The 57,671-nt window shown below is 41.7% G+C and carries 55 protein-coding genes and 1 tRNA gene (1 of these 56 running past the window's edge); 22 read left to right on the top strand and 34 right to left on the bottom strand.

Annotated elements, in window-relative coordinates:
• The 4 genes from IMPJCBKJ_RS09115 to IMPJCBKJ_RS09100 form a co-directional block, all read right to left on the bottom strand.
• Positions 1-397, bottom strand: partial view of a GGDEF domain-containing protein gene (locus IMPJCBKJ_RS09115; RefSeq protein WP_054552494.1) — the beginning only. 1,394 nt of this gene lie to the left of the window's left edge; the window shows 397 of its 1,791 coding nt (coding positions 1-397); its start codon is at positions 395-397; its stop codon lies beyond the left edge, outside the window.
• A gap of 87 nt (positions 398-484) precedes the next feature.
• Entirely contained in the window at positions 485-1,033 is a 549-nt protein-coding gene (locus IMPJCBKJ_RS09110; protein WP_166339891.1) for a hypothetical protein, read from the bottom strand.
• Between the two features lie 99 nt (positions 1,034-1,132).
• On the bottom strand, positions 1,133-2,089 hold the full coding sequence (locus tag IMPJCBKJ_RS09105) for a sugar-binding transcriptional regulator (RefSeq protein ID WP_054552492.1): 957 nt from the start codon (positions 2,087-2,089) through the stop codon (positions 1,133-1,135).
• 256 nt (positions 2,090-2,345) lie between these two features.
• The gene (locus IMPJCBKJ_RS09100; protein WP_166339889.1) at positions 2,346-3,695 is read right to left on the bottom strand and encodes a carbohydrate porin; all 1,350 of its coding nucleotides are present in this window, start codon (positions 3,693-3,695) and stop codon (positions 2,346-2,348) included.
• Between the two features lie 596 nt (positions 3,696-4,291).
• Between IMPJCBKJ_RS09100 and IMPJCBKJ_RS09095 the strand changes: the two genes are divergently transcribed.
• Complete coding sequence (locus IMPJCBKJ_RS09095; RefSeq protein ID WP_138600197.1) at positions 4,292-6,004, top strand: hypothetical protein; 1,713 nt, start codon at positions 4,292-4,294, stop codon at positions 6,002-6,004.
• A 17-nt stretch (positions 6,005-6,021) separates the two neighbouring features.
• On the top strand, positions 6,022-7,518 hold the full coding sequence (locus tag IMPJCBKJ_RS09090; RefSeq protein WP_166339887.1) for a mannitol dehydrogenase family protein: 1,497 nt from the start codon (positions 6,022-6,024) through the stop codon (positions 7,516-7,518).
• A 65-nt stretch (positions 7,519-7,583) separates the two neighbouring features.
• Here the strand turns inward: IMPJCBKJ_RS09090 and secF are convergent, their stop codons facing one another.
• The 5 genes from secF to queA all read right to left on the bottom strand — a co-directional run bounded on the left by secF (position 7,584) and on the right by queA (position 13,087).
• Positions 7,584-8,531: a protein translocase subunit SecF gene (gene secF / locus IMPJCBKJ_RS09085; protein ID WP_054552488.1), complete on the bottom strand. Its 948-nt coding sequence runs from the start codon at positions 8,529-8,531 to the stop codon at positions 7,584-7,586.
• A gap of 8 nt (positions 8,532-8,539) precedes the next feature.
• Positions 8,540-10,399, bottom strand: coding sequence for a protein translocase subunit SecD (secD, locus tag IMPJCBKJ_RS09080; RefSeq protein WP_166339885.1), 1,860 nt, complete (start codon positions 10,397-10,399; stop codon positions 8,540-8,542).
• Between the two features lie 22 nt (positions 10,400-10,421).
• Positions 10,422-10,760 carry a preprotein translocase subunit YajC gene (gene yajC, locus IMPJCBKJ_RS09075; RefSeq protein ID WP_036973302.1) on the bottom strand — a complete coding sequence of 113 codons (339 nt, stop codon included), beginning with the start codon at positions 10,758-10,760 and terminating at the stop codon, positions 10,422-10,424.
• Between the two features lie 29 nt (positions 10,761-10,789).
• Positions 10,790-11,917: a tRNA guanosine(34) transglycosylase Tgt gene (gene tgt, locus IMPJCBKJ_RS09070; RefSeq protein ID WP_058583935.1), complete on the bottom strand. Its 1,128-nt coding sequence runs from the start codon at positions 11,915-11,917 to the stop codon at positions 10,790-10,792.
• A gap of 138 nt (positions 11,918-12,055) precedes the next feature.
• Positions 12,056-13,087: a tRNA preQ1(34) S-adenosylmethionine ribosyltransferase-isomerase QueA gene (gene queA, locus IMPJCBKJ_RS09065; RefSeq protein WP_166339883.1), complete on the bottom strand. Its 1,032-nt coding sequence runs from the start codon at positions 13,085-13,087 to the stop codon at positions 12,056-12,058.
• A 214-nt stretch (positions 13,088-13,301) separates the two neighbouring features.
• On the opposite strand from queA, the gene IMPJCBKJ_RS09060 reads away from it, so the two are divergent.
• Together IMPJCBKJ_RS09060 and IMPJCBKJ_RS09055 are read left to right on the top strand one after the other, a co-directional pair.
• Entirely contained in the window at positions 13,302-15,812 is a 2,511-nt protein-coding gene (locus tag IMPJCBKJ_RS09060; RefSeq protein WP_054552484.1) for an EAL domain-containing protein, read from the top strand.
• A 233-nt stretch (positions 15,813-16,045) separates the two neighbouring features.
• The gene (locus tag IMPJCBKJ_RS09055) at positions 16,046-16,249 is read left to right on the top strand and encodes a hypothetical protein (protein ID WP_054552483.1); all 204 of its coding nucleotides are present in this window, start codon (positions 16,046-16,048) and stop codon (positions 16,247-16,249) included.
• 23 nt (positions 16,250-16,272) lie between these two features.
• Here IMPJCBKJ_RS09055 and IMPJCBKJ_RS09050 read toward each other — a convergent pair whose 3' ends face one another.
• From IMPJCBKJ_RS09050 to IMPJCBKJ_RS09005, 10 genes are all read right to left on the bottom strand, one after another.
• Complete coding sequence (locus IMPJCBKJ_RS09050) at positions 16,273-17,181, bottom strand: hypothetical protein (protein WP_166339880.1); 909 nt, start codon at positions 17,179-17,181, stop codon at positions 16,273-16,275.
• A gap of 1 nt (position 17,182) precedes the next feature.
• Positions 17,183-17,782, bottom strand: coding sequence for a hypothetical protein (locus tag IMPJCBKJ_RS09045; RefSeq protein ID WP_166339878.1), 600 nt, complete (start codon positions 17,780-17,782; stop codon positions 17,183-17,185).
• Positions 17,775-18,317 (bottom strand): RNA polymerase sigma factor, encoded by a 543-nt coding sequence (locus IMPJCBKJ_RS09040; protein ID WP_166339876.1) that lies wholly within the window; start codon positions 18,315-18,317, stop codon positions 17,775-17,777. Before IMPJCBKJ_RS09040 ends, IMPJCBKJ_RS09045 begins: the two co-directional genes overlap by 8 nt.
• Before the next feature lie 121 nt (positions 18,318-18,438).
• Complete coding sequence (locus IMPJCBKJ_RS09035; RefSeq protein WP_054552479.1) at positions 18,439-19,356, bottom strand: hydrogen peroxide-inducible genes activator; 918 nt, start codon at positions 19,354-19,356, stop codon at positions 18,439-18,441.
• 77 nt (positions 19,357-19,433) lie between these two features.
• A complete protein-coding gene (locus tag IMPJCBKJ_RS09030) occupies positions 19,434-20,702 on the bottom strand; it encodes an inorganic phosphate transporter (RefSeq protein ID WP_054552478.1) in 1,269 nt (422 codons plus the stop codon).
• A 43-nt stretch (positions 20,703-20,745) separates the two neighbouring features.
• Positions 20,746-21,423 carry a TIGR00153 family protein gene (locus tag IMPJCBKJ_RS09025; RefSeq protein WP_054552477.1) on the bottom strand — a complete coding sequence of 226 codons (678 nt, stop codon included), beginning with the start codon at positions 21,421-21,423 and terminating at the stop codon, positions 20,746-20,748.
• 150 nt (positions 21,424-21,573) lie between these two features.
• Positions 21,574-22,275, bottom strand: coding sequence for a phosphate signaling complex protein PhoU (gene phoU / locus IMPJCBKJ_RS09020; RefSeq protein WP_138616855.1), 702 nt, complete (start codon positions 22,273-22,275; stop codon positions 21,574-21,576).
• A 47-nt stretch (positions 22,276-22,322) separates the two neighbouring features.
• Positions 22,323-23,150 (bottom strand): phosphate ABC transporter ATP-binding protein PstB, encoded by an 828-nt coding sequence (gene pstB, locus IMPJCBKJ_RS09015; protein ID WP_054552475.1) that lies wholly within the window; start codon positions 23,148-23,150, stop codon positions 22,323-22,325.
• 26 nt (positions 23,151-23,176) lie between these two features.
• Complete coding sequence (pstA, locus tag IMPJCBKJ_RS09010; RefSeq protein WP_054552474.1) at positions 23,177-24,826, bottom strand: phosphate ABC transporter permease PstA; 1,650 nt, start codon at positions 24,824-24,826, stop codon at positions 23,177-23,179.
• A gap of 15 nt (positions 24,827-24,841) precedes the next feature.
• Positions 24,842-27,076 carry an ABC transporter permease subunit gene (locus IMPJCBKJ_RS09005; protein WP_138600186.1) on the bottom strand — a complete coding sequence of 745 codons (2,235 nt, stop codon included), beginning with the start codon at positions 27,074-27,076 and terminating at the stop codon, positions 24,842-24,844.
• 348 nt (positions 27,077-27,424) lie between these two features.
• Between IMPJCBKJ_RS09005 and IMPJCBKJ_RS09000 the strand changes: the two genes are divergently transcribed.
• From IMPJCBKJ_RS09000 to ppx, 3 genes are all read left to right on the top strand, one after another.
• The gene (locus IMPJCBKJ_RS09000) at positions 27,425-27,931 is read left to right on the top strand and encodes an ACT domain-containing protein (protein WP_054552472.1); all 507 of its coding nucleotides are present in this window, start codon (positions 27,425-27,427) and stop codon (positions 27,929-27,931) included.
• 120 nt (positions 27,932-28,051) lie between these two features.
• The gene (ppk1, locus tag IMPJCBKJ_RS08995; RefSeq protein WP_166339874.1) at positions 28,052-30,133 is read left to right on the top strand and encodes a polyphosphate kinase 1; all 2,082 of its coding nucleotides are present in this window, start codon (positions 28,052-28,054) and stop codon (positions 30,131-30,133) included.
• Complete coding sequence (gene ppx / locus IMPJCBKJ_RS08990) at positions 30,126-31,613, top strand: exopolyphosphatase (RefSeq protein ID WP_166339872.1); 1,488 nt, start codon at positions 30,126-30,128, stop codon at positions 31,611-31,613. Before ppk1 ends, ppx begins: the two co-directional genes overlap by 8 nt.
• A gap of 37 nt (positions 31,614-31,650) precedes the next feature.
• Here ppx and IMPJCBKJ_RS08985 read toward each other — a convergent pair whose 3' ends face one another.
• The 7 genes from IMPJCBKJ_RS08985 to IMPJCBKJ_RS08955 all read right to left on the bottom strand — a co-directional run bounded on the left by IMPJCBKJ_RS08985 (position 31,651) and on the right by IMPJCBKJ_RS08955 (position 40,569).
• Positions 31,651-32,106, bottom strand: coding sequence for a hypothetical protein (locus tag IMPJCBKJ_RS08985; protein WP_054563522.1), 456 nt, complete (start codon positions 32,104-32,106; stop codon positions 31,651-31,653).
• A 142-nt stretch (positions 32,107-32,248) separates the two neighbouring features.
• A complete protein-coding gene (locus IMPJCBKJ_RS08980; protein ID WP_166339870.1) occupies positions 32,249-35,353 on the bottom strand; it encodes an efflux RND transporter permease subunit in 3,105 nt (1,034 codons plus the stop codon).
• Positions 35,350-36,807 carry an efflux RND transporter periplasmic adaptor subunit gene (locus tag IMPJCBKJ_RS08975; protein WP_166339868.1) on the bottom strand — a complete coding sequence of 486 codons (1,458 nt, stop codon included), beginning with the start codon at positions 36,805-36,807 and terminating at the stop codon, positions 35,350-35,352. Before IMPJCBKJ_RS08975 ends, IMPJCBKJ_RS08980 begins: the two co-directional genes overlap by 4 nt.
• Positions 36,800-38,122 (bottom strand): TolC family protein, encoded by a 1,323-nt coding sequence (locus IMPJCBKJ_RS08970; RefSeq protein WP_166339866.1) that lies wholly within the window; start codon positions 38,120-38,122, stop codon positions 36,800-36,802. Before IMPJCBKJ_RS08970 ends, IMPJCBKJ_RS08975 begins: the two co-directional genes overlap by 8 nt.
• A 103-nt stretch (positions 38,123-38,225) precedes the next feature.
• Positions 38,226-38,579, bottom strand: a complete 354-nt coding sequence (locus IMPJCBKJ_RS08965) for a hypothetical protein (protein ID WP_054552465.1) — start codon at positions 38,577-38,579, stop codon at positions 38,226-38,228.
• 43 nt (positions 38,580-38,622) lie between these two features.
• The gene (locus IMPJCBKJ_RS08960) at positions 38,623-39,237 is read right to left on the bottom strand and encodes a paraquat-inducible protein A (RefSeq protein WP_138600179.1); all 615 of its coding nucleotides are present in this window, start codon (positions 39,235-39,237) and stop codon (positions 38,623-38,625) included.
• A 54-nt stretch (positions 39,238-39,291) separates the two neighbouring features.
• Positions 39,292-40,569: an HDOD domain-containing protein gene (locus tag IMPJCBKJ_RS08955; RefSeq protein ID WP_228290600.1), complete on the bottom strand. Its 1,278-nt coding sequence runs from the start codon at positions 40,567-40,569 to the stop codon at positions 39,292-39,294.
• A gap of 104 nt (positions 40,570-40,673) precedes the next feature.
• Between IMPJCBKJ_RS08955 and IMPJCBKJ_RS08950 the strand changes: the two genes are divergently transcribed.
• From IMPJCBKJ_RS08950 to IMPJCBKJ_RS08940, 3 genes are all read left to right on the top strand, one after another.
• Positions 40,674-41,435 (top strand): transporter substrate-binding domain-containing protein, encoded by a 762-nt coding sequence (locus tag IMPJCBKJ_RS08950; RefSeq protein WP_054552462.1) that lies wholly within the window; start codon positions 40,674-40,676, stop codon positions 41,433-41,435.
• Positions 41,436-41,518: 83 nt separating this feature from the next.
• Entirely contained in the window at positions 41,519-42,085 is a 567-nt protein-coding gene (locus IMPJCBKJ_RS08945; protein ID WP_054552461.1) for an alkylphosphonate utilization protein, read from the top strand.
• Positions 42,086-42,241: 156 nt separating this feature from the next.
• Entirely contained in the window at positions 42,242-43,051 is an 810-nt protein-coding gene (locus IMPJCBKJ_RS08940; protein ID WP_138600177.1) for an META domain-containing protein, read from the top strand.
• A 55-nt stretch (positions 43,052-43,106) separates the two neighbouring features.
• Here the strand turns inward: IMPJCBKJ_RS08940 and rlmJ are convergent, their stop codons facing one another.
• The gene (gene rlmJ, locus IMPJCBKJ_RS08935) at positions 43,107-43,946 is read right to left on the bottom strand and encodes a 23S rRNA (adenine(2030)-N(6))-methyltransferase RlmJ (RefSeq protein WP_054552459.1); all 840 of its coding nucleotides are present in this window, start codon (positions 43,944-43,946) and stop codon (positions 43,107-43,109) included.
• A 240-nt stretch (positions 43,947-44,186) separates the two neighbouring features.
• On the opposite strand from rlmJ, the gene IMPJCBKJ_RS08930 reads away from it, so the two are divergent.
• The 9 genes from IMPJCBKJ_RS08930 (at position 44,187) to IMPJCBKJ_RS08890 (ending at position 51,388) form a co-directional block, all read left to right on the top strand.
• Entirely contained in the window at positions 44,187-44,417 is a 231-nt protein-coding gene (locus tag IMPJCBKJ_RS08930) for a hypothetical protein (RefSeq protein WP_054552458.1), read from the top strand.
• On the top strand, positions 44,417-44,704 hold the full coding sequence (locus tag IMPJCBKJ_RS08925) for a cell division protein ZapA (protein ID WP_054552457.1): 288 nt from the start codon (positions 44,417-44,419) through the stop codon (positions 44,702-44,704). The genes IMPJCBKJ_RS08930 and IMPJCBKJ_RS08925 overlap by 1 nt, the downstream gene beginning before the upstream one ends.
• 68 nt (positions 44,705-44,772) lie before the next feature.
• Positions 44,773-45,759 carry an MBL fold metallo-hydrolase gene (locus IMPJCBKJ_RS08920; RefSeq protein ID WP_166339864.1) on the top strand — a complete coding sequence of 329 codons (987 nt, stop codon included), beginning with the start codon at positions 44,773-44,775 and terminating at the stop codon, positions 45,757-45,759.
• Between the two features lie 28 nt (positions 45,760-45,787).
• Complete coding sequence (locus IMPJCBKJ_RS08915) at positions 45,788-47,284, top strand: LysM peptidoglycan-binding domain-containing protein (protein ID WP_166339862.1); 1,497 nt, start codon at positions 45,788-45,790, stop codon at positions 47,282-47,284.
• A gap of 63 nt (positions 47,285-47,347) precedes the next feature.
• Positions 47,348-47,836, top strand: coding sequence for a peptidylprolyl isomerase (locus IMPJCBKJ_RS08910; RefSeq protein ID WP_166339860.1), 489 nt, complete (start codon positions 47,348-47,350; stop codon positions 47,834-47,836).
• Positions 47,837-47,845: 9 nt separating this feature from the next.
• Complete coding sequence (locus tag IMPJCBKJ_RS08905; protein WP_166339858.1) at positions 47,846-48,571, top strand: SDR family oxidoreductase; 726 nt, start codon at positions 47,846-47,848, stop codon at positions 48,569-48,571.
• Positions 48,568-49,410: an amidohydrolase family protein gene (locus IMPJCBKJ_RS08900; protein WP_166339856.1), complete on the top strand. Its 843-nt coding sequence runs from the start codon at positions 48,568-48,570 to the stop codon at positions 49,408-49,410. The genes IMPJCBKJ_RS08905 and IMPJCBKJ_RS08900 overlap by 4 nt, the downstream gene beginning before the upstream one ends.
• A gap of 46 nt (positions 49,411-49,456) precedes the next feature.
• A complete protein-coding gene (locus IMPJCBKJ_RS08895) occupies positions 49,457-51,004 on the top strand; it encodes a S41 family peptidase (protein ID WP_166339854.1) in 1,548 nt (515 codons plus the stop codon).
• 9 nt (positions 51,005-51,013) lie between these two features.
• A complete protein-coding gene (locus IMPJCBKJ_RS08890) occupies positions 51,014-51,388 on the top strand; it encodes a hypothetical protein (RefSeq protein ID WP_166339852.1) in 375 nt (124 codons plus the stop codon).
• Between the two features lie 66 nt (positions 51,389-51,454).
• On the opposite strand, the gene IMPJCBKJ_RS08885 is transcribed toward IMPJCBKJ_RS08890, so the two are convergent.
• From IMPJCBKJ_RS08885 to IMPJCBKJ_RS20830, 5 genes are all read right to left on the bottom strand, one after another.
• Positions 51,455-52,630 (bottom strand): mandelate racemase/muconate lactonizing enzyme family protein, encoded by a 1,176-nt coding sequence (locus IMPJCBKJ_RS08885; RefSeq protein WP_054552450.1) that lies wholly within the window; start codon positions 52,628-52,630, stop codon positions 51,455-51,457.
• A 9-nt stretch (positions 52,631-52,639) separates the two neighbouring features.
• Positions 52,640-53,407, bottom strand: a complete 768-nt coding sequence (locus IMPJCBKJ_RS08880; protein WP_054552449.1) for a class II aldolase/adducin family protein — start codon at positions 53,405-53,407, stop codon at positions 52,640-52,642.
• A gap of 129 nt (positions 53,408-53,536) precedes the next feature.
• The gene (locus IMPJCBKJ_RS08875) at positions 53,537-53,860 is read right to left on the bottom strand and encodes a c-type cytochrome (protein WP_054552448.1); all 324 of its coding nucleotides are present in this window, start codon (positions 53,858-53,860) and stop codon (positions 53,537-53,539) included.
• A 103-nt stretch (positions 53,861-53,963) separates the two neighbouring features.
• Positions 53,964-54,503: a DUF2058 domain-containing protein gene (locus tag IMPJCBKJ_RS08870; RefSeq protein WP_063701878.1), complete on the bottom strand. Its 540-nt coding sequence runs from the start codon at positions 54,501-54,503 to the stop codon at positions 53,964-53,966.
• A gap of 38 nt (positions 54,504-54,541) precedes the next feature.
• Entirely contained in the window at positions 54,542-54,664 is a 123-nt protein-coding gene (locus IMPJCBKJ_RS20830) for a hypothetical protein (RefSeq protein ID WP_267237900.1), read from the bottom strand.
• Positions 54,665-54,735: 71 nt separating this feature from the next.
• Here IMPJCBKJ_RS20830 and IMPJCBKJ_RS08865 point away from each other — a divergent pair, with 71 nt between their 5' ends.
• Entirely contained in the window at positions 54,736-55,872 is a 1,137-nt protein-coding gene (locus IMPJCBKJ_RS08865; RefSeq protein WP_166339850.1) for an MFS transporter, read from the top strand.
• On the opposite strand, the gene IMPJCBKJ_RS08860 is transcribed toward IMPJCBKJ_RS08865, so the two are convergent.
• Positions 55,839-56,339 carry a prolyl-tRNA synthetase associated domain-containing protein gene (locus IMPJCBKJ_RS08860; RefSeq protein ID WP_058583962.1) on the bottom strand — a complete coding sequence of 167 codons (501 nt, stop codon included), beginning with the start codon at positions 56,337-56,339 and terminating at the stop codon, positions 55,839-55,841. The genes IMPJCBKJ_RS08865 and IMPJCBKJ_RS08860 overlap by 34 nt on opposite strands.
• The gene (locus IMPJCBKJ_RS08855; protein ID WP_054563498.1) at positions 56,340-56,726 is read right to left on the bottom strand and encodes a hypothetical protein; all 387 of its coding nucleotides are present in this window, start codon (positions 56,724-56,726) and stop codon (positions 56,340-56,342) included.
• Between the two features lie 165 nt (positions 56,727-56,891).
• Here IMPJCBKJ_RS08855 and IMPJCBKJ_RS08850 point away from each other — a divergent pair.
• Positions 56,892-56,967, top strand: a tRNA-Ala gene (locus IMPJCBKJ_RS08850).
• Positions 56,968-57,159: 192 nt separating this feature from the next.
• The coding region (locus IMPJCBKJ_RS08845) for a transposase domain-containing protein (RefSeq protein ID WP_206004177.1) at positions 57,160-57,671 on the top strand (512 nt) is incomplete at its 3' end.

Raw genomic sequence — 57,671 nt, 5'->3', positions numbered from 1 at the left:
ATAAAAAGCCATCATCGACTTTTTCTTGCTCTGTAACTTCAATTACTACCCGGTTAGTTGCAAGGCCAAAGTGTTCAACTAGGTGTAATGTTTCACCTTTAGGATGGCAAGGGTCGAGTAAGGTTTTAGGGCTTACATTTAAGAATAACTTGCCTTGTAAATTGAGTTTCACAAAGTTCTCAATTGCTCTACTGCGGCAAAGTAGCTCCAATTCAGAGATCTTATGGCAAGCAATTGCTGCGCTGAATAATGCACTCGGCATTTCTAATTCAGACCCTTTTGGGCCGCGGCTTAATGCCTCATAGCCCAAAATATGTTGATTAGAAATATCAAAGATAGGTTGAAACAAGGTCTCAATTGCACTGTTATCTAAGATCTGCTGTAGTTGTGCGTTCACCTTACACCTAGCGTTAGTAATACAAATAGGTGGGTAAATTATCAACCTTGTATGACAATTTTATGGCAAGGCTATGACGAGTGCAGACTACTCAATAGCGGTGATGAGCTCAAGTTGCTTAATGCGGGCAAAACTATCAGTCATTTTTAATTTAGCATTTTGGTAATCACTCGTAGCTAAATCAGCTTGTTGCGCTAATTTATAAACTGCAAGTGGATTAAGTAATAACTGCTGTGCGTGATAACAACTTGGCGCCGCAAACTCAGGTAGTTCTGGCTCTACATTAATTGTCATTTCATTCTGCAATGCATCTGCGTCATCACTTTGTTGTTGAAACTCGGTTGCGTCTGCCAGCGCATGCAAACTTGCCTCACACTCTGGCAATTGTGCTTTTAGGTTTAAAAACAAACCTGTTGATGAAGTAATTAACTTGAACGTCAGGTCTTGTAATTGTTGAGCAGCTGATTGGTTTTGTAGTGCCTCTACAACTTGCCAAGCTAAACCTTGGTAGCTGTCGAACTGCTGCTGAAGTGTTACCTCAGGTGTTTGCTGTACTTCTGTCTGTTTTGGCTCTGGCTTATCTTCACAAGCACTGAGCATTAAAAGTATAAACACGCTAAACATCTGGTGTTTCATAATGTCTCCGAGAGTATAGTTAGACTCGTTTTTAAAAATCATAAACAGCTGTAAAACTGTCACTTGTTACCAATTTAGTCAGTTTAGTCATACCAAGACTTACCTCAGCAACAGTGCTTCTGCTGTTAGTTCATTTGTAATGAGACTATTGATCATTCCTGATTCGATCGCTCCTGCAATGGCTGGCACTTTACTGTCACCCGCAGCAATCCCAATAACACGTTTATCATTTGATGGAGAAAGTACCGCACTCGTCACGCGATTATTTATTTCTGATTCGACGAGATGACCTTCACTATCGAAAATCCAGCTAATTACTTCACCTGTTGCACCAATAGCGTCAAGCGCAGCTAGTTCATGCCGAGTAACAAAGCCGTCTAAATGAAGGGGAGAATTTATTCCTAAATCTCCAACACCAACAAATGAAACATCCGCTTGTGATGCCAGTTGATGTACATTTTTAACATGCGTTAATTGCTGCCAATCTGCTTTATCAGCTTCAGATTCTGCTATAACTGGAACTGGCATAGGGAAATGTTGCGCACCAACCCTTTCTGCAACATGAATAGCTACTTCATAGCGACTTGCTGAGCCATCCTGAGCAATATTTCCAACTAAAGATACAATACGATGGTGTGGGCATTGCATCGTAGGTAGCTCTTCTGCGCATGCGCGCAACACTCTTCCAGTACCAAACGCAATGATTTTTGCATGGCGCTGCTTTAGTTGTCTTTCAATTTCTGCGGCACCCGCTTGAGCCAAACCAATGGTAGAATTAATATCGTTACTCTCGCTAGGCACCACTTCACAACTAAGCAAACCGTATCGATTTTGTAGCGCATCAGCAAGCTCCATACAGCGTCGAATTGGATGTTCTAATCGTACTTTTATTAACCCTTGAGATACTGCTAAAGCAACAAGCCTTTGCGCAGATTGGCGAGACGTATTAAGTTGCTTAGCTATTTCATCTTGTGTTTTACCAGCAACATAGTAGAGCCAGCCAGCCCTCGCTGCTTCCTCTAATTTTTGATTATCATTGCTAGGAATTGAAGCCATTTTATACGCCTGTTTGAACAATAAATGAGGTAAATGATTAGAAAAATCAGCTATTCAGCGGCTATTCTATACATAATCTGTCATGAATAACAATTTTAGGGTTCACACTCTAAACTAACAAGACACCTTACTAAATTTTGTTAAATATTAGTGAGGTGCCTATGTATTTCACAAAGAGACAATAACCGCAAGCCCTTCGCAACTGCACAACAAAAGTCGTGCACTCGCTGCCAAATAACGTCGGTTTAAGCTTTAACTAAAAATTTAAACTTAGCTGCAAACCTGCAATCATTGCATTCTCAGCATCATTATCACCATTAGGGTCGATGATATACTGAATACTAGGCATTAACTGTATTGCTGGGGTAACAACATAGTTATAATTTAACTCAATCGGGTACTCATGGTCTCTTACGATTACTTCATCATCTGAAAAATTCGCGTTATAAAAGCGCTGAGCATCATTAAGCTCATTACTCACACTGTTTCGGCCCACTGCAAAACCAATACGGTCGTGTGGTCTACTAACTAAAGGTGCATCAATATATCCGCCAAAAGCCAAAACTTCGCCTATAGCGCTGACACTTTGATCTGCGTGAATCATACTCGCAAAGATACGTAAGCCACCTCCTGAACTATTTCGAGTTAGCTGTTGTTCAATATTAAAATAAAATGCATTATCAGTATCTTCTATAGCGACCATATCACTTGTCGTGCCAGCAGGGTAACCCGCATTATTGACTAATTTAGTTTTATCTAAACTGCTGCGGACAACGCCAAATCGATAATCTCCATCTAACCCATTCTTGTATTGGCGTTTATATTCCAACTCACCTACCAAGGTCGTGCCGTTAACCTCTCCTGATGTTGTTAATTTTAACCCTTGATTTAATGACATAGTTGCAGGGTTTGCATCATAACTGCCTAGTTTAAAAAGCAAATTATCAGTGACTTTGTATGTTAGTTGCACGCCTAGTGCACTAAGGGGGTCACCATACCAACTACTACTCAAATAATTGGATGAGCCACCACTGCAAAATGTCAGGTGCTGAAAGGCACAACTCATGGCAAAAAAATCAGCACTTGGGTAAATTCGACCCACTTTAATGCTAAGTTGATCTTCAAATAAATGCTGAGTTAGAGAGAATTGAGTTAAACGCGTTACATTGCCACGACCATAAATTTGTTGCGACTGCAGCAAAACTGGCAGGTTTGCTTTTTCATTAATAAGCTCGCCATTACGGTTGGTAAGCTCCACCTTAAATTCGGCACCCGACCAATTAAGCAATTTTTCTAAATTAAAGTAGCCACCGGCAAAAAACTGATCGGCATAAGCCGTTTCTGTACTTTCTCCCCCTTTTAAGTTGTGAGCTGTTTGACTGAAGTAGCCTAAGCGAACATCCACACCTTGCTCTGCTAGCTTATCTCTTGCCCCTAACCAACCGCCACTTAGATGGCTGTGAACATCAAAACTTTCATCTGCATAACCTGACTGAGAATACAGCAACATAATGGCTGCGATAGATTTAAGCCGAGCGACGTTTAAATAGCGTTCACTTTCCCCTTTCCATGTACGACAAAACTTTGGTTGTTGATTTGTGTTCATATGCGTGTTCTCCATTTTAATTTGCCCTAGCTGATCAACATCTTAGTATTCAACGCCCAAGAAAGAGCAAATGACATAAATATGAGCATATTCCTAACACAGAATATATTTGTCAACATCAAAAAATAGAGCTCAAATTCTAATTAAAAGAAATTAGAATCTGTGAAAGAGAAATTAAAATGGATAAAACTAATCCTCTTTCATATGAACACCATTTCAGGAAAAATCAAACACCAGTATAACCAACTAAAAAATAACAACTTTATCAAGATTGATTTAATGAAGCTTTAATTCCAGAACAAGAGCAATTACTTCGACTTATTAATGACAATCAGCCGATTAAATAGACTGATTCATTAACATTGACAAACAGCAATCAAAATAGGATTATGCCCACGTGCAACCCATTTGCCCAAACAGGAAGATTTACTTTATGTAAATACTCAATGACAACAATCATGGGCGTGTTGATTTTTGAAATTTTCTATTTATCTAATAAAAAGTTTTAGTGTTAAACAATGAACACACAAATAAAGATGCAGTTAAGCTATTTGCTTACAAATCAGCATGCCTAAAAAGTACTGGGATCGTTACTTATGAATACTAATCATAAAGACCTAAACCATATAGAAGAAGAGCAATTACCTATTGCAAAACATAAGCTCAAAGGATGGAGACATTTTTTAGGTTTATACGCAGGAGAGCATGTTGCTGCTACTGAATTTGTATTTGGCGCAACCTTTGTCGCACTTGGCGCAACCATGACGGATATTCTGCTTGGCTTGCTAATTGGTAATATTCTCGCCGTGCTAAGCTGGACACTAATCACCACCCCAATTGCTGTTGAAACACGCCTGAGTCTATATACTTACCTTCAAAAAATAGCAGGAAACTCAATGACCCGGTTATATAACTGGGCGAACGTCATAATCTTTACGGTTATTTCTGCTGCTATGATCACCGTTTCTGCAACGGCTGTTCGCTTTGCACTTGATATTCCCGCGCAATTAAATTGGTATCCAACAAACGCATGGTTTGTCATGGTCGTTCTTGCCGTAGGCATTATCGTTGTATTGGTTGCTATGTATGGTTTTAACGCTGTATCGCAATTCTCAGGTATTTGTGCTCCGTGGTTATTTGTTATGTTCATCAGCGGTCCATTAGTACTCATGCCTGAACTTGCCAATTCGGTCATTGGTGAAACCTCTGTCTCGAGTTGGGGAGACTTCATGCACATTGGCAGTGTCTCTGTATGGACTGGGTTAGATGCCAATGGTGAGCCAGGCATAGGGCTATTAGAAGTCATTGGTTTCTCTTGGGCAGCAAACACCATCACTCACTTTGGTTTAATAGACATGGCTCTGCTGCGTTACGCAAAGAAAAAAAGCTATGGCTTATGCACATCAGCCGGTATGTTATTTGGTCACTATATCGCTTGGATCTCTGCAGGCATTATGGGTGCGGGTACAGCAGTTTTGGTGAAAAAGTCGATTACTGAGCTAGATCCTGGCGATGTTGCGTTCCATGCACTTGGGTTATCTGGGTTAGTTATTGTTATTGTTGCAGGTTGGACTACAGCAAATGCAAACTTATACCGAGCGGGTCTTGCTGCACAAGCTATATTTAGTAACCTTTCGCGTACCAGAACGACATTTTTAGTGGGCATTGTTACTGTTTTAATTGCTTGCTTTCCATTTGTATTTACTAAGCTACTGCCACTTCTTACATACGCAGGACTTTTAGTCGTACCTGTTGGCGCTATCGTTTTTGCTGAACATTTTTTATTTCCAAAGATAGGTCTAACTCGTTATTGGGTCACCTACAAAAAGCTTGAGCATAGCTCTGCGGCTGTTATTGCGTGGGCACTTGGCCTAGTGTTCGGATTTACACTAAACGCGATCAATATAATCCCATTCTACTACCTTTTCTTACCAACTTGGGTATTCAGTATTGTCGTATATATTTTATTAGCAAAACGAAATGGCGCTGCGCAGAAGTATCCTGAAGAAGAAGCAGAGCTAGCTAATTTTGATAAAAAAGTAGAAAGATTTCACGCCGAACAAGCAGCCAATGAGCCAGCATTTATTCTTGATCAGCGCCTGTTAACCAAAGTACTCACTGCGGTTGCTTGGTTAAGTCTAGGTGTTACTGTGGTGCTAGCAGCAAATGCCATGTTCAACTCACCAGATGTTGCTTCCTATGAACACAATAGAACGTTATTTTTCAATAGTGGATTCGCTTGTACCATCATTTACTTCGCGAGTGCGTATTGGGCTATGCAGCGTAAAAAACAATTTTCAGCCGTTTAACTGCTCGGGGGCAAAACATGAGCGCACTTTCTTTAAATAACTCAACACTGAGCTCTTTTCCTACATCTATATCAGTGCCGCGTTATAACCGACAATCACTAAAAGCTGGGATTGTCCATGTTGGTGTGGGCGGGTTTCACCGCTCTCATCAAGCTTTCTATACTGATAACTACATCAACCATACTGGCGATCTAAGTTGGGGCATTTGCGGTATAGGCTTGCGCGAGGCTGATCGGGCTATAAAGCAATCTTTAGAAGCACAAGATTATCTGTACTCCCTATTGGTAAAGCACCCAAATGGCAAAACTGATACGCAAATAATTGGCTGTTTAACCGATTTTCTCTTAGCGCCAGATGATCCAGAAGCTGTTATAAATAAAATGGCCGCTGAGGAAACCCAGATTGTTTCATTAACAATAACCGAAGGGGGTTATAACTATGATCCATCAACCGGCGAGTTCGATTTTTCAAACCCCGATATACAACATGACTTAGCAAACCCAAACAAGCCAAAGCTGATTTTTGGCTACCTTGCTGCTGCTTTAGATCGCCGCAGAAAGAGTGGTCAAAAACCGTTTACAGTTCAGTCTTGTGATAATGTTCAACACAACGGTGATGTCATACGAAAAATGTTAGTTACTTACATTAGTTCATATGACTCAGAGCTTGCTGATTGGGTCGCAAATCAAGTTAGCTTCCCTAATGCAATGGTCGACCGTATTACGCCTGCAACCACAGATAAAGATATTGCTCTAGCAGAACAGCTGGGAGTGATTGATTCATGGCCTGTCACGTGTGAGCCTTTTCACCAATGGGTCATCGAGGATAAATTTTGTCAACAACGCCCAGCTTGGGAGAAAGTAGGTGCGCAAATAGTCAATGATGTAACGCCTTATGAAACCATGAAAATTCGCTTATTAAATGCAAGCCATACTGTTATGGGAATACTCGGATCTTTGCGTGGCTATCAAACCATAGAGCAAACAATTTCAGATCCCTTATTTGCTACAGTGGTAAGCAACTTCATGGATAACGAAGTAACACCGATTTTAGATGACGTACCTGGTATTGATCTAAGTGATTATAAGCGAACACTGATAGCTCGATTTGCAAACCCAAACATCAAGGATAGCCTTGCACGAATTTGCTCTCAAAGCGCAAGTAAAGTCTCCACCTTTTTAGTACCTACGATAGTAGAGAACCTTAAAATTGGTGGGAATGGTGCGATTGCTAATTTAGTAATTGCAGCTTGGTGCTTATACAGCGACACGCATTCGTCTCAACAAGGTCAGCCTTTAGAGGTTATCGAAGATACGGCTGAAACATTACAGCAGGCTGCTCATGCATCACGCATTTCACCACTTGCTTTTCTTGAGCAACCGAGCATTTTCGGCTCAATTATTGAGAACGAGTCATTTTGTAATGAATATAAATATTACATCAGCCAACTCTATGCGGGAGTGGCAATTGAGCAGATTATGGAGGCGGTGTTAAGTAGTTATAAGGCCAAGTAGTATCAGGCAGAGTAAGTTTAAAAATAAAAAAACCGCCCTAGGGCGGTTTCTTTTTGTATCACTGATTAAGGCATAGGATCGAGATCCGCGCCTTCTTTTTCAATTACTTCAGGAATTAAGTCTTCTTTACTTACACCCATTGCAATTGCAACAGCTGAAGCAACATAAACAGATGAATAAGTACCGATGAACACACCAAATAGTAATGCGGTTGCGAAACCGTGGATCGTTTGACCACCCCAGCCAAATAACGCAATCAATACTAGGATAGTGGTGATTGATGTTACTAGGGTACGGTTTAACGTTTGCGTTAATGAAATATCGATAATTTCAATCGTGTCATCAATGCGCACTTTACGGAAGTTTTCACGGATACGGTCAGATACAACGATGGTATCGTTGAGTGAGTAACCTATTACCGCCAAAATCGCCGCAAGAATCGTTAAGTCAAACTCTAGGCCAAGTACAGAGAATAAGCCTAGTGTGATGATAACGTCGTGTAATAGTGCTGATACAGCACCTACCGCAAAACGCCATTCAAAACGAAACGCCACGTAAATCAAGATACAGATAAGCGCAGTTAACATGGCAAGGCCACCCTGCTCTTTTAGATCTTCACCAACACTTGGGCCAACAAATTCGATACGACGCATTTCTACTGTCGACTCAACTTTTTGTAATGCCGTAATGATTTGGTTGCCAATTACTTCTGCTTTTACGCCAGCACCTTGCGGAGCAAGACGCACTAGAATTTCTTTACTTGAGCCAAACAGTTGCACTGAGAAATCTTCAAAGCCACTTTCAGTGATTGCATCACGTACTTCTTTAAGATCAGGTGCTTGTGTAAAGCCTACCTCAACAGCGGTACCGCCAGTGAAGTCGAGACCAAAATTTAAGCCTTTAGTAAAAAACGACACGAAAGAAGCCAAAATCAACAAAGTTGATAATGTCATGGCAAACTTTCTTAACTTCATAAACGGGAGTGTTTTACCACCGAGTTTTAAAATTTGCATGCTGACTCCTAAATCGACAACTTATCAATACGCTTACCGCCAATGAACAAGTTGATTACCGCACGGGTACCAACAATGGCTGTAAACATAGAGGTGATAATACCAATCGCTAGCGTTACTGCGAAACCAGCAATAGGACCTGTACCCACTGCAAATAGAATCACTGCTGCGATAAGCGTTGTGATGTTAGCATCTAAAATGGTGCTAAACGCGCTGTCGTAACCAAAATGAACGGCTTGTTGTGGACTACGGCCATCAGCAAGTTCTTCACGAATACGTTCGAAGATAAGTACATTGGCATCAACCGCCATACCTACGGTTAATACGATACCTGCAATACCCGGTAACGTTAACGCAGCACCCGGAATAAGCGACATCACACCAACAATTAATACTAGGTTGGCACCCAGAGCGATATTCGCCACCATGCCGAAACCTTTGTAGTAAATAAGCATAAATACCAGTACAAACACGAAACCAAGCACAACGGCAGTCATACCCGCTTCGATGTTCTCTTGACCTAGGCTTGGACCTACCGTGCGCTCTTCAACGATTTGAATTGGCGCAACCAGTGCACCAGCACGAAGTAATAGGCTAAGGTTATGTGCTTCAGCTGGGTTATCGATACCTGTAATACGGAATGAACGGTCAAGACGCGCTTGAATGGTCGCCACGTTAATCACTTCTTCCACTTTAATTGGCGGAAGTGCTTTACCGTTTTCATCTGTTTTACCTGATGGCTTGTATTCGATAAATACTGTAGCCATGCGTTTACCGATAGCACGCTTAGTGAACGCATTCATTTTTGCGCCACCTTTGCTATCTAGCGTAATACTAACTTGTGGACGTTGATACTCATCCATACCTGATTGCGCGCCAGTGATGTGGCTACCTTCAAGAATGATGCGCTGCTTAAGAACCACTGGGTAACCTTCACGCGCCATGATCATTTCTGTACCAGGCGGTAAACGGCCTTGAAGCGCTGCACTTGCATCTGCGTTTTCGTCAACTTCACGGAATTCTAGAGTTGCTGTTGCACCCAGAATCTCTTTAGCACGCGCTGTATCTTGTACACCCGGAAGTTGCACGATGATACGCTCAGCACCTTGACGCTGTACGTTAGGCTCTGCAACACCGATTTGGTTAATACGGTTACGGATAATCGTTTCGTTTTGCTTGATAGCGTAGTCACGAATTTCTTTTAGCTTTTGCTCGCTCATGCTGGCATAAAAAGCATTGTCGCTGCTGCTATCATCAACGTAAACGTTTAATGGGTAACGAGTTGATAAGAAACGCTCAGCTGCGTCTTTATCTTCTTCGTTACGCATTTCAACACGTAATCGCTCGCTGTTCGCTACACGGCGAATAGTGCGATAACGTAGTTTTTCTTCACGTAAGTCACTTTTGAAATCTTGTTCCATTTGCTCAAGCTGAGTATCAACCGCCGTCGCCATGTCGATTTCCATAGTAAAGTGAACACCACCGCTTAAATCTAGGCCTAGTTTCATTGGGTTACCACCCAGTGACTTTAACCACTCTGGTTGAGCAGGTGCCATATTGATTGCAGAGATATAATCTTCACTAAGGGAATCACGCAGTAGATCTTGCGCTTTTAGTTGGTCTTCAACATTCTTAAAACGAACGAGGATTTGTCCATCTTCAAGTTTGCTTGATTTAACAGTAACGTTATGTTCTTTGAGAGTCGCATTTACTTTATCGAGTACGCTGAGGTCAGCATCAGTACCTTTAGTGCCCGATACTTGTATGGCCGGGTCTCGGCCATACAAGTTAGGAGAGGCATATAAAATACCAACGACTAACACTACAAGAACAAGTAAATACTTCCATAATGGAAACTTGTTTAACACGTGTGAGTCCTTATTTTTATTGTTATAGCGACTTCATAGTGCCTTTTGGCAATACAGCAGAAACAGCTGATTTTTGTACTGTTACTTCTGCTTGGTCGTTTAATGAAATCACGATGAAGTCTTTGTCATCAGCGATTTTAGCAATCTTACCTACTAAACCACCTTGCGTTAGTACTTCGTCGCCTTTCGCCATTGCGCTCATTAGGGCTTTATGCTCTTTTACACGCTTAGCTTGTGGACGGTAGATTAAGAAATAAAATACCAGACCGAAAATACCCAACATGATTAGCATTTCCATGCCACCACCTGCTGGTGCTGCACCTGCCGCACTTGCGTGGGCGTTTGAGATGAATAAACTCATTTCACTTCCTCTTTAATTTTTCTAAAAATTTAATCTGATGTATCTGCAAGCTCTGGCACTTCTTGGCCGCGGCGTGCATAAAAATCTGCAACAAATTCGTCTAGTTTGCCATTACTGATGGCATTACGTAAGCCTTCCATCACGCGTTGATAATAACGTAAGTTGTGAATCGTGTTTAGACGTGCGCCTAAGATTTCATTACATTTATCAAGATGATGCAAGTATGCACGTGAATAGTTTTTACACGTATGACAATCACACTCAGGATCCAATGGACCGGTGTCTGTTTTATGTACTGCATTACGGATTTTAACAATGCCGCCAGTTACGAATAAATGACCGTTACGTGCGTTACGCGTAGGCATTACACAGTCAAACATATCGATACCACGGCGAACCGCTTCAACTAAGTCTTCTGGTTTACCAACGCCCATTAAGTAACGAGGCTTGTCTTCAGGCATTTTGTAAGCACAGTGGTCAAGAATGTTGATCATCTCGTTTTTCGGCTCACCAACCGATAAACCACCTAATGCATAACCATCAAAGCCAATTTCTTCTAGGCCTTTTTGCGATTGTGCACGAAGCTCAGGGTACATACCACCTTGGATAATACCAAACAGCGCAGCTGGGTTATCACCATGACCTTCTTTTGAGCGTTTAGCCCAACGAAGTGACAACTCCATAGAGTCTTTCGCTTCTTTTTCTGTCGCTGGGTATGGCGTACATTCGTCAAAAATCATTACGATGTCAGAGCCTAGATCACGCTGAACTTGCATCGCTTTTTCTGGCGAAAGCATGATTTTTTCACCATTAACGGGTGAGCTGAACATCACGCCTTCTTCTGTGATTTTACGCATTGCGCCTAAGCTGAATACTTGGAAACCGCCTGAATCAGTTAGGATTGGACGATCCCAATTCATAAAGTCGTGTAAGTCACCGTGCTGCTTAATGATTTCTGTACCAGGACGCAGCATTAAGTGGAAAGTGTTACCTAGGCAAATTTGTGCACCAGTATCTTTCACTTCGTCAGGCGTCATACCTTTTACAGTACCGTAAGTACCTACCGGCATAAATGCTGGCGTTTCTACAACACCACGTTCAAAAATCAAGCGGCCGCGGCGCGCTTTACCGTCAGTGCGGTCTAATTCAAATTTCATATTATCCTCAGTGTCGGAAAAACAGTCCAACAAGCTATAATTTAACCGCTCGATTCTACCCTGTTTGCAGGTTTATTACTATTAATTGAGCTAAATTCGAAAATAAAAAGCCCAGTTCAAAAACTGGGCTTTTTAACGTTATTTGCGCGTTAAGAACATCGCATCACCATAACTAAAGAAGCGATACTTCTGCTCAATAGCCGTATGGTAAGCACCCATTATGTTCTCTTGGCCTGCAAAGGCACTTACTAACATGATTAAGGTTGATTCAGGTAAATGGAAGTTTGTCACCATGGCATCAACCACATTGAACTGATAACCCGGATAAATAAAGATATCGGTATCGCCAAAGTAAGTATCTAGTTTGCCGCCGTGCACTTTAGCTGCTGACTCTAATGAGCGGACTGATGTAGTCCCTACAGCGATTACACGACCACCTTTTGCTTTCGTTTCGGCTACCGCTTTAACCACTTCATCTGGTACTTCGATGTACTCTGAGTGCATAACATGCTCATCAACTGAGTCAACGCGCACAGGCTGGAATGTACCAGCGCCCACGTGCAAGGTCACAAATGCCATGTTAATGCCCTTGTCTTTTAAGGCTGCCATTAATTTATCATCAAAATGCAGGCCAGCTGTTGGCGCGGCTACGGCACCTGGCTTTTCACCATAAACAGTTTGATAACGCTCACGATCTGACTCATTATCAGGGCGGTCAATATAGGGAGGTAATGGCATGTGACCGATCTCGTTTAGGATATCGAGTACATTTTCGTCTTTGGCAAATTCAAGCTCAAAAAGCTCGCCATGACGCGCAACCATGGTTGCTTCTGCTTTACCTTCTAGAATGATTTTTGAGCCTGGTTTTGGCGATTTACTAGCTCGTACATGCGCAAGCACACGGTGTTCGTCAAGTACACGCTCTACTAACACCTCAAGCTTACCGCCTGATTCTTTTTGCCCAAACATGCGAGCAGGGATCACTTTGGTGTTATTAAAAACTAATAAGTCATTTTCATTAACGAGCGATAAAATATCACTAAATACTTTATGCTCAACTTGCCCTGATGGGCCATCAAGCGTCAGTAAACGACTGCTAGTTCGATCTGCTTTCGGAAAACGAGCAATTAATTCATCAGGAAGGTCAAAGCTAAAATCAGCTACGCGCATAGAGCATATCTCTCATTAATAAAAACGCGCCAAGTTTACTCTGATACGCCTACTACCTCAAGCAAAGCCCTAGACCAAGTGAATGGCCGTTTACAGGTTTACACACTTAAGTGCTTATTAACCGCTTTTAGGTAAAGTTTGCTTGTAGATTAGGCAAAATGTCATTATTCTAGCCTATTCAATAAACATGGGTTAGGTAAGAGGTAGTAGCGCCATGGCAAAGCAGTTGAAACTGCTAATTTTAAACGCAAGCGTTGCTGAGCGTGAAACAATTAAGACCACATTAAACAAACTTAATGTCTTCACGTTTATCGAAGCCAGTGACTCTCAAGATGCGCTAAAAATTCTTAAAAGCCACCCAGTGGATATTATCATTACCGGTCTTGAGGTTGGTAAGATTGATGGTTGGCGTTTTTCGCGCATGATCCGTTCAGGGTTATTAAAAACACCAAAAAACACACCTATTTTACTTACTCCACCAATTTATTGTGAACGTATAGCCGAAACCACGGCTCGCAGCTATGGCATTGATGCCGTATTGCCATTTGAGCGCCAAGATATGCTACCGCAAATGTTAGCCAACGTGTTATCAACCCATCTTGAAAAAAGTAGCCGCCTCAATTTATTGCTACTTGAAACCGATAGTCGCAAAGCAAAAGATATTAGCGAGCAGCTTAAACTCAGTTTTGCTATTACTCACACCACGTCTACAAAAGCGACGCTAGCTACTTTTTTACAACAAAAATTTGCCATTGTATTGATTGACGCCACCGAGTCTCATTCTGATACCGCAGCTGGGTTAATTAGCGAAATATTACAACACAACCCAAAACAAGCGATTGTAACCATCATTGATAACAATGATGCAGATTACGCGGAGCAGTTGTTACTTTCTGGCGTTACTGATTTTATTCGCGCCCCTTACGATCATTCATTATTGAGTAAAGTGTGTGACCACGCTGCTCGTCGTGAAGATTTCATGGTGAGCTACGCAGAGTTTGCACAAAAAGTAGAACAACTAAGCCAAAGTCAAAGCCGTTATAAAGAGCTGTTTTCTGCCCACCAACGTATTTTATTACACCTAAATACGGTGGTGCTTGAGTTTAACCAAGAGGGTAATATTCGCTTTATTAACCCAGCTTGGGAGCATTTAACGGGCTATGGCATAAAATCTAGTTTAGCAAAGTCACTAACAGACTTTTGCTTACCGGAGTGCAAAACAAAGCTACAAGATACCATTCAGCGTATTTTGCTTGGTGGTGAGCAACAGCAACAGGTAGAGATCCAGCTAAAACATAAAAATGGTAATGCCATTTGGGTTGAATGTCGCTTACAACTAATAAAAAATAGCCAAAACTCAGCGACTATTACCGCCACTATCGATAACATTCATGAGCGTAAACAGGCAGAGCTACAACTTCGTCATTTAGCCTTGCACGATACGCTCACAGAGCTGCATAACCGTTATTACTTTGACCAACAATTACAACGTATTTGTAAAGCCAAGTACACCAGTAACGATACAGAGCATGCCCTGATTTATATCGACTTAGATCACTTTAAAATCATCAACGACAGTAAAGGTCACCAACAAGGCGACATCGTTCTAAAAGAAGTTGCTCAGTTATTTACAGCGAATATCAGTGATGAGCACTTAGTGTGCCGCATTGGTGGTGATGAATTCGCCGTGATCTTAAAAAATACGAACCTACTCGATGCACACTTGGTTGCAGAAAGCATTTGCATGGCGATTGAAAAACACCGTTTTCATTCAGAAGGCCAAGAGTACTCAATTAGCTGTTCAATTGGTTTAACACAAATCACTGAGCAAAATAACGATCCAAGTGAATGCTTAAAACAAGCTGATATCGCTCTTTATGTAGCAAAAAGCTTAGGACGTAACCTCGTTCATTGCTACTCTAAAGAAGACTCCAGCCACAATAGCTTACAAGCGGGTTTAGAGTGGGGGCACAGTATTCGTCAGGCATTACAGCACGATGCTATCGAGCTTCACTATCAGCCTATTTGGGACTTTAAGCGCGGCCATGTTGCCTATTTTGAAGCGCTATTACGCTTAAAATTAAACGATGAAATTGTTTACCCAAATCAATTTATCCCAGCTCTTGAACTTCTAAACGATACATTTTTAATGGATCAATGTGTTATTCGTAATGCAATTAAGAGTGTTGCCGAGTACCCGGAGCTCAATCAAATAGCAATTAACTTATCAGCACAGTCGTTTTTAGATGAACGCTTACTGCCTCATATAGAGTCGAGCTTAAAAGAATATGCTGTTGAACCAACACGTATCATTTTTGAGATCACAGAGTCTGCGAGTATTAATAACCTCGTTGCAACCCGTGCCATGATCGAGCGTTTGAACGGCTTAGGGTGTCACTTCTCAATTGATGACTTTGGTACAGGCTTTAGTACCTTCAACTACCTTAAACAATTACCGGCTCAACATGTAAAAATTGATGGTTCATTTGTTCGCGACATGCTGAACGACCCAATCGATTTAGCGCTGGTAAAAGCAATTAATGATATTAGCCGTTCCCTTGATAAACGCTCTGTTGCTGAATATGTTGAAAATCAAGAGATATTTTTAGCGCTAAAAGATATCGGCGTAGATTATGGGCAAGGTTACTTCATTGCTCGCCCGATGCCTGTTGAAAAAATAACGGCTGAACTTAAAAAAATATCTGAAAATAATCTGTTTAACTAACAATTATCTAGCCTATTTAGAGCAAAGCTTGATACATTTTTAAACATTTTTTCTAAGAAATTTTGCTTCCATACTGACAATACTCATCTATACTTAAATCCATAGCAAGGTTAAATGTCGTGTTTTTATGGTGATTATCTATAATAAACATGACATTACTTATTATATTAAACATACTAAGCATAGCTTAACATCGTTAAGTCCATGTATTGGCGGTATAATGGAGAAAAGTGATGACACAACTAATCGTTTTGTTGCTGATTGTAAATCTAGGGATAGCGTATCAATGTTACCGTAATGCGAGCTTAAAAGGGTATCCGGTAAAAACCTTTACAGGGTTAGGTTTAGTACCTTACTTTAACCTAGTCGTGTGGGTTTACTTGTTGTTTTTACCCGACTTAAAACCATTTTCAATGAATGAAAAGCAGCCACTTTAGGCTGCTTTTTTAGTTGGGAGAATTTAAAAACTATAACTTGATGCTTTTTCGAGTAATTGCGCGGCTTTTATATCGCCAACCACACACTTTTTAATGTCAGACTTTTTAAACACTTTTACTTGTTCAGTTTTACCTTCGCTAACACCACGGATGATAAAGCTCACATGTTCATCGTTAGGTAAACTTCTTAAACCGCTACCATAATCACATAGAGTCAGAGATAAACTTTTATCTACTTGCTGTGCTAGGGCTGCTAGCTGTTGCTTTTGCTCTTTTACGCGGGCTTGTTTTTTCTCAGCTAACTCTTTGCGCATTTGCTGCTGCTTTTGTGATAACTTTAGCTGTTGCTTTTCAAGCTCTTTAATCGATGCTTGTAATGCTTGTTTACGTTTTTCGAGCTCTTGCTCTTTGGCATCTTTATCGTGGCGACGATCAAATTCAAGGTCGCGCTTTTCACGCTCAAGATCACGAATTTCACGGCTTACATCGCGCTCTTGCTCAGCCACTTCACGTACTCGCTCTGCACTTTCGCGCATCACTTCCATAGCTTGTTGGTAGGCTTCTTGCGTTTTCACTACCACCGCATCGCTGATCACTTGCACATGCTCGCCTAGTACTTCTATTTCAGTGAGTTCTTCAAAATCAATATCAGGCATTGGTGGCAACGGCGCATCGGGCACAGAGGCAAACACTGTAGACCAGCGTGAACTGCCTCGTACATCAAAACTAAACACCACGCCTTGATGCTGCAAATAACTCGAAGAGACATTCCTTACCTTGTTATCAGTATCTTGTTTTAACGCCGCTGAGAGAATCTTTTCCATAATCCCGACTTCACGCTGAATTTTATCTAACTCATCACTTGCTTGTGCTTGCACACTTACTGCTGCGCAAAGCAATAATGCAGCCGTAGTTGATTTGTATTTTGACATCTTAATACTCCAAATTGTTGGCAACGGTTGGCAATGGTCCGCCTTCCACTTGCTCTGCTAAATCATTTAACTGCATACGTAAGTACGCTTGGTCTTGGGCACGCTGTGTTTTGATATAAGCCAGCACGCTGGCAATATCTTCTTGGCGCTCTACTCGCCCGGTTTTAATCGCTTCTTTGGCCAGTTGGTACATCTGCTGTTGCTGCACTTCGTTTTGCGCAGTAATGATATTTTGTAACTGATCAATTTGCTTTTGTTGTGACTCTAATAAATTGGTTTGCTTGGCCACTTGCTCTAGTAACTGCTGGTTTCCTTGCTGTGGATTACTAACAAAAACCCACGCGCAAAATACTATTGACGCAGCCACTGCCCACATTCCAGCACCAAAAAACAGACTTTGTTTTTGTACTTTGGGCATCGTAGATTCTCGATCCCAATTTGGTACGGGTACCGTTTCATAATGTTGACTTTGTTGTTGCCACTGTATTGCATTGTTCATCATTGATGCATACTCAGCATTGGCTTGTAGCAACGCAATTTGCTCTTCAGTGAGGCTTTCGCCCTCTAACCATGCGGTAAATAATGAATCTAAATTAGCCATCTAGGGCCTCCAAATGCACTTTTAACTTACCAAGCGCACTGTATAGTCTTGATTTAGCTGTATTGGTCGAAATACCTAATTGCTCAGCGATTTCTTCAAATGTACAGTGCTGAAAAAACTTTAACTCCACCACCAAGCGTTGCTCCCAGGGTAAATTGTTCATCATTGCTTTGAGTTCATGATGCTGCTCAGATTGCAGTTGATTGGTTTCTAACTCACTATGCTCGCAGCTTTCTTCTGGTATATCGTCTAAACCTTGATGCAGCTTACGGCGGCGGTAATATTCAACACTACGCCGGTGCACAATTTGATAGAGCCAAGTATTAAAACTCGATTCACCACGAAAGCTCGGTAAGCTTTTATAAACAGAAATAAACACTTCTTGCATTAAATCCATTGCATCATCAGGGTGACTTAACATCCTTAGGCAATAGTTATATACCTGTGTTTCGTGCTGCTTGACTAATTTCAACCACGCCCGTTTATTGCCCTGTTGCGCTTTAGCAATTAGTGTTTCAAGTGATTGAAAAAACAAACTAGCCTCGTCATCTGATCTGCCTTTAATGGTTTTATTATTATGTTAGTCGAGGGAAGGAAAAAAATAGTTTGCTTAAATAATAAAAAACCCCAAATATTTTTTATTTGGGGTTTTTTGTTCATTGACCGTCTAAGCTACATTGCTTATTGAGAAACAGCTCTAGCTGCTGGCTAAATAGCCTAAAGTCTCTGATCCGGCCCGTGGTTTTACGCCACACGATACCAATATCTCGGTATGCATCATTTTGCGATGGTGTTGCGACCATCTCTTTTTTATCTAAAATGCCTGCATTGATAGCCATTTGTGGTAAAAAAGTAACACCAAGCTGGTGTTCAACCATACTTAATAGCGTGTGTAAACTTGCCGCTTCAAATGGGTTAATACAACTTGAGCGATTCAAGTGGCAAGCACTTAGTGCATGGCCAGTCATGCAGTGCTCACGTTCTAGTAAGAACACACTCGCATCCGGTAAAAGATTAAAATCTTCCACACCATCTGCTGGAGTATAATCTTTATGATGCACTAGGCTGAAGTGATCTTTAGCAAGTACTTGTGTATGAAACTTTTCAGTGTCATACGGTAACGCGAGTAATGCCATATCAATTTGCCCATGTTCAAGTTTGTCGAGCAGTTTGTCACTGGTGTCTTCAACTAGCACTAGCTCTAACTCGGTAAAGGTCTGTTTGCAGAAATGATATAAAGGTGCAGCAATAAAGCTGGCAATCGTCGGGATCACACCAAGCGTGAGAGTGCCACTCAAAGGCGTTAAAAAGCTTTTTGTCAGCTCTTTAAGGCTAAGGGTGTCGTCAATAATCTTACGTGCTTTTTCGACAACCTCTTCACCAATTGCGGTAAACATTAAGCTGCGGTTTTCACGCTCTATAAGTTGGCAACCTAAGGTTTCTTCTAAGTTTTGAATTGCACTACTTAAGGTTGATTGACCGATAAAACAGGCGCTTGCTGCGCGGCCAAAGTGTTGATGTTGGTGGACTGCTAATAAATACTGTAGTTGTTTAATACTTGGTAAGTTATTCATTCTCTACCTGCAAATAAAAAGACCCCAATACCTAAGGCATTGAGATCTTTTCAAGCTAAAAGTCTTTTAGTACTTTTTTATACCCCGAAGGCAGTTCTCAGTACGTAGAAAATAACAATAGCAAGGGCTGCGCCAACTGGCAATGTAATTACCCAAGAAACTACAATGTTTCTTACAACACCCATGTTAAGAGCCGCAATACCGCGTGCCATACCAACACCTAGTACCGCACCTACAAGTGTTTGCGTAGTAGAAATAGGTAAACCAGTACCTGATGCGATAACAACTGTTGAAGCAGCAGCAAGTTCAGCAGCAAAACCACGGCTTGGTGTTAAGTGCGTGATGCCTTCACCGATGGTCTTAATTACCTTCTTACCTAAGATAGCAAGACCAGCAACAATACCTAAACCACCTAGTGGTAAAATCCACCATGCGATAGCCGCTTTCTTAGCGATTTCACCGTTGTGCTCAACAATGTTTACAACAGCAGCTAATGGACCAATCGCGTTAGCAACGTCGTTTGAACCGTGTGCGAATGCCATACAACATGCTGTTAGTACCATAAGTACTGCGAACACTTTCTCAACGTTGTTGAACTGCATTTTCTTATCAGCTTTAGGATCGATTTTAAGGCGAGCAATCGCAATCTTACCGATGATAGCAACTACAACAGCAATCGCGATAGAAAGCGCATAACCTTCAACAGCACCTAAGTTAATACCGATATGCTTCAAGCCTTTCTTGATTGTTACAAGTGACATGATGAAGCCCGCTAGACCCATATAGATAGGCACGTAACGCTTAGCATTTTTAAGTGGTGCATCAGTGTCAAAAATTAGCTTTTGCGCACTCATGAAAATCAAATAAGCAATAAAACCAGAGATAGCAGGGGTAACAATCCAGCTACCTACGATACCCATTACCTTGTTCCATTGGATTGCTTCACTACCTACTGCAACCAATGCGAAACCAATGATGGCACCAATGATTGAGTGAGTCGTAGATACTGGCCAGCCTAAGAAAGAGGCAATTAATAACCAGCTACCTGCAGCGAATAATGCGGCAATCATACCGAGTATCATTAACTCAGGTATGTCCATAAATGGCGTGGCATCGATAATCCCTTTACGGATTGTAGATGTAACCTCACCACCGGCAAGGTATGCGCCAGCGAATTCAAACACCATCGCGATGATGATTGCTTGTTTAATTGTAAGTGCTTTTGAGCCTACTGATGTACCCATTGCATTGGCAACGTCATTTGCACCAATACCATAAGCCATAAAGAAACCGACTGCGGCGGCAGTTAAAACCAATAACGTGCCGTAATTTGCAATGATATCCATTGTGTGAACCTTTAATTTTTTTCGTGTTTGAACTGATTTTTAATTAACGAGCTAACATCAGCTCAAGACGAGAACCTACGCGCTCTGCAATATCTGCAAGCTCGCCCACCCACTCAATGATCTTGTATAAGAACATCACGTCTACTGGGTTAAGTTCATTTTCGATGGCGCGCAATTGACGGCGAATTTTGATCTGCATGTCATCCGTGTCTTGTTCAATAGCGTCCAATTCAACGAGCATTTTTTCAACTAAAGTCACTTCGCGACCTTTGAAGCCCGTTTCAAGCAGCTCATCTAGCTCATTGATTGCTTTTGACGCTTGTTTAGTCGCATCAACACAACGAGTTACATAAGCAAGGAAATCTGTTTGGATTTCGGTAGGTATGATCATCTCACGACCAACTACACGACCTGCGATATCTTTTGCTTTGTTAGCAATTTTGTCTTGTTGAGTAACAAGCTCTAGCAAATCGGTACGCTCAACTGGCATAAATAAGCCACGAGGTAGTTGAAGGCGGATGTTACGTTTCATTTCATCAGCTTCACGCTCTAAATTACGAATGTTTAAACGGATTTCTTCCGCTTCTTGCCATTCTTCTTTAAACACGTGATTAAAGAAAGGGATCAATGCTTTACTTGCTTGATGTACTTTCTTAATGTGATCTTCCATAGGCTTAATAGGTGATTTAGCAAAAACCCCTAAAAATGCATTTGTAGGCATAACTGACCCTTTATAAATTAGTATGCTTTGGCAGCTGCGAATTTTACAGCATTGTGTTCGATTGTGAACGCTTTTTCTGCCTTACATCAGCAATAAAACACAAAGCGGCCCTAGGGCCGCTCGATTTAGTAATGAAAAGTAGCGGCTTAATTACAGCGACTTTTCTATATCTGCTTGAGATGTATGACGAATATCTTTACCGTTAACAAAATAGATGATGTATTCAGCAATATTTTGGCAGCGATCGCCAATACGCTCTAATGAACGTACTGACCACACTAAATCCATAATTTTCGGGATTGAGCGTGGATCTTCCATCATATATGTCATGATTTGACGAGTAATTGCTTCGTATTCACGATCAACTTTAGCGTCTTCTTTATGTACTTCAAACGCACATTGCACATCCATACGTGCAAATGCATCAAGTACATCATGAAGCATTTTTGATACTAGACGCCCCATGTTTTCAATGTTTACCAGTAAGTCTTGCTGATCTTTAGTGAATGAGTCTAGTGCGACTTTAGCAATACGCTCAGCTTCATCACCAATACGCTCTAAATCGGCAATTGTTTTTGCAATGGCAATGACAAGACGTAAGTCACTCGCTGCCGGCTGACGACGAGCGATAATGCGTGTACATTCTTCGTCGATGTTCACTTCCATTGCATTTACTTTGTAGTCGTTTTCACGAACTTTTTGTGCAAGATCGGCATCACCATTACTAACAGCATCCAGTGCACTGTTTAGTTGCTGCTCAACTAAACCACCCATGTTTAATACATGGTTACGCACATTTTCAAGCTCTTCATTAAAGCGGCCCGAAATGTGTTTATTGATATTATGTTCCATTGTCTACCTCTATAAATTTCGTTTACGGTACCAAGTAACTTTATTAACTAACCGTAACGGCCTGTAATGTAGTCTTCTGTTTTCTTCTTGCTTGGTGTTGTAAATAACGTATTGGTATCTGAATACTCAATCAACTCACCCATGTACATAAACGCAGTTTGGTCTGATACACGAGCAGCCTGTTGCATGTTGTGAGTAACGATTACCACGGTAAACTTATTCTTTAAGTCGTTAATTAGCTCTTCGATAACTAAAGTAGAAATTGGATCTAGTGCCGATGTAGGCTCATCCAGAAGTAGTACTTCAGGCTCGATAGCAATTGAGCGAGCAATTACAAGACGCTGTTGCTGACCACCCGATAAGCCAAATGCACTATCGTGTAAACGGTCTTTAACTTCATCCCATAACGCCGCGCCACGTAAAGATTGTTCAACCACTTCGTCTAGTTTACGCTTTTCTTTAATACCTTGTAAGCGTAGGCCATAAACGACATTTTCGTAGATTGATTTTGGAAATGGATTAGGACGTTGGAATACCATCCCGACATTTCTTCGTAGTGCAGCAACATCTACATTCTTATCATAGATATTGTGACCATGTAGTAAGATCTCACCATCGATACGACAGCTATCAACAAGGTCGTTCATACGGTTTATACAACGTAAAAGTGTTGATTTACCACAACCCGATGGACCGATAAATGCTGTTACCTGACCTTTTGGGATGTTCATATTTACGCCGCTAAGCGCTTGTTTATCACCGTAGTATAGATCTAAGTTTTTAATCTCTAACGCTGTTTGCTCTGCAGTTAGGTTATCTAAATCTAGCTTTGCCGCGCTTTTCGCTTGGTTTACTTGTGGTGCAACTGTAATCATCTCTGTCTACCTATAAAAATTCTGTATTAATGCTCAAGAGCTCTAAACTTTTCGCGTAAGTGGTTACGAATACCAATCGCGGTGATATTCAGGGCGATAATTACTGATACCAGTAAGAATGCCGTGGCATATACCAGCGGACGAGCCGCTTCTACGTTAGGGCTTTGGAAACCAACATCGTAAATATGGAAACCTAAGTGCATAAATTTTCTATCTAAATGTATATATGGGAAGTTACCGTCAAGAGGCAGTGTTGGTGCCATCTTAACAACACCAACAAGCATGAGTGGTGCTACTTCACCGGCTGCACGTGCAACCGCTAGGATTAAACCTGTCATAATCGCAGGGCTTGCCATCGGAATGATGATGCGCCATAGCGTTTCTGCTTTTGTTGCGCCAAGTGCTAATGAACCATGACGAACCGTACTTGGTATACGTGATAAACCTTCTTCTGTCGAAACAATAACAACAGGCAGCGTTAAAATTGCGAGCGTTAATGCAGACCAAATCACACCTGGCGTACCAAATACTGGGCTTGGCGACGACTCAGGGTAGAATAATTGGTCAATGCTGCCACCGAGCATGTATACAAAGAAACCTAGACCAAATACACCGTATACAATCGAAGGTACACCCGCAAGGTTGATTACCGCGATACGGATCATCTTAGTCACGGCATTTTTTGCTGCGTATTCATGCAAGTAAATCGCTGCAACCACACCAAATGGCGTCACAATCACTGCCATTAGTAATACCATGAATACAGTACCGAAAATTGCCGGGAATACACCACCTTCAGTGTTTGCTTCACGTGGGTCATCCGCTACAAACTTACCAAGTTGTACAAAATAGTGACCAAGCTTAGCAAAGAAGCCCATGTCATTAGGGAACCACACATCAAGAACTTGATACAGAGGTAAAGTAACCACTTCACCGCGCATGTCTCTCACAGTTACTTGGTCACGCTTTGCTTCTTTACGAAGTGCAAATAACTGCTTTTCTAACACTGTGTATTCAGCACGTAACTCAGCACGAGTTTGTGCAAGCTCAGCAACACGCTCATCGGTTAGTTCGTTATCAAGCTGGTATGCTTTTTCTTTTAAGCGTAAACGCTCAAGTTCATAGTTAATATGACCAATATCACCATTTTGTAAGTCTAACGCTTGGTCATTTAGGTCAACAGCACGCTCTACAAGATCATAAAGCACATCGATTTTGTTATCTGTGATAACTTCACCGTCTTTAATAACCTGCTCAACATAACCGTAAAAGTTACCGTTTTTGCTACGTTCGAATACTGCAAGCTCTGCTGGCGCAGTACGCGATGTAATGTCTGTCTCTAGTACCCAACGGAAATCGAGATCAACATACTCACGGTTACCGGTTTTGATCAGTAAGCGCTCTAGCTGCTCTTTGTCGTAATGAGATAAATCAACGCCCGTCGCCTCAATACGTGATTTTGCAACTAGTTCACGGTCATAAATTTCACCGATCACTGTTTGTTTTGCAACAGAGCCTTGCAGCTCAAATTGCACTACTTCTGATGGCCAGAAAAAGCTTAAACCTTTCCAAGCAATCATGGCTAGTAAGCCAAGAACCGAGATTAAACTGATGCTTACCGCACCGCCGGTCATCCAAATCCAAGGAGAACCAGACTTAAACCACTGCTTTACCATGTCGTGTCTCTCCACCTACATTGAACTGTATTTTTCACGCAGTTGCTGACGAACAAACTCAGCCACTGTGTTGAAAACGAATGTGAATATGAATAATACAAATGCTGCTAAGAATAGGATGCGATAATGCGAGCTACCTACCTCAGACTCTGGCATTTCTACCGCGATATTCGCTGCAAGTGTTCTCATACCCTGGAAGATACTCCAGTCCATAATAGGTGTATTACCTGTTGCCATTAGTACAATCATTGTTTCACCTACCGCACGGCCTAGGCCCATCATTACTGCTGAGAAGATACCCGGGCTTGCTGTTAGTAGTACTACGCGAACCAATGTTTGCCATTGCGTTGCACCAAGTGCTAATGAACCGTTTGATAAGTGCTTAGGAACACTGAATACCGCATCTTCCGCAATTGAGAAGATAGTTGGGATAACAGCAAAGCCCATCGCAATACCAACAACTAGTGAGTTACGTTGGTCGAATGTCATACCTAATTCATTGGTTAGGTACTGACGCACATTACCGTCAAACATCCAAAGCTCAATTGAGTTACTCATCGCAAACGATAACCAGCCAATAAAGATAACCACTGGGATAAGTAAAATTGAATGCGAACCTTCAGGAATACGGTGACGAATTGACGCCGGTAGTTTGTTCCAGCCGAATGCAGTTAATAAGATACCAATTGGCAGCAACACCAATAATCCGACAATCGCTGGTAAATGTTCTTCAATTAATGGTGCTAACCAAAGACCTGCTAAGAAACCTAAGATTACCGTTGGTAATGCTTCCATAATTTCTACAGTCGGCTTAACCACTTTACGTAATTCACTCGACATAAAGTACGCCGTGTAAATTGCCGCTGAAAGCGCAATGGGTACCGCAAATAACATTGCGTACATTGCAGCTTTAATCGTACCGAATGAAATTGGCACTAACGAGAACTTAGATTCAAAGTCATCACTTGCAGAGGTTGATTGCCAAATATAACCCGGCTCTGGATAGCCTTCGTACCACACTTCTTGCCATAATGCAGACCAGGTTACTTCTGGGTGCTCGTTATGGATTTCAATCACTTTTAACGCGTCATCAGCAAGAATCAGTGCCGCATTTGAACGTGGTGAAATAGCAAAGTTTTGAATTGGACCGTCGCTTACTTTACCTTGCCATAGTTTTGCATCACTGGTTGTGTAATAAATACCAAGCTCACCGTTAGCACCCGCTGTGAAGAAGGTACGACGATAGAACTCAGTAAAAATATTTAGTTTCGATTGCTTGCTGGTTTCAAATGCACGAATCTTTTGGAACTCACGGCCATTTTCAGTGTTTACTTCAAACCACTGTGATACTTCGCCATTATCGTTAGCAAGCATCAGTGAGTTGGCACCCGCTAATAGCTGAGTTGAAACTAGGTTCGCGTTTTCTTCGTTAGCTGCAAGCAGTTGGATTTGCTCAACTTCAGAAGGGTAACGGGTATCATATACGTAAATTTGATTTGCTGAACGCACGAATGTACGTGTTGTATCAGGTGAAATTAATAGCTCATCAACACGACCTTCGATATCAAGTTCTGTGCGCTCAACAACCCACTCAACTTCGCCGGTGAACATGTTTTCTTCACCCACAAAGCTGCTAAATAAAACGCGCTTGTCAGCGGTTAAAGCAACAACAGCTGTTTTATCTTCGTAGTGGCTAAATGCAAATTTAGTGATTGCCGCACCTTGATCGTCAACCTCAAGCGCCATATCACCGAGCGGGTAATCTAAACGTGGTGTTAATTGGCGTTGGTTGTTCGGGAATGTCACTAAGAATTTTGGCGCAACCACAACAACTGAGCCATTCTCTAGGCCGTATGCGTATTGCCCCTGAAACGGTGCAGAGCTTGCAAAGCTGCTTACATCGCTTGGTAATTCTGTATTAAGAGTGGTGATCTTTTTACCAAATTGCTCTTTTTCAACATTGTAAAAGTCCACATTACCTTTTTCACCGAGTAAAAAGGCAACTTCTGTTTGCTCTTCAATGCCAAGGCCAACAACTTCTGACGCATTTTGTAGTTTTACACTATTACGTGTTTCTACTTTTGCTGATTCAAAAATAGGTTGAACAACATAAAGAAGGTAAAAGAATATGAGTAGCAGTGCTACAAGCACCATTACGCCACCCGCGGAAATACCCCACTTGGCAAACCTGTCTTTAAATAGACGGCTTCTATCCGTATGAAAGGTAGGTTTATTCGGATTGGAAGTCATCAAAACACCCTTAAAACTTAACGTTGCGCGAATTATATTTCACCAAGATGACAGTAATGTTACAAACGTCATAATTCAGTGTAATAAAGCGAGTATTTCAGGGACGTATTTTAAAGTTAAAGAATGACCAAAATAAGTCATTGTGGAGCACTTTTATTACAGTACCACAATCAAGCTAACAAATTGTTATAACTAATTTTTTATAACTACAGTGAAAAAATTGGACAAACATTAAAACAGCATCAATACTCAATGAGACTTATTTTTTTCAACAATAAGAATCATTTTTAACCAACGCCTCCTCCCTTTTATTGCATTTTTCTGAGGCTTTTTTATAGAGATTTAAGTATGAAGCAGTTAGTAATTACTATTTTAGGGCCAGACAAACCCGGCCTAGTTGAAGATATTTCTGCCACAATTTTAAACCATCATGGTAACTGGCTGACAAGTAATTTGAGCCACCTTGCAGGTCATTTTGCCGGAATTATCGAAGCCGCAGTACCTGAAGAGCATTTGCAAGAATTACAAGATGCTCTTCACAGCTTACCTTATCTTGAAGTTCGAATTGAACGTGGAACTGATACCTTGCCTGATGTTCCGTCTGAGGAAATTAACTTCGTGATTACTGGTAACGACAGACCAGGCATTGTACAAGAGCTAGCCAGCGTTATTCGTCACAAAGGGGCGAATATCACTCACCTAAATTCAAAACAACAAAGTGCACCTAACTGGGGCGTGCCAATTTTTAGTGCTGTTGCCACCGTTGCTTTGCCAATAGGCATGAACAAAGACGAAGTGATCAACGCACTTGAGTCTATTACCACAGATCTAATTGTTGATATTGAGGATGCTTAAACCAAGTACCACTTCTACAACTAAAGTTAGATTAAGCGTGTCACAAAACTGACACGCTTGTCATACTTGTGTCATCTGCATCCTCTACATTCTAACTAGCTATAAACGTTGGAAAACCAGATGAACGCATCACATTCTTCTTCTCAAGCCGTTAATTACTTTGCCAAAGAGCTAAGTTGGCTGTCTTTTAATGAACGCGTGCTGCAAGAAGCCAAAGACAAATCGAACCCGATTATTGAGCGCATGCGCTTTTTAGGTATTTACTCAAACAACATGGATGAGTTTTTTCGTGTTCGTGTTGCCGATGTAAAACGCCGCATATTACTTAATAAAATTCCTGATGCGAACTTTGAAGAAGACGAAATATTACTTCATCAGATCCAAAGTAAGGTGCTGCAGCTTGGCAAAAAATTTAATCAAATTCATAAAGATATTTTGAATGATTTAAACGAGCACAATATTCACGTAGAGCTACCAGAGAAGTTATCTGAATTTCACTTGAGTTGGCTGAAAAAATTCTTCCACGACAATGTACTGCAACACATTTTGCCGATTTTGCTCTCTGAAAAGAAAGACTACTCAGATCAAATTAACGACACCATGACTTATTTGTTTGTCGAGATGACCAATCAAAAAAGTCATTATGCCATGATGGAGGTGCCTACTGACCGCGTCTCACGCTTTGTTATTTTGCCGCCTGAGAAAACACGCCGTCACAAAACCATTGTGATGCTAGATGACATCATCGCCTACTTTATTCGCGATGTGTTTAGCAGCTTTTTTAGCTTTGATGATATTCAATGTTATGCCATCAAATTGACCCGTGATGCCGAATACAATTTAGATGACGAGCTTGAAGAAGGCTTGCTCGATAAAATGTCAAAAGGTCTAAAACAACGTATTTCTGCAGAGCCTGTGCGCCTTGTTTATGACGAGAGCATGCCAGCTGAAATGCTTAAAGTGATGAAAAAGCGTCTTAATATTAGTCAACATGATGCGTTGATCCCCGGCGGTCGTTACCGTAATTTCCGCGATTTTATTGCGTTTCCGAATGTTGGCCGTCAGTATTTAGAAAACAAACCACTGCCTGCATTACAAAGCACGGCTTTTAACTATCACTCAAGTGTGTTTGATGCCATTTCAGAGCAAGATATTTTACTGTATTACCCTTATCACACCTTTAACCATTTACTTGAGTTTGTACGCCAAGCCGCTTTTGACCCTGATGTTACCCAAATTAAGGTCAATATTTATCGCGTTGCGAGTCAATCTCGTCTTATCTCTACACTTATTAATGCAGCAAAAAATGGCAAACATGTCACCGTAATGGTTGAGCTGAAAGCGCGCTTTGATGAACAAAACAATATTGAATGGGCAAAAACTCTGAGTAATGCCGGTGTTAAAGTAATCTTTGGTATTCCTGCATTGAAAGTGCACAGCAAGTTATGCGTTATTCATCGTAAAGAAAAGAACAACATCGTGAAGTACGCCCATATAGGCACGGGTAACTTCCATGAGAAAACTGCCAAAATTTATACTGACTTTAGTTTATTTACCAGACATGAAGGTATTAGCGAAGAGTGCGATAGCGTTTTTAGATTCATCGAAAGTAGCTATAAACCATTTCAGTTTGATCACTTGATGCTATCACCAGTCAACGCACGACAAACTATTATGTCGCTAATTGATGCTGAAATAACCAATATAGAGCATGGTAAGGCTGGCAAAATTACGCTAAAAATAAACAACCTTGTTGATAAAGAGCTGGTTGATCACCTCTATTTTGCCGCAAGACGCGGCGTGAAAATTCGCATTATTGTGCGTGGCATGTGTTCGTTAGTGCCCTCTGCCGTGAACGATAACATTCGTATTATTAGTATTGTTGACCGCTTTTTAGAGCACCCTCGGGTGATGGTGTTTCATAATAATGGCGAAGAAAAAGTGTATATTTCATCAGCGGATTGGATGACCCGAAATCTTGATCACCGTGTTGAAGTCGCCACACCGATTTATGATGAAAAATTAAAACAGCTTATTATTGATATTCTTGAGCTACAGTTTAAAGATAGATCAAAAGCGCGCATAATCGATAGCGAACAAAAAAACAGCTATGTGCGCCGTGGCAATCGTAAAAAAATTCGCTCGCAAATTGCCATTTATGACCACCTTAAGAAATGGGAAAGTAACTATAATAATGAATGATTATCCCTCAATTGCTGCCGTTGATTTAGGCTCAAACAGTTTTCATTTAGTGGTGGCAAGAGAGGTCGATGGCTCTTTGCAAATCTTACACAAAGAAAAGCAGCGCGTTTATTTAGCTGATGGTTTAGATGATAAAAATCACTTAAGCCAAGAAGCTATAGAGCGCGCGCTGGCGATTCTTAAGCAGTTTGCTACTACCTTACAGGACTTTCCCCTTGAGAATGTCAAAGTGGCGGCAACTTACACATTACGCCGCGCGAAAAATATTCATTCGTTCTTAACGCAAGCAAGTAAGGTGTTTCCTTACCCGATTGAAGTTATATCAGGGCAAGAAGAAGCACGTTTAATTTACCAAGGTGTAGCTCACTACATTCATCACGATGAAAACCGCTTAGTTATTGATATCGGTGGCGGCAGTACTGAACTCATCATTGGTAAACACTTTAAGCACAAGCTACTTGCTAGTCGCAACATGGGCTGTGTTAGCTATACCAAGCAGTTTTTTGCAGATGGACAAATCACTGCTAAGCGCTTTGCCAAAGCTGAGGTACGCGCAGAACAAGAACTCGAAGTAATTTTTGCTAATTACTTATCGGCTGGCTGGCAATCTGTGGTGGGAACATCAGGCACAATTAAATCTATCCTTGCCATGATCAATGCCAATGATGCAGAGCAAGAGCTAATTACTTTAGAGCGGTTATTAGAACTAAAAACCCAGTTTATTGCATCTAAACAAATACAAGCGCTGCAAATTGAAGGTCTTACGCCTGAGCGGCAAGTGAGTATTTGTGGTGGTTTAGCCATTTTAATCGCGGTATTTAGGCTGTTTAAAATCGAAGCGATGCAGTACAGCGACTTTTCACTGCGTGAAGGCCTGCTTCATGAAATGCAGCAAAAGCTCGCCCATAAGGATATTCGCACAAATACCATAGAGAATTTATCTGAGCGTAATGCCATAGATAAAGAGCATGCTAATCGTGTCTCGACAACTGCAAAGTGGCTGTTTGAACAAGTAAGAGAAACATGGCATCTGACCGACTCAGATTACATAAATTTATTGGATTGGGCTGCGCAGCTGCATGAAATTGGCTTAGGGGTTAATTCATCAGGGATACATAAGCACAGCGCGTATATCGTGGCGAATAGCCAATTACCTGGCTTTACGCAGCAACAACAAACCTTGCTTAGTTGCATGATCCGTTTTTATCGGAAAAAGATCCGCTTAGAAGAGTTTCCGGCACTGCATACCATGCAGCATTATGAAATATTGCAGCTTATTGTGATTTTGCGCTTAGCGGTACTACTGAATCAAAAGCGTATTACCGATCAAGGTTTTAAACTTGAGGTAACAGCCAAGCAAAATAGTATGTTCTTAAAGTTTCACAATAAGTGGCTTAAAGAACATACCTTGCTTTTAGCTGACTTACAGCAAGAGCAAAAATACCTTAAAAAAGTCGGCTTCTTACTCGATTTTCATTAAGCTGATTAATAGATTAATAGATTAATAGATTAATCGATTACATATCCATATGGCGGTTAGAGCTTTGCATCATTTGCTTAAGGCCTTGATGTTCAAGCTCAAGTAAACGTTCGAGCTTTTCTTTACTTTGCTCTGTATCAGCTCGCGATACCAAGTATTCGTATAAGTCGATGACTTTTTGGTGTTGCGTGGTTAAGTAAACCTGAATCGCCTTTTCATCAATTTGCTGATCTGTGCTGATATCGTTAAAAGTAATTAGCTCTGGGTTTTCAGCAAAATACTCATAGCAATAGGTATCAAGCGTGTTTATTTCTGTAATGGCTTTAAAGCCAACGAGATCTTCTGCCAGTTTCTTCTCATATTGCAGATAATAGTCCACCAGCATTTGATTATGCTCGTCCAGTAAGTCTTTAACACTGTGGAAATTGGCTGCCATTTGAGTATGAAATAACACGGTCCAATCATAAACTTGTTGTATTGTTTTAACTTGCATGTGCATTCCTTATTAAAATCAATTTAATATGACTTTGCATAAATCACACCAGCAATAAACAAACCAATTATCAATAAGTTAAAAATAAAATGTGTAACTTGCAGCCAGTAAAAGCGTACAAGTTACACACTGACTGTAAAATTTATAGGTGGCGTTTACGCCATATAAAGTAAAGCGCAGGTAACACAAGTAGTGTTAAAACTATGGCACTGAGCATCCCACCGACCATAGGCGCGGCTATTCTGCTCATCACCTCACTGCCCGTTCCAGTGCCATAAAGCACTGGCAGTAACCCTATGATAATAGTGGCAACTGTCATCATCACTGGTCTAACCCGAAGGCCTGCACCATTGATGATTGCTTGGCGCAGCTCTGTAACCGTGAACTGTGCTGATTGCGCTTTGGTATCTTGATAAGCTTGGTTGAGATAAACCAGCATGATCACGCCAATTTCCACAGCAACCCCAGCCAGGGCAATAAAACCAACCCCAACAGCAACCGAGAAGTTAAAGCCTTCAAGGTACATCAGCCAAATACCGCCTATCATAGCAAGCGGTAAGGTCAGCATGATCATTGCCACCTCAATAAAGCTTCTAAAATTGAGGTATAACAGCACCACTATAATTGCCAAGGTGAGTGGCAATACATAACTGAGTTTAGCTTTTGCGCGCTCCATGTATTCATATTGCCCCGCCCACGTAATTGAGTAACCAGCAGGTAGCTCGAGTTGCTCATGCAGCGCTTGTTGCGCACGCTCAACATAACTGCCGATATCACTGCCTTCAATGTCGATTAAGCTCCAGCCATTAATGCGGGCATTTTCACTTTTAATACCCGGCGGGCCATCTTCGATAAAGACATGAGCTACATCGGCCAATGCGATACGCTGTCCGTTTGGTGTCACTATCGGTAACAACTTAAGCTCTTCTGGCGAGTCGCGATAATCTTGCGGGTAGCGCAAGTTAACTGGGTAACGCTCTTGCCCTTCAACCGTTTCTGTCACATTCATACCACCGATAGCGGTGGCAACTACCTGTTGTACATCAGCAATGTTCAAACCATAGCGCGCTGCTTTTTCACGGTTGATATCAACTTTGATGTAGCGACCACCGGCAACACGCTCTGAGTAAACCGACGCTGTGCCCGGTAAATCTTTTAGGATGACTTCAATTTGCTCACCGATTTTTTGAATTTCACTTAGCTTTGGACCTGCAACTTTGATCCCCACTGGCGTTTTAATACCAGTGGCAAGCATGTCAATTCGTGTTTTGATTGGCATAACCCACGCATTGGTAAGCCCTGGGAACTTAACCAGATTATCGAGTTCTTTCTTCAGTTTCTCGGTTGTCATGCCCTCGCGCCACTGTGACTTTGGCTTTAACTGAATAAAGGTTTCGATCATGGTAAGCGGCGCAGGATCTGTGGCAGTGTCTGCGCGACCTACCTTACCAAACACCGACTCGACCTCTGGCACACTGGCAATTAACTTATCGGTCTGTTGTAAGATTTCACGGGCCTTACCAATGGAAATACCTGGATAAGTCGTTGGCATGTACATTAAGTCGCCCTCATCAAGGGGAGGAATAAACTCACTGCCAATTTTATTAACCGGATAAAAGCCGATAGCAGCCAACACCAAGGCCAGTACCAATGTTGTTTTCGGCGCTTTTAACACCGCACTTAATAAAGGTTTATAGGCTGCCACCAATAAGCGGTTTACAGGGTTTTTCTGCTCAGAAATAACCCTACCGCGAATAAAGTAGCCCATTAATACCGGCACCAGTGTAATCGCTAAACCAGCCGAAGCTGCCATCGCATAGGTTTTTGTATAAGCCAGTGGCGAGAACATGCGTCCTTCTTGTGCTTCAAGAATAAACACAGGCATAAAGCTAACAGTGATAATCAATAAACTAAAGAATAACGCGGGCCCGACTTCTGCGGCTGAGTCCATCACCACTTGCCAGCGGTTCTCATCGGTCAGTGGGGTTTTCTCCATATGCTTATGCATATTTTCTATCATCACGATAGCACCATCTGTCATTGCACCAATAGCAATCGCTATCCCGCCAAGCGACATGATATTGGCGTTTATACCTTGCCAATACATAACCACAAAAGCCGTTAAAATACCCATTGGCAACGTGATAATGGCTACAATCGATGAGCGTATATGGAATAAAAACACCACACACACTAAGGCCACCACGATTAATTCTTCAATTAACTTTGAGCTTAAGTTATCAAGTGCTTGGGTAATTAGGTTTGAACGGTCGTACACAGGGATGATTTCAACTCCCTCAGGCAGGCCTTTTTTGAGCGACTCTAGCTTTTCCTTTACCAGTTTGATGGTTGCTTCGGCATTTTCTCCAAAGCGCATCACTACCACCCCACCGGTTACTTCACCCTCGCCGTTTAGTTCGGCAATACCACGGCGCATTTGCGGCCCAAGTTTTATATCAGCCACATCACGTAATTGCAGTGGCGTGCCATTGGCATTAGTACCCAGCGGAATGGCTTCTAAATCTGCGACACTTTTAATATAACCCGTGCTCGATACCATGTATTCGGCTTCAGCCATTTCTACCACTGAGGCACCGCGCTCTTGGTTACCTTGCTTAATTGCTGTTTGAATTAAACTTAGCGGAATACCATAAGCACGCAATTTATCGGGGTCGACATTAACCTGATACTGCTTAACCATACCGCCAACAGACGCTACTTCTGATACGCCCGGCACCGTTTGCAGCTCAAACTTTAAAAACCAATCTTGCAAGCTTCGTAGCTGGCTAATATCGTGCTTACCAGTTTTATCCACCAGCGCATACAAGTAAATCCAGCCTACCCCTGTTGCATCAGGGCCAAGTTCAGGCCTCGCTGAATCCGGTAAGCGAGCACTTACTTGACTCAAATATTCTTGCACCCGACTACGGGCCCAGTAAAGGTCGGTGTTTTCGTTAAAAATAACATATACATAAGAGTCACCAAAAAACGAAAAGCCCCTTACCGTTTCAGCTCCCGGCACCGACAACATGGCTGTGGTGATAGGAAACGTTACTTGGTCTTGCACCACTTGAGGCGCTTGTCCTGGGTAAGATGTTTTTACAATAACCTGTACATCAGATAAGTCAGGCAAGGCATCAACCGGGGTATTCTTTAAAGAAAACATCCCAAAACCTGCCAACATTAAAGACAGCAGTAATACAAAGAAGCGATTACCGACTGACCAACGGATCACGGCAGCTATCATTGCATTTCTCCTTGTATAGGGTGGCTCATGGTCATGATGTCAAAAATCACAAACTCACCGTCCACCAATTTAAAGGTAAAATGCACTTCATCATCGCTTTGTAAACTAGACATATCGATGCGCGGCGAAAAGTGAAACTCCATAGTTGCAGCCCCGCGCCCCCACTTAGGGATAGCCTCACGACTGATCACGGCTGTTCTGGCTTCGCGATCAATGCTGTTGATCACGCCATTCACCATTGCGCTCTCGCTATCTGGTTCTTGCATACGCATAAAGTCAGAACTCTTACTTGATTCGGAATCTATTAAGAACTGCGCTGAAACCACAACGATATCGTCTTTCAATAAGCCTGATAAAATTTCGACATCATGATTATCACTACGGCCTAGCGTCACAGCCACTGACTTAAAGCGCCCTTCACCTAAATCAATCACGACACGGTCTTGGCTACCGGTGCGGATCACCGCTTCTTTGGCTATCACTAATTGCGGCTCAGTTGGCTTAGTAGTAATGCTCACTTCAGCAAACATATTCGGTTTTAATAAGCCATCTTGGTTAGCAAAGCGTAAACGCACGCGCAGGGTACGGTTTTTCTCATCAAGGGTTGGATAAATATAATCGACCTTGCCTTGCCAGCGTTTGCCCGGTAAGTAGTCTAAGCTCATCGTCACTGGCAAGCCTTTATGAATAAGCCCTGCTTGGCGCTCAAAAACTTCAGCCTCAACCCATACTTCTTCTAGGTGAGCAATACTCATCATGGTTGTGCCTGGTTTCACAAAGAAACCTTCGCGGATATTTAGCTCATCCAATACGCCACTTTGCTTGGCATAAAAGGTAATGTTCTGTCTGACCTTTTGGCTTTGCTCTAATCGCACAATAAAATCGTCAGAAACATTCAGTGAGGCTAAGCGTGCTTTTGCCGCACGTATAAGCACCGCATTGTTACGTTTTAGGGCAAGCAGTAGCTCTTCTTGCGCATTCACTAGCTGTGGAGAATATAAGGTATAAAGTGGCTCGCCTTGCTTCACTTGGTCACCAGCGGCTTTTACATATAAGGTTTCTATCCACCCTTCGACACGAGGGTGAATATGCACGAGTTGGTCTTGGTCGTATTGCACATAGCCAACCGTATCAACCGTCGTTTGTAATGATTTAAACCTTACGGGTGCTGTTCTTACCCCTAAGTTATTAACGACTGCAGGTGAGATCCTCACAGTACCCGGGCTGTCTTCAGCGCTACTTTGCTCCTCATAAACGGGCACTAATTCCATACCCATTGGTGATAAACCCGGTTCATCACGGCGGTAATTACTGTCCATGGGCGCCACCCAATATAGCGGCTTTTTCTCAGCGCTTGGCATTTGTGCATGCTCTGGCTCAGCCAATTTATTTACAGCCGTTGCCAATGCCGCACCTACCGCCAAAGCGATAACTAATTTCACTGTGTTATTCATTGCTAGCTCCTTGGCTTTGTGCTGCATTTATTTGGTTATCTTTTGCTGCTGCGTAATAATTAAGGCGAGCGAGGGTTATTTGTTTATCAATTTCGATATTCAACGCATCAATTTTTGCGTTAAGTTCGCTGATGCGAGCACGCATCACTTCTGAAAAGTCACCATCATCATTGGTGTAAGCATTTAACGTCGCCTCCGCTTGCTCTGCCATTTGCGGTAATAGCTGCTGTTGATACAGTGCTTTGCGCTGAGCAAGTCGGCTTAGTTGGCTAAGCTCTTTAAAATACTGACCTTGCAGTTTCTGTAGAGTAATAAGCTTGTTGGTTTTTACCGCCTCGGCATTAGCTATTGCGGCATTAACTTGTTGATCTTGGCGATTATCAGTAAACAGCGGTAAATCAATACTCACCCCAATAGAGAATAAGTCATCGCGAGAGTCACCCATCGGGGTATCATCACGATAGCCATAACCTAGGTTCATACCAAATTGCGGCTTATACGCCTCTTTAGCCACTTGCACTTGGGTGTTTTTGGCACGCATAGCATGATCAATAGCGATAATTGCCGGGTGGCTCATCAGCACTTCAGTCACCCCCGATGATGCAAGCTCTTGATAAGGCATTACTGCGGCCACCTTGGTGTTTTCATCGCTCACTGCACCGTTTAGCATTTCAATAGGTAGCCATTGTGCTAGTCGCTTTTTGGCACTATCAAACTGTTGCTCTAACATCACCAGCTTATCTTCAAGCCGAGTCAGCTCTAGCTGGGCGCGAATAATATCCTGCTGGCGAGTCGCACCAAGTGTATTGGCATAGCTTGCTTCTGTAATATCAATAAGTTGATTAAATAAGGCTTTATCTTGGTTGATCAGTTGAATGCTTTTTTGTGCGCGATAGGCATTTAGCCATGCTTCGCTAACAATAGCTTTAACCTGTGCTTGGCGGTCTGCTCTAAGCCAAGGGTATTGCTCAGCCGATTGTTTTAAAGCTTGTTGCTGTAAGGCAAGACTATCACCTCGGCTAAATTGTTGTGACAAGCCCACTTTGAATTGCGTCATACCCTCTTGGTCAAAGGCAAAGCCATCGGTTGGTAAGTTCATGAGTCCAACGGTTAACACTGGATCCGGCAAGGTACCTGCCGCAATGCTTTGCGCTTCTATCGCCTGTTGCTGGTATTTATTTGCCTGTAACCAAGGCTCGTGAGTCAATGCATAATCAATCACCTGATTGAGTGCCAACGGCTCTGCTTTCACTAAACTTGAGGTTATCAATACTGCGCCTAGAGAAAGCGCCTTAATCAATTTGCTGTGAATCATCACATGCTCCAAAAATCTTAAAAACGGTTAAAAACAATAGATTTTGGGTGCAGAATGAGGTGTATTTCAGCGTTTTACTGAATTTTAGACAGACCTATCCTGCTTAAGCAGTAATAGGTGGACGATATAAAGAACTGACGTGAAAACTAAGCTGGCTGGCGCCTAACATGGTGACTTTTTCTGATTGCTTAATTGATTTAACAACTAAATCATTTAACGGCAGGAGTGAGTGAGCTGTACAGGCATTGAACGGACACGCACAATCGCTGTTATCCATTACGTCTTCATGGCAACAATCCATATCACTCATGTCGCTGTCAGCATTCATATTAGCATGATGATCCATTTGCATGCTGGCATGTGGCATATCACATACCATAGCAACAGACGCAACTGACTGACCCACAAAAGTGAGCAGCATCATAGCTATCAATAAGTAGCTTGAAAGTCGCGTCATAATCATACCTTAAAAATTAAGTGCCCAAATTGTAGCCCGAAATTTACGAACTCGACAAGGGTTTATCTATTTTTATGCTACTGCTGGCAGCAATAGCAAACAAGCAATAACCTGTAAAATACCAAAATCCATCACCCAATTCAGCATGCATTTTTATCAACTCGCCCATTTGCCCATCGGCATTACCTGCTAAATAAGACACGATCAATGCAATCACAAACACATCGACCATGCTCCATTTACTTAGGCCTTGTATGAGTTGACCGAGCAAATACTTAAACCTATTCACTGGTAAGAAACAATAAAGCAATTGCATCAGGAGTTTTAAGGTGGGAATGACAATCGAGAACACTGCTACAAGCGCGGCAACAAGGTAGTTTTTGTTATTAGCAAGCTCATTCACGGTGCCCCAAATGCTGCGTGTTTTTTTGTAGGCATCGATTTCTCCTTCAAGCTTATCAAGCCCCAGCATGCTTGATGCCATCATTAACACGCTACGGGTATTGCGATCGCCTTCATCGGCAATCATTTCAATACCTGTTTTGGCAAGCTTAGATTTATCAATTTTTCCTTCAAGGGTGAGCACTGGCTGGGTTACACCGGGAATAAGTAACACTAAGGCAATTAAAATAGCTAGTATAGGAAAAACAACACGCATTAGTTACAAACCTTTTTAATACTCAGAGTCTGCATCATAACGAACTCTGCGCTCTTAGTCTGTAACCGATGATAAGCTTGCGAATACTTCATCTGCGTATGCGCGGGCATCATACATAGCTTGAAAAACCACATCCATTTTTGAGGCTGGGCGGATCATCTTGAGTAGTTCAAGGGCTGTGTGCCACTGCTCTTCTTCCATTGCTTTAGCAAGTTGTAAGCTCGCCCCTTGCATGCCATTAAAGTTTAACAGTGCACTCGAAAGCTCACTACCCAATGAAAACTCTTTGGCAATGATATTAAGCTCCATATCTAAAATAGCGTCTAAAACAGAGAGTAAGCCGACTAAATAACCTTGTTCAGCTAGGTCTTTACCTCCGGGTTCAAGCATCAAAGCAATAAATTTAGCTCTTGTTAAACCAAGTTTAGTTAGCTCTTGCGGTTTGTCATTGCCTAATTCGCTTAGCGCTAATACCCGCACAAATTGTCTAATCGCATCTTCACCAAGGTAAATAACCGCTTGTGAAATCGAACGAATTGTTTGCCGGCTATTACTTATACGCGCATTAACTAATTTTAAAATGCGTGCAGTAAGGCCAATATCTTTAGCAACACGTTGTTGAATTGCATCAAAATTTAAATCTGTTTGCGCAGTACAGTTAAGTAATTCAAGCACAGCAATTTTTGATGGTTCAACATTACCAAAACTCAAAAGCTCCGGCTTGGCAAAAAAGTAGCCCTGAAACAGGTCGCAACCTGCTGCTTTTAGTTGTTGAAAGTCCTCATAATTTTCAATGCGTTCCACTATGATAGTGGTTTCTGGAAAGCTACGTTTAAGCTTTTTGATCATCATGTTGGTTTTGATAATCGGCTGCGTAACTTCAAGCTTAATAAAATCCATCAAAGGCAAAATATCTTGCCATTTCTCTGTGCCATCATAATCATCAAGCGCGAACAAATAGCCTTCTTGTTTTAATTGTTTAACGCGGTTCACTACTTTTGGAATGCTAGTAGCCCGCTCCACTATTTCGATAACCGCACTGCGTGGCTGCAACAGCTTAGGAAAGTCATCCAAAATAGCGTCAGTCGATAGATTGATAAACGCAGGTTGAAAACCTGTTAGCTTCTCGAGTCCCATCAACATTAACGCGTTAAAAAACAGCCGCCCCGTTGCTTGGCCATCACTCGTTCCTACCGGAAATACATTATCGCTCGATTCTCTATACAATAATTCGTAAGCATATAAACTTCTATCAGCATTAAATATTGGCTGCCGGGCTATATACTGAGTCATGCTCTGACTTTTATTACCTTCCATACTTAATTCTGACATTCAACTTCTCACTTAAATGTGGCTAACTCCACATTACTATTGTTATAAGTATAGTGAAAGATGTTTGCCTTGCTAAAAAACAAAAACCCAACCAAACTAGGTACATGAAAACGAATTCAATCAGACCATTGCGCTTCTCTAACTCGATTTTCTTACTGTTACTTTTTCTTACTCAAGCAGTTTTGGCTGAGCAGCAGCCTGTACTGAAATATAATGTAACCGGCTCTGGGAACTACTATCCTTATTATATTGATGACAAAAGCAATCCAGGGATCCTCCCCGAACTGATCAAGCAAGTTATGCAGCTTGCTGATGTTCAAGTAAAGCATGTCGAGCTTCCTGCAAAACGTACCGTCAAATACCTTCACCAAGGGAATATTGATTTTGATGTCATAAGCCCCGAGTGGCTGAGCCAGACAGAAAAACAAAACCGACAATTTAGTTACTCAGACACCCTGTTTGCAGTTGAGGAGTATCTCGTGAGTTTAAAAAGCTCGGTGGCTCAATGGCAGCAACTCAACAGTATTCGTAATCAACCCGTAGGGACTGTTTTAGGCTATTACTATTATGACGATAACCGCTTTAAACGGGTTGATTTTCACTCTGAACAACAGCTCATTCAGGCACTAAAAATACACCGAATTGAGGTCGTCATAATAGATAAACTGCCAGCATTATATTGGGCTGAGCAATTTGATGCTGATATCAGTTTTGGTGCATTACACTCGCTAGGCAACCTAAAAATTCGCCTGCGCAGTGAACATCAATCATTGTTACCAAAAATAAATGCAGCAATCAAAGAACTTAAAAATTCTGGCAGCTTAGATGCCATAATCAATAAATACACAAAAACTATACCCCTATAATAACTAGGGATATTCCGCTTCAGTCCCTCTTTTGCTATAATGCGCGCTGTTTTTCTTACCTTGTAAACTTAAAAGAGCCTCCTATGAGCATTGAACAAGCCCTAATCGAACGCAGTAATAACCAATGTGAACTTTGTGCCGCTACAGATAACCTATCTGTATACGAAGTGCCGCCTGTTACAGAGGCTCATTCTGATAAATGCATTTATGTCTGCCAAACTTGTAAAGATCAAATCGAAAACAATGCTGATTTAACTGCAAACCATTGGCACTGTTTGAATGACAGTATGTGGAGTCAAACTCCAGCGGTACAAGTTGTCGCTTACCGCATGCTGAAACGCTTAGCTACTGATAACGGCTGGGCACAAGATGCACTCGATATGATTTATCTTGAAGAAGACACATTAAAATGGGCGCAAACAGCGCTAGCTGAAGATGACGACATTAAACACATCGACAGTAATGGTGTTGTGCTGCAGGCGGGTGATACAGTGACACTTATTAAAGATCTTGATGTGAAAGGCAGTAGCCTTGTTGCTAAGCGTGGCACAGCAGTAAGAAACATTGGCTTAACGAGCAACCCAGAACACATTGAAGGCCGTGTTGATGGTCAACGTATTGTTATTCTTACCAAATACGTGAAAAAATAACGTTTATTCTTATGCGCTTTATGTTCTTAAAGCGATTCGTTATTACGAAAATGGGCTTAGTGCCCATTTTTTGTTAATTAAGCTATGATTAAGACAGCGAACTTTATGCTAGGCAATTAAATATGATGCATAACCCTAAACGCAAGGAAAATAATCATGGCTTCGGATACCTTTTCATCTTTCAAACGCGCTTCTCTATGCAGTTTAATGATCTTAGGAAGCAGCTTGGTTTTAACAGGCTGTGGTGAAGACTCTAGTGCACCACAAGCTGAGCAATCATCAATGAAAACCCTGAATACTCAAATCACCTATTTAGATCGTAGTATGCTACCTCCGGGTTCAGTATTAAAAGTACAGCTCGCTGATGTTTCTAAAATGGATGTCAAGGCTGAAGTAATTAGCGAACAAGAAATTCAATTAGATGGTGCACCACCATATGATGTAGCACTTGAATATGACGAAAGCAAAATTGCTGACCGTCACCGCTACAGTGTAAGTGCACGCATTGAGAATCAAGGTAAATTACTTTACATCAGCACCACTCACAATAATCCATTTGCCGAAGATGCCGCTGGCGATCTGTACAAGGTAACGGTGACTAAAGTATCAGCGAAAAAGCCAGACGTGACTTTGACCAATACCTATTGGAAAGCAGTTACCATCAGCGGTGAGGCTATCACCGTTGAAAATAAAGAACCTTTCGTACAGTTTAAAGACGATGGTTCAACCAATGGTCACTTAGGTTGTAATAACTTCTCAGGTAGTTACGAGGTTAATGAGCAGGCGCTCACATTCAAGCCATTAGCAAGCACCAAAAAAATGTGTGTATCACAAATGGATATTGAAGCGGCCATGTCGGCAGCACTTGCAGCCACGGCTAAGTACTCAATCAATGGTGAGCAGTTAACCTTGTTAGATGATAGTGATGAGCCACTTGCGACCTTCGCAGCGACTTATATGAATTAACAACAGTTAAATTAACAACGCCCAGCAATTGCTGGGCGTTTTTGTTTTGAAGAAATTACTCTTCAACTAATTGTTCACTGCGATAAAAACCACTGCTATCGCTTAGTATGGAAACAAGTTCTGGTAATACAGCATCCATCGTTTGCTTTAATTTCCATGGCGGGTTGATCACTATCATACCCGATGCAGTCATACCATGAACGTCGGTATCGGCCTCTGTTGCAAGCTCGAAAAGCTGAATGTTACGCATACCCGATGCGATTAAACCCGCCTCCATTCTGTCAATTCGTTCACGGTCTACAACCGGATACCAAATCATGTACGTCCCCGTAGCAAAGCGTTTATGCGCCTTAACAAGAGTATTAACGACCGTATCGTAATCGTTTTTTATTTCGTAAGGAGGGTCAATAAGCACGCAAGCTCGACGTGATGCTGGTGGTAATAAACCAATTAAGCCTTGAAAGCCGTTTTCACCACGTACGCGAATAGAACGCTTACCTTTCATGTTGTCTTGCAGTAACTGTAAGTCACGTGGATGCAACTCAAAGAACCAACCGTTATCTTGGCGACGTAAAAAGTGCTCTGCAATTTTTGGCGAACCTGGGTAAAAATCTAAATTACCATTTGAATTAAATGATTTAATCAGCTCAATATACTCATTAAGTGCATCATGCTCACTGTTGTGCTGCCAAAGCTTAGCAATCCCATCTAAATACTCTTGTGTTTTTTGTGCATCACTGCCTGCAAGTTCAAAAAAGCCAGCACCTGAGTGGGTGTCCACATAATCAAGTGGTTTGTCTTTAATTGTTTGGTACTTAAGAACTTCAGCTAGAACAAGATGTTTTAGCACATCAGCAGGGTTACCTGCATGAAAGGAGTGTCGATAACTAAGCATATTTATAAATCGCCAAATGCAAAACTGCATTAAAAATGAATAGCCATATTGTACATGATAAACAGAAAATGATCCTAGCATCTGGCGCTTTGGTGAATCATAAATGAATAAAAAAGCCGCTACGCTGAATTACACCTTAATAATAAATAAAAATCCCCTAAAACGGCCGTAAATGCTGGCATATCTAGACACTTTCCTTTACATTTGCATGACAATAATCACAGTTTTATGAGCGCATTTATGAATAACGAAACTCTTTCCCAACTCGAACAACTGATCGACAAATTAATCCTTCGCAACAGCGAACTTGAAAGTGAAGTTAAAAGCTTACAAGAACAAACCGCTAAGCTTTTAGATGAGAACGAAACTCTGCAACTAGAAGTACTCGAAAACGAAGAGAAACAAAAAGATACAAGCAGCACATTGACTGGACTGCTTGAGAAATTACAAAGCGTTCAACAGGCTAGCTAATGAGCAGCCCACAAAGTCAGCGGGTCACCGTAGAGCTACTAGGTAAAGAACATGAGTTTTCTTGCCCTCCTGGGCAAGAGCATGCCCTAGTTGCTGCTGCACAAAATTTGAATGACTTAGTGGAGCAAATGAAACAACGCTCATCGGTTCGCAATGACCAAAAAGCGTTGCTGATGGCAGCATTGCATCTAAGTCATGAATTGCTTGAAGTAAAATCGCAACAAGCTGAACAAGAGCAACAACATGACAGCTTAATAGATAAGCTCAGCCAACACCTTAGTATTTAGAAAAAAGCGCATCTGGCGCTTTTTTTGTTTACAATCAACAGCACTGACACCTATTCGAGCGAAACACCATGCGATTTTGTGCTTTTTTAATCTGTCTTTTCGTAAGCTATAGCGCCAAAGCAAGCGTTAGCTGGCATAGCATCACTCCCGAAATCCAATTTCTACAACAACAAAATAAGCTGCGTTTTTACGATTCGAATCAAGTGCTGATAGAGGGTAAAGAATGTGCCTTAATGTTTGATGCCAGTGGTAACTTTGCCGAAGTAGAAAAGCTCGCAGAGCAGCTAAAAAAACGCTTAAAAACACCATTATGTTATTTGGTGGCGAGTCATTATCATGATGATCATCTACTAGGCTTGGCCGTTTTACAGGCTGAGTTCCCTGAAGCTAAGCTCATCGTACATCAGCAAGTAGCGACTGAGTTTGTTGCAATGCAGCAAGCATTGACTGATAAATTAGATGGTTATGAAAAAAGCATAGAACTGAGCTATCAACGCCTTGCCAATCAACCTAAAGATCAGCAAGCAGTTTGGCGCGACAAACTAGAACTTGCTAAAAAACGCTTATTTCGCTGGCGAGAGCTCACCCTGAACCCACCAGCTATTAACATTACTGAATCAACACAGCTAGACCTTGGTAACTACCCCATCGTTATTACACCCTACCAAGCGCATACTAAGGGTGATCTGACCCTTAGTGCCGATCAAGGTCGCGTGCTATTGGGTGGCGATATAGTCGACAGCTTACCCTACCCAGGACATGGCTCGTTTTCTAGCTGGATAAGTGCGCTGCAAGATATTCAAAAAAATACCACACTGACAACTATTTTACCGGGTCACGGTAAGCCACTGACACCTGCTGAACTTGCACTCCCTTTAAGGTTTTTAAAAACCATTCAAGAGATGACAAACTCCTCACCAGATAAGCCCGTTAGTGAATTAATTCCGCTTTTTCCTACTGAGATAAAACAGCAATACCAGCTAGATGAAGTGGGTGAAAGAGCGTTTTCTATGTTTTTAGAAGCTGGACTTAAACAGGGCAAGTTGTCAAAATAGGGCTAAAATAGTAAAAGGATTTTATTATATGGCTCAAGTAAGTTTGAAATATTTACTTTTGCTGAGCTTGTTTATTGGCTTACAAGGATGCCAACTAACTCAGCAAGAAACAGAACAGCAACGGGCAAGGCCGGAGATTTTTAGCCATTACGAGCCCGATTTAACAACCCAACAAGCACCTAGTGAGTTTGTCGATTCAACGGCTGTCGAACCTAGCCCTATTGCTGCGCCCATAGCAGTCAATAATATTCCACTAGCAAAGCCTCGCGCGAAAGATCTGTGGCAGCATATCGCCAACAATTTAACGCTGGTATTTCAAACCAATAAACATACATCTGCACGAGTAAAATGGTATTTAAAACAACCCAATTACCTAATTAAAGTAAATAAACGTGCGGCACCTTATTTGTATCATATCGTCACACGTATCGAACAACAAAAGCTACCGATGGAATTGGCCTTATTACCCTTTGTTGAAAGTGATTTTAGACCAACAATACGATCATCAGAGCAAGCGGTAGGTGTTTGGCAGCTAGTCGGCGCGACAGCTTATCATTTTGGTGTGCAAAGCGACCAATGGTATGACGGCCGCCAAGACATACTTGCTTCAACCGATGCCGCATTAGCTTATTTAAGTTACTTACATAAACGCTTTGATGGTGATTGGCTGCATGCCCTTGCCGCCTATAACAGTGGTGAAGGACGCGTTAAAAAAGCGATCGAAAAAAATAAAAAGCTTGGCAAGAAAACTGATTATTGGTCGTTATCGTTACCAAAAGAAACCGCTGAATATATTCCTAAACTTTTGGCGCTTAGCTATTTACTAAAGCACCCAGAAAAAGGTTTAAAACGCCCGAAATTAGCGAATAAAGCACTCACCACAGAGTTTGATGTAGGCCAACAATTTGATTTTTCGGTGATCGCTAATTTATCTGGCATCGGCCATAATCAGCTCCATAAATTAAATCCAGGGTATTTAAAAAACCAAAGTTCCCCGAATGGCCCACATACTTTACTTCTGCCAATAGAGCGCCGTACGCTGTTACAAAGCAAACTGTTTCGCAACAATTTTGCTGGAGAATACACAGTACAAAAAGACGATACCCTCTACAGTATTTCAAGGCGTTTTAAAATGTCTGTAAAAGATCTAAAAACTCTCAACGATAAAACAACAAATTTGATTAAGGTAGGTGAACAATTGCGCTTATCACAACCACAAACCATGCCGGAATCATTATTGGTTGATTACAATATCAGTCCCTACCTTGAGCAACATGAAGAAGTCATTTCTACAATCGCTATCGACTATCAGGTTAAACCTGGAGACTCAATTTGGAGTATTAGTCAACTTTATGATGTACCGCATAAAGATATTGCAACGTGGAATAAGCTCAGCGCTACCAGCATTTTAAAACCCGGTACTATTTTAACATTGCACTTACCACAAGCTAAGCCAACTGAGCCACAAGTGCCAGCAAGTGAAACCATGCTGTCAGGGATTGAAAGCTCATTGAAAAAGCCTTGATTGCTCAGCACTTGTGGTTAGCGTAAAATCAGCGCCTATATTTAAATTCTAAAGAGAAATAACATGCAGATCAGTAAAGACGCAGCAGTTGAGTTTCACTACACACTTAGTGAAGCAGGCGAGCAAATCGAATCAAGTAAAGATGGCGAGCCACTTTCATATATCCATGGTACTGAAGGCATGCTTCCTGGTCTTGAGAAAGCCCTTGAAGGTAAAGCGGCTGGCGATAATTTTAGCGTAACACTTGAGCCTAGCGAATCTTACGGCGAGCGCGTTGATAACCTAATTCAACGTATTCCACTTAAGCACTTACAAGGCAACACAAAAGTGTGGAAGCAAGGTATGACTGCTATCGTTCATTCAAATCAAGGTCGTCACCAAGTAACTATCGTTAAAGTAGGTCGTTTCAATGCAGATTGTGACTTAAACCATCCATTTGCAGGTAAAACGCTGACATTTGACGTTGAAGTAATTAATGTTCGCCAAGCGACAGCTGAAGAATTATCTCACGGCCACGTGCACGGTGAAGGCGGTTGTGGCCACAGCCACTAAGGGTAAATAATGACAAACGTTGCAATTGTCACCGGTGGCAGTAAAGGTATTGGCAAAGCGATAGTCGAGCGTTTAGAGCGTGAAGCCTACACAGTTTATAACTTAGATATTACCCCATCAGAGGGCAATTATCGCCACTGTGATGTCAGTGATACTCAGCAAGTGAAGTCGGCTATCGCCGATATTGTTGCAGAAGAGGGTCGTGTCGATGCTTTAATTTCTAATGCGGGTCGTCATTTAAGTGCCAACATTGAAAATACTGATGAAGCAACGTTTGATGCCCTGTTTGCGCTTAATGTGAAAGGTGCCTATGCCGCAATTCAAGCTGTATTACCTAGCATGAAAAGCCAGCAAGGCGGCAGTGTTGTATTGGTTGCCTCTGATCAGGCAATTATCGGCAAACCAAACTCGTTTGCTTATAACCTGACCAAGCATGCACTGGCTTCAATGGCAAAAACGACAGCGCTGGATTATGCCGCGTTTAACATTCGTGCTAACGCTGTGTGCCCAGGTACAATAGAAACACCACTGTTTCATAATGCGATTGATGCCTACTGTCAGCGCAGTGGTGCAGATAAAGCAGAGATTGTTGCTGAAGAAGCCGCGCTGCAGCCGTTAGGCCGTTTAGGGCAACCCGAAGAAATTGCTGCTTTGGTTAATTTTTTAATAAGCCCAGAAGCGAGCTTTATTACTGGCAGCTTACAAAGTATTGATGGTGGATACACCACGCAATGAGCGACAAAATTATTGACCCTCATGTGCACTTTTTTAACCTCACTGAGGGTCAATACACTTGGCTACAAGGTAGTAATCCCCCCGCTTGGCCAAATCTAGATAAAATTAAAAAGCAAATTGTCGCTTCTGAACTTAAAGCTGCTTGTCCATTTCAACTAGAAGCCTTGGTGCATATTGAAGCTGGCTTTGATAATCAAGCACCAATTAATGAGCTCAATTGGCTTGCAACGCATTTAGACGACATTCCGTATCGCGCAATCAGCTACAGCCCGATTGACGCATCTCCCAAGCAATTTGAAGCGTCACTCAATAAGTTAGAACATCCATCTTTAGTTGGTATTCGCGATATAACAGAAGGTGATGAAGCTAGGCGCTTATTAACTCCCCACTGCCTAGATAATCTAGCTTTTATCGCAGCCGAAAACTTACACTTTGAAGCACAGTTTGAAATTGAAAACATACAGATAACTGAGCAGCTTATTAAGTATTGCACAGCACTACCATCACTACGAGTGGTGATTAATCATTTAGGCTTTATTAGTGATGAGCAAAGATGGCTTGAAGCAATCATTAAACTCAGCCGCTGCGATAATATCGCGATAAAGTTCTCAGGGTTGGAGTTCACACAAATTGCCACAAACAAACACCTATGGCTGGTTGATAATTTAGTTAAGTACTTTGGTGAGCATCGCGTTATGTTTGCCAGTAACTTTCCTGTATGCCAAATAAATACTATTTACGAAAACTGCTGGCAACACTATCACTCACTGTGCTCGCTGCCGAGTTTATGGCATCAACTTAGCTATAAAAACGCCTACGAAATCTATCTAATTGCTTAAAAACTAGCTATATTCAAATAAGTTAATTTATCTGGAACTCTGTTTTATGTTTAATGCTTTAAAAAAACCGATGGCAAGTAGTACCTTTATTTGCTCACTGATTTTAGTTGGTTGCGGTGGTTCCGGCAGTTCAGATTCAGACGTAATTGCTAGTGAAGACATCACTTGGACTCAAGGTGTATTTGAGCCATCAAGCAAATTTGATCAACAATGCCAAGCACTCAATGAGAAGCATTGGTTACGAGCTTGGAGTCATGAAACTTATCTGTGGTATGACGAAATAGTTGATCGAGACCCCGCACTAACTGAAGGGGTATTAAATTATTTCGCTTTATTAAAAACTGAAAACACTACAGATTCAGGTGCTAAAAAAGATAATTTCCACAGTAGTTTACCCACAGCTGAATGGCAAGCTCAAAGCCAATCAGGGCAATCTTTTGGTTATGGTTTCAAACTTAGATTGATAAGTGCGGGCGCCCCCCGCCAAGGCATTATTTCCTATACTGAGCCAAACTCTCCTGCATCAAACTTGAATCTTGGCCGAGGATTAGAAGTAATCGAAGTGGATGGTGTCGACTTTGTAAATGCAACGACCCAAGCAGAGGTTGATATATTGAATGCAGGCCTATTTCCATCTGAGTCCGGCAAAGTTACTTCATTTGTATTTCGAGATATAAATACCAGTGAAATTCGTGAAGTGAGCATGACTGCACAAACTATTACTGGCCAAGCAGTTAGTAACGTTAAAACATTTGCGGATGGTGAAGTGGGTTATTTCCAGTTTAATCGCCATAATGCAGTTGCAGAAAAACCTCTGTACGACGCATTTAACAGCTTAGCAGCAAGTAATGTTAAAGATTTAATTATTGATATGCGTTACAACCCAGGCGGATTCCTTCAAATGGCAAGTCAGGTTGCTTATATGGTGGCAGGCGAGAGTAATACCAGTGGCAAAATATTTGAACAGACTATTTTTAATGATCAACACCCAACTTTTAACCCTATTACTGGGGAGCGCTTAGAGCCTGTTCAGTTTACTAATGAGTTTTTAGGTTTTGCAGACAATCCTGCGATTGCGCCTGGTACTTCGTTACCTTCTCTAAATTTAGAGCGAGTCTTCGTGCTTACAACAGACAGCACCTGCTCAGCAAGTGAAGCTGTGATCAATGGCCTTAGGGGCGCTAATATAGAAGTAATTCAAATAGGCGAAACAACTTGCGGTAAACCCTATGGTTTTTATCCAACTGATAATTGCGATACCACATACTTCAGTATTCAATTTACTGGCGTCAATGATAAAGGGTTTGGTGAGTATGCTGATGGTTTCTCACCACAAAACAGCAACGATAGTGAATTTCAACCTGTAAAAATCCCAGGCTGTGCAATTGCTGATGATTTCACTCACCAACTAGGCGATGAAAATGAAGCAATGCTCAGTGCTGCACTTAGCTATCGAGAGAATGGACGCTGTCCAGTAGCTACTTCAACAGTCAGTGAGCAAGGCTTTGCACCTGCTACTTATAACGATACGCCGCAAGTACGTGATATACGAACTTCAACCTTGCTTCAACAAAGTAAAATATTGAAGCAATAGGAGCGAATCATGAGAGTTCAATTAGCTAACTTATTAATGCTTTTGACCTTACTAGGCTGTAGTGCTCAAAGCCAAGAGCCTACACCTAAATTGCAACATGCACGGCTTACTGAGCCGCAAAGTGAACTAATAGCGCAAGGCATCGCAAGGTTGATGCACAGCAAGCCAATTGCTGTTGCTGATGATGCTTTTATGAATACCAGTGTGCTTGTCACTGACAGTATGAATGTAATGGATGGGCAAGGTAACCTTATAATGGGCAAGCAACTGTCAATGCCAGAACGCTTTGAGCTACTTATTAAAAACCAAATATGCTTTGTGCGCCATTTAGATAGTAAAGCGACCGAGCCTCTTCCTTTGGTGAAATGCAAACCAGTTGATTAATTCAAAGCTAAAAAGTAGATATAAAAAAAGCCCTTGCGGGCTTTTTTTATAATATGTTGGTGAATATTACTTAATCTCAACACGTTGAGATCGCATTACGACTTCATCATTTAATTCAATACCGATACCTGGCTCTTCTGATACTTGGAAGAAACCATTTTTAGGTTGTGGATCTTGAATACACAATTCACGGTTCCATTTCTTAATCGCGTAGGTGTGATGTTCGTGAATTAAGAAGTTAGGAATCGCAGTTTCTAAGTGTAACGAAGCTGCAGTTGCTACTGGGCCGCCACACACGTGAGCTTGAATACGCACATCAAAGATATCAGCATAATCACACACTTTCTTAGTTTCAGTGAAACCACCACACAGGCCTAAGTCTGGCTGTAGCACATCAATACTTTGATCTTCTAAGTATGGACGCACCCCCCAGCGGTTATACAAACGTTCACCACCTGCAATTGGCACCGCTACTTTGTCAGCAACTTTTGCGTGTAATGAATGATTTAAGTAATTCACAGGCTCTTCGTAATACATACAATCAAACTCTTCAGCAATTTCACCAATTTGAATTGCTGATGTTGCGCCTGGTAGACTGTGACACTCAAAAATAATGTCAACTTCGTCACCGACCGCTTCACGAATAGCCTGCATACGCGCACGATATAATTTCATTTCTGCACGAGAAATAATGTTAGTGCGATCGTAATAAGTATTGCCGTTTTTATCGTACTGGATTGGGTCAACTTTTACCGCATCATACCCTTCAGCCATCGCCTTAAGCGCTGCTTCTGCGTATTCTTCTGGGTGAACAAGCGCTTTAAATTCGCTGTCCCAGTCAAACTGTAATTGTGATGCATAAGTACGTAGCTTATCGTTAACTTTACCACCTAATAGTTGGTAAACAGGCAAGCCTAATGCTTTACCTTTAATATCCCAAAGTGCAGTATCAATGGCGCTCATTGCTGCATACACAACAGGACCGCCACCTAAACCCCAAAAGCTTTCGCGCAGCATTCGTGACCACAGTTTTTCTGTTTGAAATGGGTCATGACCAATTAAAAAGGCATCAGCCATTTCTTTGATCATTGCCGCAGCTGCACTATGACCTAAATCATAAGCCAGACCCGCTTCACCCACACCGCTAATACCTTCATCGGTGTGAATACGCACAAAAACAGGTGTCCAAGCAGGTCTGTCTGGACAATGAATATCGAACACTTCGACGCGATTAACTTTCATGGTTACTCCTTACTGAGCAAAACTAGGATCAAGACGATAAGCTTTACGCAACATGGCTGGCCAAGCTAACTGACCACCGGTGCTGCCGCTATGCACGACATTCGCTTGATTATAAATATTATCGATAATAGGTTGTGGTACCGGGATTGCCGTTTGACCACTGGCTTGAATAGCCAATTGAATTTCACAGGCGCGCTGCAAATCATAAAAGCGCATAAAGGCATCCCCCACCGTTGGGCCAACAGTTAAGCCACCGTGATTAACCAATAACATGTGATTAGTGGTGCCTAAATCATCTTGTAGACGCTTTTTCTCATCACTGTTTACCGCTAACCCTTCGTAGCCATGATAAGACAATGATGGCAATGAGAACATTGAGTATTGGCTAAGTGGCAATAGGCCTTTTTCTTGCGTTGCAACGGCAATGGTTTCTTTTGTGTGTAAATGAATAACACAGTGAGCGTCATCACGAACTTCATGAATAGCGCTGTGAATAGTGAAACCAGCCGGATTAATTTTAAATGGCGTGTCATCAAGAATATTGCCAGCTAAATCCACCTTCACAAGGTTTGATGCCGTCACTTCATCAAAACTAAGACCAAATGCATTAACTAAATAGTGATCTGTACCCGGTAAACGTGCCGATAGGTGGGTATAAATTAAATCCCCCCATCTAAAGTGCTCAACTAAACGGTAACATGCTGCTAAATCAACACGAAGCTGCCATTCTTGTTCAGATACTTTATTTTTTAAATCGAGTTTTGGTAAGTCAAACATGGAAAACCTTGTATATGTGACACTGCACAAATAGATGTATAGAAGTCTAAATTACTATTAATAGATGATCAATAGGTGATACAAAAAGGCCACATCAATTGATGTGGCCTTTTCACGCTAAAATGGTGTTTATTTTACTTGTGATAAGTAATCAGCAATTGCAGCCATTTCTTCTTCAGATACGTTTGCAACCATTGCTTTCATCGCAGCAGCCATACCGTTGCTACGCGCACCTGACTTAATGTCTTTCATTTGTGCTAGTAAGTACTCTTTATTTTGACCATTTAATTTAGGGTACTGAGGCATGATAGGCGCTTTACCTTCTGCACCGTGGCAAGTTTGGCAAAGCTTAGCTGTGTATAGTGTTGCACCATCCGCAGCCATAGTGTTGAAAGATAGGCTTGCAGCCATTGCAATGCCAGCCCCACATAAAATTTTCGTGATCTTGCTCATATCTATTTTCTCTTTTTTGACGGGTTATTAAACATTTTCTTTAGTGTAGACCATGATTTAACAATATTGCACCCGAAAATTGTAACGGCAATAGAAACAGTCACTACCAAATTAAATCATCAGGTACTTCAAAATCAGCATACGGATCATCTTCATCCTTTTGCTTATCTTCAGGCTCAACATGGAACACTATGTAGTCTTCGCTGACTTCAGCGACTTTTCGTGCTGGTTCGTCTTCCAGTACAAAAAATTGGCCTTCTAAAACACAAATTGCTAATCGGCCACCAGCTAGGGCCTTTTGTGTTTTTTCATTTACTTCGAGCTCTTTCACTTTATTTTGATAAGTGAAGTTAAATGTGCGATCACCACGGATTTCATCTTGGTTGTGATGCTCTAAAATCTGTTTAACGCGCGCTACTTGCTCACGTTGCTTTTGCTCTTCTAAACGCGCTTTATTAAGCTCGTCGGCTTTTTTCTGCTGCTCAAGCTTAGTTTGTTCAATATGTTTTTGCAGATCGCTAGGATTACTCGTGGCGCCTTTCTTTTTCTTCTTTTGCTGTTTGCGCTTTTCTGTTTTGGCTACTTTAGCTTTATGTGCCGTAGTAAGACCAGCTTTAAGTAATTGATCTTGTAATGAACCCATGACGAAATTCCAATTTATTAATGCGTATTAGGGTTATTTTAATCAGCTCTGCCAACAAATAACAGTACTGAGCCCACTTGATTCACAGCAATCGAGTATATTGATGTGAGATTAACACGCGATGAAATCATGACATATTGATTTAACGCAAGATTTATCATTTTAGTCGCCTTTGAACTTGTAAAAAAACCTGTACCCGATAAGCTAGGGCTTTTCCTCTTGGGAGCTAAAAATGCAGCTGCGACATTTGTTACTTTGCTCTGTGTTTATTTTCTTTGTTTTATACGCCCCACAACCCTTACTTGGATTATTTGCCAGTCATTTTTCTGTATCGCCAGCCACTGCTGGTAGCTTAATGACCGCAACTATGTTGCCACTAGCCATTGCTCCTTTAGTGTATGGCTTGTTTTTAGCTAAGCGAAACCCACTCACAATTTTAAAGATTGCCATGTTTGTGTTAGCAATCAGCTGTATCGCTTTTACTTTAGCACCAAGCTTTGAGTTGCTATTACTGGTTCGTTTTATACAAGGGATCACCCTACCCGCAGCGCTCACTGCCATGACCAGTTATATTGGTGTGACTTTTCAGGCTGACCAATTACAACGTAACATGACGCTTTACATTGGCAGCACCATTGTTGGTGGCTACTTCGGACGTATGCTCGCCGCCTTGTTTACTGACTTTTTGAGCTGGCAAAGTTTTTATTATGTGATTGCGCTTGGGTTAGTACTATTTGCACTCGCCATTCCTAAATCAGGTAAAGGCGCGAGTATTCATGCTGCAAAGTCGCCGCTGTTGTATCTAAAGCAATTAAAAGATCCGTTGGTATTAAAGCTCTACGGAGCGGTGTTTTGTATGTTCTTTTGTTTTGCGGCACTGTTAAATTATTTACCTTTCATTCTGCAAGACAGTTTTGCTATCACTAACACCCGAGACATCGGACTGGTTTACAGCGGCTACTTGTTAGGCGCGCTGGCTTCCATAGCCACACCTTGGCTGTTACGAAAGTCATCAACACCTTGGCGTTTATTAACCTGGGTTTTTGTATTCTATAGCCTGACGATGGTGCTATTGATGAGCCAACAGTTATTACTTTTTGTTATTGCTTTTACTGGCTTTTGCGGTGCAATGTTTGTGATCCACTCAAGTGCCGCTCCACTGGTAAATAAAATCAGCAGCGCACCTGCAAGTGTCACCAATGGCGGTTATGTCTCGTTTTATTATAGCGGTGGGGCATTAGGTTCATTATTGCCAGGGCTGGTATATCAGCAACACGGCCAAGTTGCCTTTATGACCGTGCTACTTTTAGTCTGCTTAGTAGGTTTAAGCTTAGTTTATTTGGCAGGTAGAAATACAATACGTGGTTGATGCCCAGTACTTTCAAAAAACAGCTCTAAGTCCTCTTTTTTCATCAGCCAAGTGGCGGTATTTTCAAAAGGGTGACAATGAAAAAGCTCGTTAAACCAAATTTCTTGGTCTAGCCAAAGAGTGACATTATTTTGCTTATCGTTTAACAGTGCCAACATAGAAACACAGCCCGGTGGCACTTTAAGATAACGCGCTAACCGCTCATCAGATGCAAACCCTAAGCGAGATAACCCCTGCTGCTGAGCAATGGCTTTTAAGTCGAGCTGCTTATCGTGAGCAGTGATCACTAAAAAGTGGCGCTTACCTTCATTATCTCGTAAAAACAGGTTTTTTAATCGAGTGCCCGGTCTATCGAGCATAAACTTATCGGCATCTAAGCTGCCGTGTAATGGTGGATGCTCAATCACATCATAATTAATATCTAATTGAGCTAGCGTAGCAGCTAACTTGCTTTTATCTGCATACATTTACAAACAACGTCCTCGTAATTGCACACTTAAATCACGCCATAATACTTCGTCAATAACGTGTTTATCGTCGCAGTATTGTCGCTCTTTAAGCTCTTCATTTAATAATTCAACCGCTTGGTCTTCTAGCATAAGTTTTAAGTTGCTCGACTCTTCAAATACTTCTTGCTCGGCAAAATCTTTAAACTGCCGGCGTGTCATTGGCTTATCGAGATTAATCGGGCGTCTGCCCTGTGCTTTAACTGACACCACATAGGCAAAGATTTTATTGCCTTGCTCGTCATTCTTTTCGTAAAACTGTTTATTATTGATTTCAAAAGGAGGCGCTTCTTGTTGGCTTGCGCAACCGGCAAGTAAAACAACCAAAAGCCATGCTATTTTTTTCATTATTGGATAAGCCTTAAACAGTGAATGCGCTTTAGTCTACCAAAAATAAAACTACAGAGTAAAAATTCGAACATTTTAAAAAAAATACTTGACCACAAATGCAAAAATATTTAAAGTTCACCCCGCTTGAGACGCAAGACTTAAGCATCCTGTATTTAGGAATGTGGGGCTATAGCTCAGCTGGGAGAGCGCCTGCCTTGCACGCAGGAGGTCAGCAGTTCGATCCTGCTTAGCTCCACCACTTTCCTACCTCTCTTTAGGCAATCTGCCAAATTAAATATCTAAACAAACTCATATTCATATTTCTATTCATTTTATTTATTTGTTTTAGACACAAAAAAACCGAGCAAAGCCCCAATGCCGATCAGTTAAGCAATTGACATTTGGCATAATAGGATCAAAATCCGATGATCACAGGTCATCGGATTTTTTTATGCCCCTTAATCATAGCTTCGCCAATATTTCATCATTTATCGATTCTAATATTCACAGCTTGTCGGAAATACTGGATGAGTCTTTAATACAACAAGCACTTGCAGAGTCTGGGGTCGCAACACTCAGGAAGCGCAGGCTACCTCTTGAGCTAATGGTCTGGAGTGTGATTGGCAGCGCATTGTTTCGAGATATGCCTATGACTCAGGTCATTAATCGTCTTGATATTGTATTACCAAGTAAGAAACCTTTTGTAGCTCCTAGTGCGATTGTTCAAGCAAGACAGCGTTTAGGCTCGGAATCTATTCGTCATATCTTTAATATGACTCAATCCCGTTGGCATCAAGACACACCACATCCAAACTGGTGTGGATTAACCTTACTTGGCGTTGATGGCGTGGTGTGGCGTGCAGAAGACACGCCAGCTAACAATGATGCATTTGGTAAGTTGCACAATGACAAACGCGAATCGGCTTTTCCTCAAATTCGTATGGTCTGTCAAATGGAACTCAC

The sequence above is a fragment of the Pseudoalteromonas sp. MB47 genome (genome assembly GCF_011319765.1).
Taxonomy (GTDB): Bacteria; Pseudomonadota; Gammaproteobacteria; order Enterobacterales; family Alteromonadaceae; genus Pseudoalteromonas; species Pseudoalteromonas simplex.
Note: the sequence above shows the minus strand (reverse complement) of the source record. Positions and strands in the feature narration are given on the sequence as shown.

Excerpts from the sequence above, each read along its gene's own strand:
- IMPJCBKJ_RS09110 (WP_166339891.1), bottom strand. The coding sequence starts at position 1,033 with ATGAAACACCAGATGTTTAGCGTGTTTATACTTTTAATGCTCAGTGCT.
- IMPJCBKJ_RS09105 (WP_054552492.1), bottom strand. The coding sequence starts at position 2,089 with ATGGCTTCAATTCCTAGCAATGATAATCAAAAATTAGAGGAAGCAGCG.
- IMPJCBKJ_RS09100 (WP_166339889.1), bottom strand. The coding sequence starts at position 3,695 with ATGAACACAAATCAACAACCAAAGTTTTGTCGTACATGGAAAGGGGAA.
- IMPJCBKJ_RS09095 (WP_138600197.1), top strand. The coding sequence starts at position 4,292 with ATGAATACTAATCATAAAGACCTAAACCATATAGAAGAAGAGCAATTA.
- IMPJCBKJ_RS09090 (WP_166339887.1), top strand. The coding sequence starts at position 6,022 with ATGAGCGCACTTTCTTTAAATAACTCAACACTGAGCTCTTTTCCTACA.
- secF (WP_054552488.1), bottom strand. The coding sequence starts at position 8,531 with ATGCAAATTTTAAAACTCGGTGGTAAAACACTCCCGTTTATGAAGTTA.
- yajC (WP_036973302.1), bottom strand. The coding sequence starts at position 10,760 with ATGAGTTTATTCATCTCAAACGCCCACGCAAGTGCGGCAGGTGCAGCA.
- tgt (WP_058583935.1), bottom strand. The coding sequence starts at position 11,917 with ATGAAATTTGAATTAGACCGCACTGACGGTAAAGCGCGCCGCGGCCGC.
- queA (WP_166339883.1), bottom strand. The coding sequence starts at position 13,087 with ATGCGCGTAGCTGATTTTAGCTTTGACCTTCCTGATGAATTAATTGCT.
- IMPJCBKJ_RS09060 (WP_054552484.1), top strand. The coding sequence starts at position 13,302 with ATGGCAAAGCAGTTGAAACTGCTAATTTTAAACGCAAGCGTTGCTGAG.
- IMPJCBKJ_RS09055 (WP_054552483.1), top strand. The coding sequence starts at position 16,046 with ATGACACAACTAATCGTTTTGTTGCTGATTGTAAATCTAGGGATAGCG.
- IMPJCBKJ_RS09050 (WP_166339880.1), bottom strand. The coding sequence starts at position 17,181 with ATGTCAAAATACAAATCAACTACGGCTGCATTATTGCTTTGCGCAGCA.
- IMPJCBKJ_RS09045 (WP_166339878.1), bottom strand. The coding sequence starts at position 17,782 with ATGGCTAATTTAGATTCATTATTTACCGCATGGTTAGAGGGCGAAAGC.
- IMPJCBKJ_RS09035 (WP_054552479.1), bottom strand. The coding sequence starts at position 19,356 with ATGAATAACTTACCAAGTATTAAACAACTACAGTATTTATTAGCAGTC.
- IMPJCBKJ_RS09030 (WP_054552478.1), bottom strand. The coding sequence starts at position 20,702 with ATGGATATCATTGCAAATTACGGCACGTTATTGGTTTTAACTGCCGCC.
- IMPJCBKJ_RS09025 (WP_054552477.1), bottom strand. The coding sequence starts at position 21,423 with ATGCCTACAAATGCATTTTTAGGGGTTTTTGCTAAATCACCTATTAAG.
- phoU (WP_138616855.1), bottom strand. The coding sequence starts at position 22,275 with ATGGAACATAATATCAATAAACACATTTCGGGCCGCTTTAATGAAGAG.
- pstB (WP_054552475.1), bottom strand. The coding sequence starts at position 23,150 with ATGATTACAGTTGCACCACAAGTAAACCAAGCGAAAAGCGCGGCAAAG.
- pstA (WP_054552474.1), bottom strand. The coding sequence starts at position 24,826 with ATGGTAAAGCAGTGGTTTAAGTCTGGTTCTCCTTGGATTTGGATGACC.
- IMPJCBKJ_RS09005 (WP_138600186.1), bottom strand. The coding sequence starts at position 27,076 with ATGACTTCCAATCCGAATAAACCTACCTTTCATACGGATAGAAGCCGT.
- IMPJCBKJ_RS09000 (WP_054552472.1), top strand. The coding sequence starts at position 27,425 with ATGAAGCAGTTAGTAATTACTATTTTAGGGCCAGACAAACCCGGCCTA.
- ppk1 (WP_166339874.1), top strand. The coding sequence starts at position 28,052 with ATGAACGCATCACATTCTTCTTCTCAAGCCGTTAATTACTTTGCCAAA.
- ppx (WP_166339872.1), top strand. The coding sequence starts at position 30,126 with ATGAATGATTATCCCTCAATTGCTGCCGTTGATTTAGGCTCAAACAGT.
- IMPJCBKJ_RS08985 (WP_054563522.1), bottom strand. The coding sequence starts at position 32,106 with ATGCAAGTTAAAACAATACAACAAGTTTATGATTGGACCGTGTTATTT.
- IMPJCBKJ_RS08980 (WP_166339870.1), bottom strand. The coding sequence starts at position 35,353 with ATGATAGCTGCCGTGATCCGTTGGTCAGTCGGTAATCGCTTCTTTGTA.
- IMPJCBKJ_RS08975 (WP_166339868.1), bottom strand. The coding sequence starts at position 36,807 with ATGAATAACACAGTGAAATTAGTTATCGCTTTGGCGGTAGGTGCGGCA.
- IMPJCBKJ_RS08970 (WP_166339866.1), bottom strand. The coding sequence starts at position 38,122 with ATGATTCACAGCAAATTGATTAAGGCGCTTTCTCTAGGCGCAGTATTG.
- IMPJCBKJ_RS08965 (WP_054552465.1), bottom strand. The coding sequence starts at position 38,579 with ATGACGCGACTTTCAAGCTACTTATTGATAGCTATGATGCTGCTCACT.
- IMPJCBKJ_RS08960 (WP_138600179.1), bottom strand. The coding sequence starts at position 39,237 with ATGCGTGTTGTTTTTCCTATACTAGCTATTTTAATTGCCTTAGTGTTA.
- IMPJCBKJ_RS08955 (WP_228290600.1), bottom strand. The coding sequence starts at position 40,569 with ATGTCAGAATTAAGTATGGAAGGTAATAAAAGTCAGAGCATGACTCAG.
- IMPJCBKJ_RS08950 (WP_054552462.1), top strand. The coding sequence starts at position 40,674 with ATGAAAACGAATTCAATCAGACCATTGCGCTTCTCTAACTCGATTTTC.
- IMPJCBKJ_RS08945 (WP_054552461.1), top strand. The coding sequence starts at position 41,519 with ATGAGCATTGAACAAGCCCTAATCGAACGCAGTAATAACCAATGTGAA.
- IMPJCBKJ_RS08940 (WP_138600177.1), top strand. The coding sequence starts at position 42,242 with ATGGCTTCGGATACCTTTTCATCTTTCAAACGCGCTTCTCTATGCAGT.
- rlmJ (WP_054552459.1), bottom strand. The coding sequence starts at position 43,946 with ATGCTTAGTTATCGACACTCCTTTCATGCAGGTAACCCTGCTGATGTG.
- IMPJCBKJ_RS08930 (WP_054552458.1), top strand. The coding sequence starts at position 44,187 with ATGAATAACGAAACTCTTTCCCAACTCGAACAACTGATCGACAAATTA.
- IMPJCBKJ_RS08925 (WP_054552457.1), top strand. The coding sequence starts at position 44,417 with ATGAGCAGCCCACAAAGTCAGCGGGTCACCGTAGAGCTACTAGGTAAA.
- IMPJCBKJ_RS08920 (WP_166339864.1), top strand. The coding sequence starts at position 44,773 with ATGCGATTTTGTGCTTTTTTAATCTGTCTTTTCGTAAGCTATAGCGCC.
- IMPJCBKJ_RS08915 (WP_166339862.1), top strand. The coding sequence starts at position 45,788 with ATGGCTCAAGTAAGTTTGAAATATTTACTTTTGCTGAGCTTGTTTATT.
- IMPJCBKJ_RS08910 (WP_166339860.1), top strand. The coding sequence starts at position 47,348 with ATGCAGATCAGTAAAGACGCAGCAGTTGAGTTTCACTACACACTTAGT.
- IMPJCBKJ_RS08905 (WP_166339858.1), top strand. The coding sequence starts at position 47,846 with ATGACAAACGTTGCAATTGTCACCGGTGGCAGTAAAGGTATTGGCAAA.
- IMPJCBKJ_RS08900 (WP_166339856.1), top strand. The coding sequence starts at position 48,568 with ATGAGCGACAAAATTATTGACCCTCATGTGCACTTTTTTAACCTCACT.
- IMPJCBKJ_RS08895 (WP_166339854.1), top strand. The coding sequence starts at position 49,457 with ATGTTTAATGCTTTAAAAAAACCGATGGCAAGTAGTACCTTTATTTGC.
- IMPJCBKJ_RS08890 (WP_166339852.1), top strand. The coding sequence starts at position 51,014 with ATGAGAGTTCAATTAGCTAACTTATTAATGCTTTTGACCTTACTAGGC.
- IMPJCBKJ_RS08885 (WP_054552450.1), bottom strand. The coding sequence starts at position 52,630 with ATGAAAGTTAATCGCGTCGAAGTGTTCGATATTCATTGTCCAGACAGA.
- IMPJCBKJ_RS08880 (WP_054552449.1), bottom strand. The coding sequence starts at position 53,407 with ATGTTTGACTTACCAAAACTCGATTTAAAAAATAAAGTATCTGAACAA.
- IMPJCBKJ_RS08875 (WP_054552448.1), bottom strand. The coding sequence starts at position 53,860 with ATGAGCAAGATCACGAAAATTTTATGTGGGGCTGGCATTGCAATGGCT.
- IMPJCBKJ_RS08870 (WP_063701878.1), bottom strand. The coding sequence starts at position 54,503 with ATGGGTTCATTACAAGATCAATTACTTAAAGCTGGTCTTACTACGGCA.
- IMPJCBKJ_RS20830 (WP_267237900.1), bottom strand. The coding sequence starts at position 54,664 with ATGATAAATCTTGCGTTAAATCAATATGTCATGATTTCATCGCGTGTT.
- IMPJCBKJ_RS08865 (WP_166339850.1), top strand. The coding sequence starts at position 54,736 with ATGCAGCTGCGACATTTGTTACTTTGCTCTGTGTTTATTTTCTTTGTT.
- IMPJCBKJ_RS08860 (WP_058583962.1), bottom strand. The coding sequence starts at position 56,339 with ATGTATGCAGATAAAAGCAAGTTAGCTGCTACGCTAGCTCAATTAGAT.
- IMPJCBKJ_RS08855 (WP_054563498.1), bottom strand. The coding sequence starts at position 56,726 with ATGAAAAAAATAGCATGGCTTTTGGTTGTTTTACTTGCCGGTTGCGCA.